We start from the raw sequence: 57,671 nt of genomic DNA on the forward strand, positions 1-57,671 counted from the left end.
AGCCGGATGGGAGATTTTTGATATGATTATTCACTAAACAAATTTAGAATGAACAAATTTTTTATTATGCGAACGTCCCTCTTATGGATCGCGGTAATGACAGCATCCTGCCTCTGGGTCAGTGGATGCACCCAAGAAGAAAAGTATCCATTTCTTCCGGAAAAAGATAACGATTCCGACATTGTAATACCTATTAACATCAGTATGGCTGAAAATGGTGAGTACAATGCTTACTCTCCGGACAATACTATGTCCCCCCGTCATAATGCTCCTCTGATTGCCGAATGGGCAGGAGTAAAAACTCTAAGCCATACCCGTACAAAAGAATCTTCGGAATATAGTGGTCCCAGAATCGCATCCATGGAACTGACGGAAGATACCCTTTCCACCCTAACTACCCGTGCAAACACTCTATCTACAGGTATTTACTTTCGTCTGATCGTTTTCCGAAAATCAGGAAGCAACTACGTATTCCAATCAGCCGCAGACTATACCTCAAATGGTACTTCCTCGCCTGTACTGAAACAGGGGAAACTACTCACACGGTCAGGAACGATACGGGTAATCGGCTACTCCTTCAATACAACTGCGGCATTGGGAAGTATCCCTGCATCATATACCTATAATAGCACCAAGATAGACATTTCAAACATGAATAATGACTTTATGACTTATGATTCAGGAGACATAGCCAATGTGAATAGTCTTGATTATAATCTTCCGGTAACATTCAAACAGAAACTATGCAAACTTACAATAAGCATTAGTGTAACAGGCTTCACAAGTAATACCATTAGCGGGTGTACAGGAGTATACGTAAAGCAGGGAGGTAATTCAACCTCGTGGGTGATTGGAAGTTCGGCAGTGGCTGCTAATACCAACAACACAGCTTCATTTAATCCAAACACCAACCTGACTACCACTATACGCATGGTTCCCTTCGCAAGTGCCCGGACAATAACAGTACACTTCGACAAGCTGACAGTAGGAAATATAATTACTAATAATGCGGATAATATAGACATTACTTCAACTCAAAGCGTACAATTGAAAGAGGGTATGAGCTATACAATGAAAATCCAGTTTAAGAGAAGCCCCGGAATAAATGTTCCGGCAGGTAGCATCAATCTGAGCAATCCGAAAAAAGCATGTACCAATGATGATAAGCAAAAGTTATCAAAATTGGTATTTGCTGACGGAAATTTAAAAAGTACCGGTGCAAGCAACAATTATGTGTGGGCAACCAACAAAGAATTTGGCTACTATTATCAATGGAAAAAAGACTATAATGGAAACAACATCGATCCTTGTGCCAGACTAAATCCCACAACTTATGGTAGTGGTTGGCGGCTACCTACACGCAATGAATTAGAAAGATTGGGAAGATGCAATAATGTGAAAAAAGTCTCTAATGGAGTGAATGGTGTGTGGTTCCTAAATGCCACAACCGGTATTTTTTTACCGTTAGGTGGCTGGCGTAATAATAATCCGGGAACAACGGCAGAAGAGTGGCCTGGAACGTATGGTCAATATTTTACGGATGAATCAATTAATACTAATGATTGTTATAGATTGGATATATCTCCCGGTGAAGGTAAAACCGATGTCAATAGCACACCAAAGAAAATGGCATACCAAACTCGTTGTGTCAAAGGACCTAAACTATAATATTTCCCCTTAAATAAAAGAAGAGTAAAAAAACAAAGACAGAAACAGTGCTGATAACCTACTGCCTGTTTTTTTCGGAGATATTCCGTAAATTACAAAATACGAGGCAACTAATTCATTTCGAATCAGTTGCCTTATTTATATTTTAATCATTTCTCCAAAAAATTCCGAACGCCTCAATCGAAGGAAAAGTCTAAAACAAATCCCCTACTATTAAATAGTCAGCACAATTCGTCAGGAATCTATTATGAACCAACTTTGCAAGCATTGCCATACCCTGGATACACCAAGTATTTCGATATTAGCAACCCTACATACTCTGATAGTAACCGTCCAAAAAGCAAGTATAAAACTCAAACAAAAGAAAAGTTCACTTCTCTAATAATAAATATCCTATGTTATAAGAATCATGTTTCAAAGGACGTACGTCTGATGCAACAAAGATAAGACGCTTTTTTCATCTGTGCAAATCTTTTTGCATTGCTTTAATTATCAGAAGTTTATCTACTCCCCTTGCATCCAGTGCGGAGGGTAAAAATAGTGTTTCAAAAAACGTACGTTTTTTGAAACACCATTTTGTATTCAAGGCCGTTATATCTGATTGTAATACACAAACTTACGCATAATAAAAGTGGTATCAAACAGCCTTTCCGGACTTATACGAGGATGTATAGGTCCGCAATGCATCTTTGATACGATTATTCACTTTAATATCTTAGTATATGAATAGAACTTTTATTATGCGAGAGTGTCTCGGTAAAGCCTTATGGCTGTGTTTTTGCCTTTCGATAACAGGATGTGCGGAAGATGACAGAATGACTCCCCTGTCTGCTGACAGCGGGGATACTGCCGACGAGTTAATCCCCATCCAGATCAGTCTGACGGGTGACAACAACTATCATTCTTCTTCTTTTAATGACGCTTCGACCCGTAGCCACTCTCCCCTGATCGCCGAATGGGTGGGGGTAAAAGCTTTCTCACCTACACGCACGGGAGAGCAACCGGACTATGAAGGTCCCCGGATAGCCTCGATGGAACTGACGGAAGATACCCTACCCTGTGCAAATACCCGTGCAACAGTGCCTGCGGGAGTCTATTTCCGGCTGATTGTTTTCCGGAAGTCCGGAAATGACTATGTCTTCCAGTCGGCGGCCGATTACACCTCCAATGGTACGGGCATTCCTGCACTCAAACAGGGGAAATTGCTGACACGCTCGGGAACGATACGTGTGGTGGGCTACTCCTTTAATACCACTACAGCTGCCGACTTGGGAGCTATGCCCGCATCATATACCTACAACAGTAGCACAGTGTCTATCCCTGACATGAGCAAGGACTTCATGACCTTCGATTCCGGAGATATAACGAGTGTAAACAGCCTCAGCCACAATCTTCTTCCGGTGAGCTTCAGCCAGAAGCTGTGTAAACTGACGATTACCATCAGTCCTACCGGATTTCCAAGCAATACGATCAGCAATTGCACGGGTGTATACGTAAAGCAAGGTGGAAACTCCACATCGTGGAAGATCGGTCCTTCGAGCAATGTGGTAGCTGCCAACACGAATAATACGGCGGCATTCAGTCCGAACACGACCCTGAGTACAACCATACGCATGGTTCCATTTGCAGGGGCCAGAACGATTACAGTGCATTTCAATACGCTGACAATAAGCGGACGGACCGTGCCCAACAATACGGAAATCACCTCCACCGGGAGCGTGCAACTGAAAGAGGGAAAAAGTTATACGATGAAAATACAGTTTAAGAAAGCCATTGGAATTAATGTACCCTCCGGAAGTATCAATTTAACTACAAATGGTTGTTCTGCAACTGATAAAACAAATTTAGCCAAGCTGACCTGGGCAGATGGGAATCTGAAAAGCACCGGATCTGCTAATTATGTGTGGGGAACTTATTCAGAATATGGATATTATTACACGTGGTATAGTACATATACGGGAAATACATCAACCAACAATACTGATCCTTGCACAAAACTTAAAAGTGATTACGGAACGGGATGGCGTACTCCAAATAGTAATGAACTAACCATGCTTTCTCGTTGTACTAATAAAACGATAACCAATAAAGGCATGTGGTTTATGAATAACACAATAGGGCTTTTTCTACCTGCTACCGGCTTTCGTAACCATACTCAAGGAAGCTATACTTCGGCAGATATTGATGTTGGTAACGCTGGGCGTTATTGGAGTTCTAATGCCAGTGGCAGTTTTGCGTATGTCTTAGAATTTTCCAGTAACTATGCGAGTGTACCCAGCAACAATAACCGTAAAGCCAACGGTCTCACTGTTCGTTGCGTGAAAAACAAATAATAATATTCACTTTTAAAAAAGATAAATCATGAAAACCGAACTCAAAGGCTGGCTTGCGGACAATACCGTAACCACCGACAACAAAGAAGACAAAATCCTGGTATTGGAGAGCGCCGGAAACCTGACGCTATCCGATGTACTGGATGAAATGAAGAAAGAGGATACCGGCTTACGGGCAGAGACTTTAAAGCATGCCGTCGATCTTTTTCAGCGCACAGTATCGGAATTGGTACTGAACGGATACTCTGTCAATACGGGGCTTTTTCGTGCCGTACCACAGTTTCGCGGTGTGATAGACGGTGGAGTATGGAATCCCGAGAAAAATTCTATCTATGTTTCCTTCAATCAGGATAAAGATTTACGTGAAGCTATCGCACGGACCGGCGTGAAAATTCTGGGAGCCAAAGGTGAGTCAACCTACTTCATCGGTGGTGAAGACGCTGCCACCCGTGCCACGGACGGTAGTGCAACTGCCGGACGTAACTATCGCCTACAGGGCAAGAACATCAAAGTAGCAGGTACAGATCCTGCTGTAGGTATCGTCTTAATTGATGAAAAAGGCACAGAAACAAAGCTACCGATGGATATGATAGCAGTAAACAATCCTTCGGAAGTACTGGTACTCCTACCGCCAGACCTGACAGACGGAATATACGAACTGCGACTGACCACGCAATATACAAGTGGCAACCGGCAACTGAAGACCCCACATGTCATCAGCCAAACCATCGTAATAGGCAATGCAACCGAGGGCGACGGAGATATTGTGGACGACCCGACAGCATAAATCATACCGCATCGCTTCCCTTATGCAGGGCTGCATTGATATCTTGTGCAGTTCTGCACAAGGTGCCGGTGCACCCCTGCACAATGCGGCAATGCAACCAAGCTCTAAAATTACTGATAAACCTGTACCGGAAGTTCTCCCCTTAAAGCACCCAAAGCATTCAATGCCAAAGCCTCCATCTCATCTTCTCCCGGATACACGAAGACGGGAGCAAGGAAAGAGATACGTTCCCTTAAACGGGAAATTACGTAATCAGAATAGGCAATGCCTCCGGTCAGCAGGATGGCATCTACCTTTCCACATAAAACAGTAGAGGCAGCACCGATACTTTTGGCCACATTGTAGATCATGGCATCGAGCACCAACCGGGCATGATCATCACCTGCCTCAATGGACTGAATAACGGCAGGAATATCAGTGGTTCCCAAATGGGCGGTAAGCCCGGCACGGCCCGAAATTCGTTTCTTCAATTCATCTTTGGTGAATTTCCCGCTGAAACAGAGGTCTATCAGTTGTCCGGCGGGAAGAGTTCCGGCTCTTTCGGGTGAGAAAGGACCTTCTCCATCCAGTGCATTATTGGCATCGACTGCACGCCCATGACGATGGACCGCAACGGAAATGCCTCCTCCCAAATGGCAGACAATCAAATCAAGATCTTCATAACGAGTGCCATGTTCGACAGCATAACGACGGGCAATAGCTTTCTGATTCAGTGCATGCCAGATAGTGATACGCGGCATCAAGGGCGAACCGGTAATGCGGGCAACCTCTTCCAGTTCGTCCACCACACCCGGATCTGCAATAAACGCCCGGCACCCGGGTAAAGCTGCGGCCAATTCATCGGCTATCAAACCGCCCAGATTGCAGGCATGCGTACGCATGGCATGGAGGGTATCCCGCTTCATGGCTTCGTTAACCTCATAAACTCCACCGGGAATAGGCTTCACCAGACCTCCGCGTCCAATGACAGCATCGAAATGGAAAGGAATATCATTTGCCTCCAACTCCCGGAGGACAAGTGATTTACGAAACTCAAACTGGTCGATCACCTGGGGGAAGGCAGACAACTCTTCTACTGTATGGCGGATGTTGCGTACCAACAAAGGAACTTCGTCTTCATAAACGGCAATCTTTGTTGAAGTGGAACCGGGATTGATAACAAGGACCCTTTCACCCCGTCCATTCCTCGCAGAAGGGGAAGTGGGGATTGCATTCAGTTTATCCATATTCTTAGTTTAATTATGATCATCATTCGGAACATCTTCCTCCCTCTGCCGACCGGGTAGAAGCCGTCAGGCATGCCATCGCAATGCTATAATACTTGGAAAGTCCGGAATCACTACGTGACGGTAACACCACCGGACAAATGGGGCCTTGCAGCAATCCTGCCATATCGGCCTTGGCAAATAATGAAACAGATTTATAAAAAGCATTGGCCGACTCAATATTAGGGAATATCAATACATCTGCCTGCCCGTTGATGGGCGATACAATTCCTTTAATATCCCCGCTGGCCTGCTCGCAGGAAGTACGGACATCCAACGGACCATCAATAATAACATTGCCAAACTCTCCGGCTTCGGCCAACTCCACGATATTAACATAATCGAGCGAATGGGGGAACTTGGCACTTACCTTCTCCGTACAATGAATCAAAGAGATGCGCGGCTGTTCTATCCCAAACCTCCGGCAGGTACAGATGGCGTACCAAACCATTTCAATACGTTGTTGTAAAGTGGGCCGGGGAATAACAGCCGCATCCGAAAAGAACAGTAATTTATCATACGTCGGAATCTGCATTACAGCCAAGTGAGTCAGGATCTTTCCTTTGGGTAGTAGCCCTTTCTCCTTGTCAAGAATAGCATGAAGCAGGTTGTCAGTATTAATAATCCCTTTCATCAAAATGTCGGCCCCCCCTTCCCGGACAATGCGGACCGCTTCACGCGCTGCCTCATCGGGATCTTCGATATGGATGGTCTTCACATAATCCGGATACTTTTGCAAGGTAGGATACTTTTGAAGGATGGCTGAGTCACCAATCATCAGAAATTCTGCAATACCCTCGTCAAGTGCACGGACAATGGCATATTCTGTATTCGGATCATTGGCACAGACAACGGCAATCCGTTTCCGTCGGTTTAAGGTTTTTAGGTGTTCTGTCAGTTGGTCGAAGTTTCTAATAGGTTCCATAACGTTAGATTTTTAGCAAATATCAGAAAAAGGATTGAGAAGTACATCATGGTATATTGAAAAAATGGGTAAACCGGATAACATTTTGATATTATACAACGCTTTCATTTCTACGGATGCAGGTAATTTCGTTTTTTAATGTAAATTTGTATCCTGTTAAACACCTATAATCAAACAGAACCATGAAAACAAAAACTTTTCTCGCTCTTTTCTGCCTGCTGTGCATCAGTTCAGGCTTTTCATCGTGCCAACGTCATTCATCCGACCAGTGGACATTGGTCTGGGAAGATAATTTCGACCAGAAAACAGGCTTTGACCCACAGGTATGGAGCAAAATACCACGTGGCAAATCGGACTGGAATAACTATATGACAGACTTCGACTCCTGTTTCGATATGCGTGACGGCAATATGGTGCTGCGGGGTATCATCAATTACAGCCAGCCCAATGACACAGCACCCTATCTGACCGGAGGGATTTATACCAAAGGGAAAAAGGCATTCAGCAACGGGCGTCTGGAGATACGTGCCAAGCTGAACGGTGCACGCGGCGAATGGCCGGCTATCTGGATGCTTCCGGTAGATGCTCCCTGGCCGATGGGTGGAGAAATCGATATTATGGAACGTCTGAATCACGACACAATCGCTTACCAGACTATACATACCAACTATACATACAATCTGGGTATTAAAGACAATCCGTTGTCACACTCCGTAGGTACGATCAATCCCGATGACTACAATGTATATTCGGTAGAAATGTATCCGGACAGCATTGCATTCTATGTCAATGATACGCATACTTTCACCTATCCCCGCATCGAAACAGACAAAGAAGGGCAATTTCCCTTCGATCAGCCTTTCTATCTGCTGATCGACATGCAACTGGGTGGCTCGTGGGTAGGAGCTGTAGACCCGAAAGAGCTTCCAGTAGAAATGCATGTAGACTGGGTAAAATTCTACCAGAAGAAATAAACTAAAACAAATTCACTGAATGAAGATACAATTCCCTCCATTCCTGTACGAGGGCGATAAAGTTGCCATCGTATCGCCTTCGGGCAAGATAGACAATATGTTTCTGAGAGGTGCCAAGGCGCAACTGGCGTCTTGGGGACTGGTCCCTGAAATGGGAAAACACGTCCGTAGCTCCTGGGGATGTTATGCCGGCACCATCCGGCAGCGCGCTTCGGACTTTCAGACAGCAATGGACGACAAAGAAATTAAGGCGATTTTATGTAGCCGTGGCGGCTATGGAGCGGTTCATCTTATTGAACGGCTCGACTTCACCCGTTTCCGCGAACACCCAAAGTGGATGATCGGATTCAGTGATATCACAGCGCTCCATAATCTGTTTCAGTATAACGGATTTGCTTCGTTACATGCTCCTATGGCACGCCATCTCGCAGTAGAAGCGGCCGACGATCCGTGTTCACTGTACCTGAGGGATATACTTTTCGGTAAACTGCCTGCATATAAATGTAAGCGTCACAAGTTGAACCGACTCGGCACAGCCAAGGGTATTCTGCGTGGTGGCAATATGGCAGTATTCCACGGCCTTCGGGGAACTCCGTACGACATACCTCCCGAAGGGACAATCCTGTTTATCGAGGACGTGGGCGAACGTCCTTATGCCATCGAGCGCATGATGTATAACCTGAAATTAGGGGGCGTACTTGAGAAGTTGTCAGGCCTCATCATCGGACAGTTTACCGAATACGAAGAAGATCGTGCCATAAAGAAAGACCTTTATGGTGCACTCTTCGATCTGGTAGAAGAGTATAATTATCCGATCTGCTTTGATTTCCCCGTAGGGCATGTAACGGAAAATCTGCCACTGATCAATGGGGCGGAAGTAGAACTTATATCCGGAAAGAAAGGAGTAGAATTGTTAATAAACCCTCCTATCTGACCTACCCTACTGCGAAAATGACTAATTTTGAGGCCTTAACCCCAAAAGCATAATTATGAAAAGAAATTCTATGCTATTACTGACAGCTTTTATTTTGTTATCCGCCTTTTCTTGCGGAACGAACAACAACAAAACCAATTCAGTTCAGGAGCCTGAAAAGAATATAACCGTGAAAGCACCACAATTCGATGCAGACAGCGCCTATAAATACATACAGGCACAAGTGGACTTCGGCCCTCGCAACCCGAACAGTAAAGGACATGCAGCATGTGGAGAATATCTGGCTGCTAAACTGGCAGAACATGGGGCCAAAGTGACTAACCAGAATGTGGAACTGCCCGCCTATGACGGCACGCTGCTGAAAGCACGCAATATCATCGGTTCATTCAAACCCGAAAGCAAAAAACGCATTGCCCTTTTTGCACACTGGGATACACGTCCGTGGGCAGACAATGATCCCAACGAGAAGAATCACCACACACCGATATTAGGTGCCAACGACGGGGCGAGCGGTGTGGGCGTATTGCTTGAAATAGCCCGACTGATCAATCAGCAGCAACCGGAACTGGGAATCGATATTATCTTTTTGGACGCAGAAGATTATGGCGCTCCCCAATTCTATAAAGGAGAACATTTAGAGGAGCAATGGTGTCTCGGTGCACAATACTGGGCACGCAATCCGCATGTGGAAGGCTATAATGCCCGTTTCGGTATCTTGCTCGATATGGTAGGCGGCAAAGATGCCACTTTCTTCAAAGAGGTGTATTCGGAGAAGTTTGCCCGTGGAGTCAACAAAAAGGTATGGAAGAAGGCTAACGACGCCGGTTACGGACGTTACTTTATTAACGAAACAGGTGGCCAGATCACTGACGACCATCTGTTTATCAATCGGCTGGCCGGTATCCCGACTATCGACATCATTCCGAACGACGAAAATTGTGAACTGTCCAGCTTCGGACCGACTTGGCATACCGTAAACGACAACATGGATGTTATCGACAAATCGACACTCAAAGCCGTGGGACAGACCGTACTGGAAGTTATCTATAACGAGAAATAATTATTCAATATGACAATCAACGAATTACAAGACGAAGTCATTGCCGAGTTCAGTGACTTTGACGACTGGATGGACCGCTACCAGTTGCTTATCGATTTAGGAAACGAACAGGAACCGCTTGACGAGAAATATAAAACGGAACAGAATTTGATTGAAGGTTGCCAGAGCCGTGTGTGGCTTCAGGCAGACGAGGTAGGTGGAAAGGTGATCTTCAAAGCAGAAAGTGATGCACTGATCGTAAAAGGTATTATCGCCCTGCTGATAAAAGTTGTTTCGGGACATACGCCGGACGAGATTCTGAATTCGGAACTTTACTTCATCGACCGCATCGGGCTGAAAGATCATTTATCGCCCACCCGCAGCAACGGTCTGCTATCCATGGTAAAACAAATGCGAATGTACGCATTGGCATTCAAAGCCAAAGGGACAAAAGGTTAATCTCCTCATTCTATATCGCCACAGTGGACACACAGAAGGTCCGCTGTGGCAAATCAAGGATCTTTTTCATCCACTTGATATTCCAGAATATCCCCCGGTTGGCAATCGAGTACTTTGCAGATTGCCTCAAGGGTAGAAAAACGAATCGCTTTGGCCTTTCCCGTTTTCAGGATAGAAAGGTTGGCAGGTGTAATGTCTATCTTCTCCGCCAACTCCCCCAAAGATATCTTTCTTCGGGCCATCATAATGTCAAGGTTTACTATTATAGCCATAATTCCATTAATTTTTCAGTGTCCGGATTCAGATGGTAAGGTCTTGCTCCTCTTTCATCTTTAACCCGATGGCGAATACTTCGCCTACAATCAGCGAAACCAGTCCTAAAATGACCAGCATCACAGAGTCAATACTTGTCTCCATAGAGTAGCCGGATAATGAAAAGACTGAGGACAGTTCATAATCATTCATCAAAGCCGGCACCGCTTCACTAATAAAACTCAGCAACAGGGTGACTCCCAACCAACGTAACCTACGAACATTCTTCCAATTAAAAATATCCGATTTATTGATAGAAACAATCAACTGCACAAACAGCACCGTAGATGCTATTACGGCCAAAATGGCAAGAAGCCCGGAGAGCACTTGCGCAACCATCAGCCAGGTGCTCCTATCCACTTTTACATTCGTGATCAACTGTGTGTAAGCAACAGGCACATAAGATTGGGTCCGTTCATTGTAAACAGAATCTTTAAACGACGAAAAATCTTCGGGCATCAACGTAGCAATGCGAAGGTTAATAGCCTGTTCCACACTTTCATTGCCGGAATGGCTTATCTTCATGCCCTCGGAAAAGCCATGACCGAAATCACGCCCCATGTTGAATACCGAATAACAGAATACCAGAAATACCAGTAAACATAGTATGTTCAATCTTCTTTTCATATTATGACTTGTTTTTCAATCTTCATAGTTTAGTTTCACTCACTCTTTCTCCACACTCCCGGAATCGTAACCTGCTTTATCCGTAGGAAGCAGCCAACGAACAGCATAGCGGCCACAGCTATCAGTATGTAATAAGATGTAGTATCGGTCACATCGCTAATTGTATCCGCATCGGGATAGGTCAGGCTCAATATCACAGAAAGGCTGTTATTCACAATGTGTATCAGGATACAGGGGATCAGGCTCCGCGTCCGGTAATAAACCCACGCCAACAGAAGGCCTCCGAAGAAGGCGGCAACTACCTGAGCCGGATTCAAATGGAATATTCCGAAAAGAAGTGCGGAAAGAAAAATCGCTTTCCGGGGAGAATATCGTTCAAGCAACGCCTTAGTGACACCACCACGGAACAAAAGTTCCTCAAGAACCGGTCCCAACAACGTGATGGCCACAATTCCCAACCAACCGGACTGTAAAGCATTAAACTGTTGTTCCAGAACATCAGGCACCCAAGATAAAACAGCAGTTAACAAGTCCATCAGAACAGTCATCGACAAGCCTATCAGAAAAGTGACCGTAAGAAACGGTAACGAAACGAATGACCAGCTCATTTTATCCTTAGGTATGTACCGGGCTTTCCATAAATAAAAAAACATCACTGCCATGGAAAGTAACATCGAAGGAGCCAGTGTCAACTCCGAAATCCGGGTGGCATCCATATTCCCACCATTCATACGGGCAACAACAGTAAAAGGAATACCTATCAGCCCACCACAGACAAGCTGGATCCCCAAATAAATAAGAATTAATTTGATCGCTGTTTTCATTCGGTTCTCTGTTTTAAATATGTACAAAGATAACGGTTTTAATTGACTACCGTTTCAGTAGCAGGGTGATTTGTACCATGTCCGTGCAAAACAGAGCTACACACAAACAAAGCTAACATAGAGATGGATACTACCAACATCGTAATGCTCATCAATGACTTTCCCATAAGATTGACTTTGGAGATTCGTTATGTTATTCAATAATAATTTATCGTTTTTCGATATGCAAAGATTGATATTAATTTCCACTTAAACAAGAAATCCGACAATTATTTATCGATAAACAATAAATATAGCATGTTTTTCGATATTAAGAAGGGCGCATATAGCCGGCTCAAAGGCAAACAGGAAATACAAAATGTCAATTGACATTTTATTTATTCCCCAAAAGAGCTTCTACATCGGCCGCATCCCGATGAAGTTGAGCTATCAGCCCGTCAATCCCATCGAACTTCAGTTCCGGACGGAGATACTTCACAAAAGAAATACGGATAAACTTATCGTAAATATTTGAATGGAAATGAAGGATGTTCACCTCTATCGAACGCTCGGGACCATTTCCTATCGTGGGGCGGGTACCGATATTCAACATACCGTTATAGGTACGCCCATCGAATGTGACATGAACCGCATAAACACCATCGGCAGGAATCAACTTATCAGGATCGTCCACACTGAGGTTGGCTGTAGGAAATCCGATCTTACGTCCCACTTGATAGCCACTCACCACCGTACCATCCAGAAAATAGTCGTAACCCAGACAACGGGACGCCATATCGACTTCACCCTGATGCAGCATCTTGCGAATGACGGAAGAGCTTACATGAAGATCATCACACACACAGGCACGGGCGCGGATTACCTCTATGCCCATCTCGGAACCATAACGGCAATAGTCTTCGAAACCTTCACTACGGTTGTGCCCAAAGCGATGGTCATAGCCGATGACGAGTGTCTGCACCCGATAACGGTCTCTTAAAAGATCAGACATAAACTCGCGGGCAGTCAGGCGCGATACTTCCTGCGTAAAGTCAAGCATGAAACAATAGTCCACCCCTGTTTCCTCGAGCAGTGTCCGCTTTTCTTCCGGAGTAGTCAGCAGTTCCGGACGATAATCCGCTTTCATCACCTTACGGGGATGAACAGGGAAGGTAATTAATGCAGAGCGCAATCCACGAGCGGCAGCCAGCTCTCTGACTTGCTTGATCAGGAAACGATGCCCTGTATGCACTCCGTCGAAAAAGCCGATGGTAGCTACACAAGGTTCGGGTGTAAATGCCGGTATATTATGGATTATCTGCATGCTATGTCTTCTAAATTATTTATCTCCGGCAAAAAGTGGCCTCCAGTCTTCACCGGATTTTACCGTATAAGTAGAGATGCCCAATGCCTGGGCTCCCTGGCAGTTGGCCTCGGAGTCATCGATGAAAAAAGTTTCGTGCGGATCAAGGTTTGCGTCTTCAAGTACCCCCCGGAAAATCTCTTCGGCAGGCTTCACCATTTTCATTTCATACGAAAGGTACATCTTCTCAAAATAGTCTTCCACACGGAAGCCCCGATACGGAAATGCGTGCTCGCATGCCCACTTCCAATGTATCTCGTTGGTATTGCTCAGCAGATAGACCACATATTTTTCGCGGAGCTTCAGCAACATGTCGAGTTTAAAGCGAGGGATATCTACCAGAAAACTATTCCAGGCAGCATCGATTTGCTCGTCAGTCACTTTTTTTGTGAGCAGTCCACGGATATTCTCACGAAATTCAGCCGACGAGATCAATCCTTTTTCATGCTGCATAAAGATCCCTTGCTGAGAATACATACCTAACAATTCGTCTACTTTCTCTAATCCCAACTTCCGGAAGTTCTCCACACAACGCTGACGGTCGAGATTGATCAATACACCACCAAAATCAAAAATAAGGTTTTTAATTCCTTTTCTTTTCATCTCTATATTGTTTTAAGGTCTCACCCCATCCCCTCTTCCTTTGAGAAAGGATGGGGTGAGACCCCTCTTATTTCATTTCTGAGTTAAACGTTTGACAAATCGGATCAGTTCACCAATCCATAAGACGAGAGAGGAAGAACCGATGATGATAAGCCATGTTTGCCAGTCAAGCGGCTCTGTACGGAATACAGCCCCACCGAACTGTACAATGAGGAACTGTCCGCCCAGAATAGCCAGTACTATCAGCTCCATACCGTATGATTTCGCAAGACCTTTGAATGCTGAGTCGGTAGTGCCAAACACACGGGCGTTGAACAGGTTCCAGAACTGGAGCATCACAAAGAAGGTGAAGAAAACGGTCAACCGCTGTACCGTCATTCCTCCATCGGCATTTGTGAAGTAATATATCATTGCCATCAGCACCACCAGAAAGACTGTACCGACACCGAATATATTTTGCCGCATCGCTTTGCTGATAATAAAATCAGTACTACGGCGTGGTTTATCATTCATAACGCTTTCGCTTGGCGGAATAGAGGCCAGAGCTAATGCGGCAAACGTATCCATGATGAGGTTTACCCATAACATTTGAGTAACAGTCAGTGGCAACTCCGTTCCTACAATAGAACCGAGCAATACGATGAGAAGTGCCACAAAGTTAATGGTCAACTGGAATACAATGAAACGCTGGATGTTCTTGTACAGCGAACGCCCCCACATCACGGCGGTTCCGATACTGTTGAAAGAATCATCGAGTAAGGTGATATCACTGGCCTCTTTGGCTACGGAAGTTCCGGTACCCATTGAAAGTCCCACCTGTGCATGATTAAGTGCCGGGGCATCATTGGTTCCGTCACCGGTCACAGCTACTACGGCTCCTTTCTGCTGGAGCAACTGCACCAGGCGCTGCTTGTCGGTAGGACGGGCGCGGGACATGATTTTCAGATCCATCACTCTATTCAGGGCTTCTTCATCGCTCAGTTCGGCGAAAGCAACTCCCGTTATGCGGTTACGCTCCGTATCTTCCGGTTTCCACAATCCGATCTGGCGTGCAATCTCAGTTGCTGTGCCCGGAGTATCTCCGGTAACAATCTTAATACCGATACCTGCCGACTGGCACTTAGCCACCGCTGCGGGTACATCGGGACGTATAGGATCGGAAATAGCAACCACACCAAGGAAGTTCAAGTTGTTTTCCGACACAAGGGCCACACAATCGTCCGGTTCGTTGTCCTCTACTATCCGGAATGCAAAACCAAGTGTACGCATAGCCATATTCTGATAACTCAGCAACTGCGCTTCGACAGTGGAACGGTATTCCACACTATCCACACGACGACCGTCAAGAATCACCTCTTTGCATTTGCCAAGCACAATCTCAGGCGCACCTTTTATATATAGCACTTTCTTGCCTATCAGCGGAGACTTCACCAAAGTAGCCATAAACTTACGCTCGGTAGAGAACGTCAATTGGTCGAGTACCTGCGCCCTTTCTCTGAGTTCAAGATAGTTACGGTTCTGACCGTTCAGCCACAGCAACAAAGCAACCTCAGTGGGATTGCCCACCCCTTTTGGCTTTTCTCCCTCTCCCGTCTCTTCAAGAAAAGCAGTCGAGTTAGCACTGATTCCCTCTGCTATCAATTTGCTGATATCGTCATCTGCCAACTTCCCGCCATCCTTCAAACCATAGAAGTTAGGCTCGTGCACCTGCATCAGGTTCTGCGTCAACGTACCGGTCTTATCTGTACAAATCACGGTAATGGCTCCCATCGTTTCGCAAGCGTGCATCTTACGAACCAGGTTATTGGTAGCAAGCATACGGCGCATATTCAGGGCCAGACTGAGCGTTACGCTCATAGGTAACCCTTCGGGGACGGCGACCACAATCAAGGTGACCGCCATCATGAAGTATTTCAGGGTACGCTCCAACACCGGCAACCAGTCATGCCAGCCATTCAGAGCTCCAAAATCAAAATAGAGTACTACATCTTTTATAAAGAAAATAAGGAAAGCAAGCCCCGCTACGGTAAAACCGATTTTACCTATCAGGTTAGCCAGCTTAGTCAACTGGATATTAAGGGGCGTAGGTTCCGTACTCTGCTCCGTACTCTGACGTGCCACTTTCCCAATCTCCGTGGCATCTCCCACACGAAGTACTTTCATCGATCCGTGACCGTCGACCACAGTCGTGCCACGCATCACCAGATTGGAGGCATACGTAGCTTCTTCATCAAAATCCGCCTCTACCGTTGTTTTATTAATTACCGGCTCTCCGGTCAGGTTCGATTCATTCACCTGTAAGGAGATGGCTTCTATCAGTTCTCCATCGGCAGGGATCTCCTCACCGGTTTCCAGTACCACAATATCACCGACTACCACATCCTTACGGGGAATCTCCTGAATACGCCCATTACGAATCACCTTTACCAAAGTCTCTTCATTGACGGCGTTCAGCAAATCAAACTTCTTGTTCGCATCATATTCAAAATAGAAGCCAATACCGGTTGCCAGCAGGATAGCAGCTATGATACCGACGGTTTCAGCATATTCATTCTCAATAATCGAGATGATAAGGGAGAACACAGCCGCAACGAGTAATACCCGTACAACAGGATCTTCAAATTTTTCCAGATAGAGTTTGAGGAGAGAAGGACGCTTGGGTGGCGTCAGCAGGTTAACACCATGTTTCTCCCGGCTTTGGAGGACTTCTTGATCAGTAAGGCCCAAATGAAAATAATCGTCGTTCTTTGCAGTCATGCAGATACATACATTAAATTAGAGGTTGCAAAAATACAACATAAATCCGGTATAGAATGTTTCTTAAATCTTTTTTAAGGATTCCAGTTTTCCCAACAAGATTCTCGATGAAATAGGCTTCGTCAGGAAATCGGTAAAGCCACTTTGCATAATCTTTTGGCGGTCTTCTTCGTAAGCAAAGGCTGTGAGAGCAATGATAGGCACAGTAGCCGACATTTGCCGGATAGCCCCCGTAGCTTCATAACCGTTCACCTCGGGCATACGAATATCCATCAGGATGATGTCGGGCTGGTTTTTCAGGAAAAGGGAAATGGCTTCTTCACCGTTATGTGCCCAATAGAGTTCGTAACGGGAAGCAAGGATAGCTTCACAAAGGCGATAATTATCTTCCATATCTTCTGCCACCAATACTGTCAGTTTCTTATCACCGTTTACCCCCGCAGCAGGAACCGACACAACAGAAGACGCCTCTTCTTGCTCTTTTTCGATAATCACTTTAGGTTTAATATCCGAATATTCGGGCAAGGTAAACCAGAAAGTGCTCCCCTGACCTTCCACCGATTCTACTCCGATTTCCCCACCCAGTTTATTCACAATCGTCTTACAGATGGAAAGTCCCAGCCCGGTGCCGTTTTTATCACTCTGCAGACGTACGAAACGGTCGAATACACCTCCCAGCTTATCTGCCGAAATACCCGAACCTGTGTCGGTGACATAAAACCGAAGTCCATTCTCGCAAGGCTTATATCCGATACGGATGCTGCCTTCTGTGGTAAACTTGATCGCATTAGACACAAAATTGGATACAACCTGGGCGATACGGTTCCGGTCGGAATGAACCGTGCATGAGGGTAATCCGGGCTCGGTAATTATCTGTACAGGTGAATCACAGCCGATCTTCATTTGGAACAATTGTTCCAGATCGGCCAGTAACAGATTGATATCAACATCAGAATAAACAAACTCTAATGTACCGGCTTCAATCTTCGATAAATCGAGAATGTCATTCACCAATTGCAATAGGAGTTCACTGTTTGTATGGAGGATTTCCAGATATTTCTGCTTTTCCTTTTCCTCGGTGGCAGCAGCCAGCAGTTCGGAGAAACCGATGATGGCATTCAATGGAGTACGGATCTCATGGCTCATGTTGGCAAGGAAGGCCGATTTAGAACGATCGGCGTTTTCGGCTTTCTCTTTAGCCTCGGCCAGCGCCTCTTCCGTATGTTTGATGGAAGTGATGTCATGCACCGTCAATACCATACGATCTTCACCATCCAGAGTCATAAAAACTCCCGAGATCATTACGTTGCATTTTATAAATTCATCTTCGCCTATGGCAATATTCAGTGAAGACTGCAGATCGGTAAACTCATTCTTCTGACGAAAAGCAGCCCCGATAGCCCCTCTTACAGGACATTCCTGACAAAAAGCATGGGTTCCGCATCCTCCCTTGGCAGACAATGCATTTTGACATTGCAATAAATCACCGACGCGCTTCTCTTTACCATCAGGATTAAGCTGAGTCAAATCATAATAATTTGTTTTCAGGACTTTAAAATCAGAATCGATAACAAGGACATAAGCATGAATATGTGTTAGGATAGCATCAAACAAGCGATTTACATTCTCCAGTTTTCGGTCCGATGCAGATTGCATAAACTTACGTTTTCTTCTTTCCCACAGAAATGCTCCCAGAAAAGAGACACATACCCCTATTAATACAATCTGCCACACCATAATTTATAACTGCTTGATTAATGCTTTGTTGTTATGGCAAAGGTAGTGCTTTATTAACTAAAAAGAAAAATAAGTGAACAATATATTCAACCCTTTTGTTATATTTGCATAAACTTTAAAAAAAAGAGACGACATGAAGTACATTTGCACTGTTTGTGATTACATTTACGATCCGGAAATAGGTGATCCGGAAAGCGGAGTCGAACCAGGAACACAGTTTGAAGATATCCCTGATGATTGGGTATGCCCACTTTGTGGAGTTGGGAAAGAAGATTTCGAACCGTATAATGAATAACTTATAAACAACGGACGTTTTTGAACGATGAACAATAAACGATGAACCGTAAGTGTACCAATCACACTTTATTCATCATTTATCGTTCATCGTTCACGATTCATCGGCCAGTTAAGATGCTTTCTTTTCCTTTACGTCACTGCTTGCTTCCACTACATTTACCACATAGTCACCAAGCTTCTCGCATTCGGCAATAATATCCATATAATAAACACCCATCTGATAATCATATTCTTTATTGTTCACATCCAGAATGTTCTGATTCTTCAGTTGGTTACGATAGTTATTTATTTCATTTTCAATATTGAACGACTTATTGACATCGATACTCTGATGCTCGGGTTTCTCAACCACGACAATCATTTGTGACAGGGCATCGTTCGTCAGCTTCATCATGAAGTGAATGTGTTCATACTGTTTCTCTGTAAAATCCTGATTGGTCTGACGCTTTCGGCTGATGGTACGTGCCAGGTTATAACAACTGTCGCCAATGCTTTCAATCTCAGTCACCTCACGAAGCATGGCACGTATCTGAAGCTTACTTTCCGAACTTAATCGTCCCTCAGACACTTGATTCAAGTAATTGGCTATCTCCAACTCCATGTTATCACTGATATTCTCATACTTTTCAATCCGGCTGAATAATTTATTGAAGTCGTCATCTTTCTCCGTATGCAGCAGATCCTGCACCATGCCAAACATACGGTGAATACGTTCGGAGAACAAATGGATTTCCTTGCGGGCCTGAAGTATTGAAAGTTCGGCCGTGGAAAGCATGCCACCGGTAATGAAACGCAAACGTGGCTCTTCGTCTTCTTCTTTCGGACGAATAATGGCACACACGGTACGTTCAATCAGTTTCACTCCCCAAATCAGCAGGCAGACGTTACATATATTAAAGATAGAGTGGAAAGCAGACAACTTATAAGAAATGGCTACTTCGGCACTTCCCGGATGGAAGAAACTATCCACCACCCAATTGACAAATACCATAAAGGGATGAAAAATAATCAATACCCAGATCACACCGAAAACGTTGAAAACGAAATGGGCCAAAGCAGCTCGTTTCGCTTGCGAATTGGCTGTCAGGGCAGCCAGGTTTGCTGTAATCGTGGTTCCGATATTCTCGCCCAGCACCAATGCAGCACCAAGCTCCAGGCTAATCCATCCGTTGGCGCACATAATTAAAGTAATAGCCATCGTTGCGGCAGACGCCTGAACGATCATTGTGAGAATAGTACCGATAAATAGAAAGAGCAGAACGGAGAAGAATCCCATATCGGTATAGTTCTGCACGAAAGCAAGCATTTCCGGATTGGCATTCAGGTCGGGCGCGTTTGCTTTAAGATACGAAAGCCCCATAAAGAGGAAAGAAAAACCAAAAATGAATTCACCGACAGACTTACGGTTACTTTTACCGGAAAAGATAAGAGGAAGGGCAATGGCTAAAAGAGGGAGGGCAAAAGCAGCCATATCAACTTTAAACCCAAAAATGGAAATGATCCAGGCCGTAACTGTCGTACCGATATTGGCACCCATTATCACACTAATGGACTCGGCCAAAGTCAGCAAACCGGCATTTACAAAACTGACCACCATCACCGTCGTTGCCGAAGAAGACTGGATAAGGGCGGTGATCAACACTCCTGTTAAAACTCCCGTTACCCGGTTCGTGGTCATTGCTGTCAGGATTCCTCGCAATCTGTCACCTGCGACTTTCTGTAAGCCCTCGCTCATGATTTTCATTCCATAAAGAAAAAGTCCTAATGAGCCAATGAGCTTTAAAAAATCATAAAAAGAATATTCCATCTATAATTATTTTAGTGGTTGTTTGTCTTCTTAGCAATTATGTGATATATTTATCCGTACTATTCACCCCTAAACGACGTGAAATGAAACAGATGTTACAAATATATTGCAAAAATAATAATATTTCTAAAGAATTCCCTATTGGAAGCTCACTTTTGGATATTTATTACGGTTTCAATCTTAATTTTCCTTATCAGGTAGTCAGTGCCAAAGTAAATAATCGTTCTGAAGGACTCAACTTCCGTGTATATAACAATAAGGATGTAGAGTTTCTGGATGTAAGAGATTCTTCGGGAATGCGTACATATGTACGTTCTCTTTGTTTTGTACTCTACAAGGCAGTCAGCGAACTCTTTCCGAATGGCAAACTTTTTGTAGAGCACCCCGTATCCAAGGGATACTTCTGCAATTTGCGCATCGGCCGGGCCATCACTCTGGAGGATGTGTCGCAAATAAAGAAACGCATGCAGGAAATCATTACGGAGAATATCACTTACCACCGTATCGAATGCCACACCACTGAAGCCGTACGTGTATTCAGCGAGCGGGGCATGAATGACAAAGTGAAACTGCTTGAGTCTTCCGGCTCCATCTATACCTATTATTATACTTTGGGTGGCACTGCGGACTATTATTATGGTAATTTACTCCCAAGTACGGGATTTATTCATCTGTTCGACCTCGTTAAGTACTACGACGGGCTGTTACTGCGTATTCCCAACAAAGAAAACCCGACCGTACTGGAAGAGGTAGTGAAACAAGAGAAGATGCTCGATGTCTTCAAAGAGCATTTGCGCTGGAACTACATTATGGGGCTGAACAATGTGGGAGATTTCAACATAGCCTGTGAAGAAGGACATGCCACCGACCTGATAAATGTGGCAGAAGCACTGCAGGAAAAGAAAATAGCACAAATAGCCGACAGCATCTTCCACCGGGGAGAAAACGGGAACCGTGTAAAACTGGTATTGATCTCCGGACCGTCATCATCCGGCAAAACCACCTTCAGCAAGCGGCTCTCCATCCAGCTGATGACAAACGGGTTAAAGCCTTATCCCATCTCACTGGACAACTACTTTGTAGACCGGGAAGAAACTCCATTGGATGAAAACGGCAATTATGATTATGAATCGCTCTATGCCCTCGACCTGGAATTATTCAATGCGCAACTGCAAGCTCTGCTGCGTGGTGAGGAAGTAGAACTGCCCCGCTACAACTTCATGCTGGGAAAGAAAGAATATAAAGGCGACAAACTGCGGATTGACGAACATACGGTATTGATTCTTGAAGGGATTCATGCCCTGAACCCGGAACTCACTCCGCAAATCCCGGCAGAGAATAAATATAAAATCTATGTATCTGCTCTGACAACCATCTCCCTGGACGACCATAACTGGATTCCGACCACGGACAACCGGCTTTTGCGCCGCATTATCCGTGACTTCAACTATCGTGGCTATTCTGCGCAGGAAACCATTTCGCGCTGGCCCAGCGTGCGTGCCGGAGAAGACAAGTGGATTTTCCCTTATCAGGAGAATGCCGACGTGATGTTCAACTCCGCCCTGTTATTTGAATTTGCCGTGCTCCGCTGCCATGCCGAACCCATCTTGACCAGCGTGCCACGTAACTGCCCGGAATATGCCGAAGCATACCGGCTACTGAAGTTTATCAAATATTTCACTCCGGTACAGGATAAGGAGATTCCTCCGACCTCACTTCTTAGAGAGTTCCTGGGAGGAAGCAGCTTCAAATATTAAAAAGACACATCCTTATGTTTTTCAGACATAGACTTTACAAATAAAACTCCGAAAGAGAGCATTATTTGTAAAATCTATGCTTGAATTATCAAATACTATCCACTACCCCATCAGCCGGCAATGCCTGTCATAACTCTCAAAGGAAGAATTGAGGAAGAAATGAAAAATAAAAGGGGTAAATGAGAGGTTCTTACAAAGATTTTTTAACTTTGTCACTGTTTAAAACCATATCGTATGAAAATATCGACTTTAATCCTGACCATCCTCGTTTGTTTTAGCACAATCGTCGATGCACAAGGCACACAAAACAGAGCAAATGAACTGATGAAACAAGCGCAAAGCAGTCTGGAACAAAAAGAATATACCAAAGCGCGTTATCTTTTCATCCAAGCCTATGGCGCCTTCGCGGCACAAGAAAACTATCCGAAAGCCGTGGAATGTGGAATTCAGGGAGCTGCTCTTTACCATCGTGAGAATTATTATAAAGAAGCATTCGACCTCTGCAGGGGAATGGAACAGTTAGTCTGGGCGGGCGAACAAAAGGAACAGAAGCAATTCTATCCGTTGCGCTTTCAAATCACCAAAGAGAGATTACAAATGTATATCGGGCTGAAGAATGCCGCACAAGCCAAAGCACAGTTGGACAAACTGGCGGAAACCGCCGGCCAGGCAAAGAACGATTCGCTAAGTGAGAACCTCCTGTACACGCAGGCAAACTATTACTACACTTTCGGCCAAAACGCACAAGGGGACGCCTGCTTCCGGAAATTGATTAATCAATACAAAGCCCAGAAGAACTACGAAAAGGTAAACGAATGCTATAAGAACCTGATTGCCATCGGCCGTAAGTCAAACAATGCCTCCTTGGTGGCCCGCACGTACGAGAACTTCATTGTCTGGACCGATTCGGTAAAGGCACTAACAGCACAAGATGAACTGAACGTATTGAAACGCAAATATGACGAAAGCCAGCAGATCATTCAGGAAAAAGACGATACGCTGTCCGGAAAACAGTATATGATTGTTGGATTATGTACGCTTGTCGTCATCCTGATAGCCGGTCTGATCTTCATCGCCATCGTACTGCTCCGCTTCATTGCCGGGAACCGCAAACTAAAGAAAAGCGTACAGATAGCCAATGAACACAACGAATTGAAGACACAGTTCATCCAGAATATATCAGCACAGATGGAACCTACGTTGGATACACTGGCCTCTTCAGCCGCCGAACTGTCCAACAAAGCTCCTCAGCAGGCACAACAGATGCAGGGACAGGTAGCAGCTCTGAAGAAGTTCAGTAACGACATACAGGAACTTTCCACACTGGAAAATTCTCTGACCGAGCCTTATGAGATGAAAGAGATCAACGTAAATACTTTCTGTGAAGCTACCATGGATAAGGTAAAAGAGTTTGTACAACCGGAAGTGTCGACCGTGGTAAACGCCGCCAAACTCCAGATCAAGACCAATCCGGAACAACTGGAACGGATACTGATTCACTTGTTGAAGAACGCTGCGGAATATACCGAAAGCGGAAAGATCTTCCTCGACTTCAAGAAGAGAGGCGCACATACGCATCAGTTTATCATCTCGGATACCGGTACGGGCATTCCCGCCGAAAAGCAAGAAAACCTGTTCAAACCTTTCACTGAGATTAAAGATCTGACGGAAGGAGACGGATTGGGACTACCTATCTGTGCCCTGATAGCTACCAAGATGAACGGTAGCCTGACACTGGACACCAGCTATACCAAAGGAAGCAGATTTGTACTTGAATTACATGCATAATTAACTTAAGTTTCGGAAGTAGATTTATGCCGTCTGAACCGGCATATTTATACCTTTCTTCAATTAACATTGTTAACGCCTTTTTCAGACGTTTGATTCTTGTGCGCAAACAACAAGCCTTTTGCATTTAAAACACTTGTTATTTGCATCTAAAAAATAAGCTTTAACACTGTGTTAAAACACAGCTTTTGAGAAGAGGAGTCTTATGCTTTGAAAATATTGTTTTTCAGGTGATTGATTTCAGTGTTCGCTTCTCCGCCTCACGAATGGAATTTCCAGTCAAAAGTCGGGATACTTGCTTTTTTGTCAACTATAAACGAGAACTTGCACTTCCGAAACTTGAATAATTAAATAAAAGAGGTGAATGTGTCGCAACTAAAGCGAGCACTCTAAAAAGTTACAAACTGTAATCCATAAATATAAAAGAGCCATATCATTACTCAAAATAGAGTTTGATATGGCTCTTTTCATTGTTGATAAGAGTGCACAAGTCTCAAATGAAAAGTTCTCCTTTTCTAAATCTGAGTTTGGATACCCTCCTGTCCGTTTATCGGGGTGTCCGTTGTCAGACCGTAAGTTCCAGCAGCACTTCTCCTTGGGTGTTGAGTACTTTCACTCTGAGTATATCCTTCTTCTTCTCAATCACCATTACCGTTGCACTTTTCATGCTATAACCGCCACCGATAATCACCGGGAAGTTATTGCCAAGGCTGCCTTTGGGATGATAGGCATATTCATGTGTGTGCGCGTTAAGGCTGATATTGAAAGGTGCTTTCTCCAGAAGTTTACCCCAAAGCCCGGAACACAGATTCTCGTAGTCGTTTCCGTAAAGCGGAATGTGATGAATCAGAATCCGCTTAGCGGCTTTCTTAAATTCTTTGGAAGCGAGCTCACGCTTCAAAAATCCTACCTGGTCATTACGCAGCTTCGTAAAATCGTTGAGTCCGTAGTATACCCAATGATCATCCGGCTTATCTTCACCGCAATCGAGCATTACGATACGGGTATCTCCCCAGTTGAAGGAGCCGTAAGTCTTATCGCCTACATAATCGAACAGGCTGTGCAGGCCTACCGAATAGGCATTCCGGATCTCGTGATTGCCGCGCATAAAGAAGACAGGTACGCGGTCACCCTCCACGCCTTCGGTCAGTTCGCTGATAAAGGCTGTTGCCTGATCGTGATTGGCGGGGTCGTCCACACAATCGCCGTTGAACACTACAAAATCATAGTCAATCCCCTTTATCTGTTCGCACAATGCCTGAAACGTCTTCGATTGTTTATGCAGGTCGTTGAACACCACGGCCGTAAAACTGTCATCACCGGCTGCGGGCAACGTGAACTCCCTGAGTTCTGTACGGGCTGTATTGCCAAACACCTTTTTGTAGGCCTGGTAAAGCAGGATCTCCTGCGAACAGGTACGATAATAATATTTCTGTCCGGGCTGCAAACTATCGAGGCGAATCTTGTGAAGAGTATTGCCACAAACAACTTGACCATCCAGAAGGGTACGTGCGCGTTTCAGGTTGGAAGGATCCGTGCCGTACTCCACCCAGCAATAGGCCGGCACGTTGGTCTGCCACATCACCGTGATTCCACCTCCCACGGGATTCTGAAGATAGGGTTTGGTACGGCAAATCCGATTCTCGGGTACCGCCATCCGTACTTCTACCAACAAAGGACGATGATCGGATGCCAAAGGCTCATCGATCACCCGGGCCAAGTTGACAACAAAAGTAGGCGTTTCCTGTTTCAGAGCAATCAGGTAGTCGAGCGTCTCCTTCGGTTCGGAAGCCGGATAAGTGGGCTGCTTCGGGTTGGAAAGTATCTGGAATGTACTCTTCAAATCTTTGATAAAGCCGGAGTCGGCATCCGAGTTGAAGTCACCGGCAAGGAAGAAAGGTTTCCGGGTATCGGCTGCAACGGACTTCAGGATTTCGAGAGACTTCATCCGATCCTCTTCGGTCAGAGAGAGGTGCGTACACGCAAAGACATACTCCGGGAACTCGGCGACAAGCATCGTGCGTGCCTCTTCACGTCCCGGCAGGGCGAAGGTCTGCACACGGAGCGGAGTCTCCTTCGAAAGCAGGCCGATGCCGTACTTTCCTCCGTCATAATCGATGGCAGGCGCAAAGCAGGGATGCAATTGAGTGCGTTCCGCCAGTTCCTTGAGAACATCGGTCCGGTTGCTCCGGGCAGTCATGCTGTCCAGTTCCTGGATGGCAACGATGTCCGGACGGGCGTTGTTGATCACATTGGCTACACGCTGATAATTGCATATACCGTCCATACCATTGGCGTTGCGGACGTTATAGGTCATCAGGCGCAGCACATCTTCAGCCTGGGCTGACAGCACAAAAAGTGCGGAGAATAAGAGCAATATAAGTTTTTTCATGGATCTGTTTGTTTATCAGGTTTTATTTGCTTCTGTACACTAATGTCAACCCGTCTACTGCCCCGTACTCTGTCATCAGTTGACGGAAAGCGGCATAATCCGCCGGGCGAATCATCTGTTTCTTCAACTTCAGGCTCCGGGTCACTCGCGTTTTCGCTCCTTCGGGACGGATGGAAATGGTTAATGTACCTACGGCATTGTCCATCTTCTTCTCCATCGGCTGAGTGACAGGCTCCATACCTGCAGGAGTATCTACGGTATAGGTGAAAGATTCATCCGCCAGTCCGGGCAACAAAAGGTTCGAAGTGCGCTGGCTATTGAACCGGACGTACTGGGAACCGGCCAGGCTGCCACGCTCTACGGGGAGGGTGAGGACCAGATAGCCATCTTTGGCATTTGCCGCGTCGGGCTGCAATGCATAGTCTTTTCTCAGGGTAACCGGTGGAAGATTCAGTTCAAACGGCTGCGTCAATGAAGCTACATAGGCATAATCTTTCTGCCAGGAAACGGCTGAGGGAGTTTTGCCTTTCAGTGACAGAGCCTGTTGGCTGCCTCCGGCGTCGGTCCACACAAACAGTTCGCGGATGCTGCCTACTCCCAGTGATGCCGTATTCTCGGACGGAGCGCAGACCGCCCCTATCCCGGCTTTCAGTCCGGCCGCTTTCAGCAATGCGGCCATCAGATTCGCCTTCTCGGCCTCCGTGCCGTATGCCGAACGGATCACCTCTGCGGCGGGACGGATGCGATAACCGCTTTCCGCCAACGGGAGGAACGAATAGTAAAGATTATCAATCACATAGTCACGTATCGCGGTTACTTTTTCTTTATCATCCTTCGCTCCGGCAGTCAGTTTTCCGGCCAGCGCACGAATCCCTGCATCTCCTTCCGGTTGCCATTGTGACGTCAGAAACGACAGGGGTTTCTCCTCAGTCGTGGCAGTCAGCAGAGGCAAATCACCGCCGATCACCGACACCTGCGGCTCACGGCTGAGGGCGGGCAGATTCTTCAGGGTCCAGCTGACTTGCTTCATCCCTTCGGATTCGGTTACGGAAGCTTTCGCCTTGTGGTTGTTAAGGGCATATTCCAAATGTTGCCCCCGGGGAACGGTGATGCTGATCTCGTACTCCTTCACCGGCGAAGAGTGCTCCAGCAACCGGCAGATCTGAATCCCCGGCAAATATCCCGGTTTGGTTGTAATGGAATAGTCCAGATAGATGGTAGCTCCGAGTTCCAGCCCGGTGTGTACGACTACCATCTCGCGCAAAGCATTGAATGCCGGCGCATTGGCTGCTGCCGAGGGAAGCACTTCGACCAGAGCATTGGCGGGGGTCTTGACGATATTTCCGTCTTTCTGGCGGGTATACGACTCGTGAATCTGCAAAGTCTGATAACGGGGATCGTACGTAATGAACGACTCCCCATACGTGCGGTTCATGGCCGTGTGAGTGTACAGCGTCAGGACTTTCGACTGACGATAAACCTGCGTACCATCAGCCTGCAGGGTCCAGCTTTCTTTGATTTTCTTAAATTCCGCTTCCCGGGCGGTGACCGGAAGAGTCAGCGCAAACAGGCAGAGGAGCAGAAGGGTATATATTTTAGTCATGTGTGACGATCATCTTTTTAGAGTTTAACAATCAAATAATCCGCAAAGCTTTTGTAGGCATTCACCGCAGCACGGAATCCTTCCCAGTCGGCTGCCCGATAGATGCGCTTCTTCAAGGCGAGTTTCTGTTTCAGCACCAGTTTGTTGCCAACCTGCTGCAACGAGCCTTCGAAGTCGGCTGCCGGAGCGGCCTTTTGTTCGCTGCGCGGCTCTCCCACTAAGCGGTATCCCCGAGGCAGGGCAATCGTTTCGTCCAATTCGACCAGACGAGAGCAAGCATCACGGAAGCCGTATTGGCGGGTTTCCAAGCCGGTATCGATGCGCAGGAACGAGAGAACGCTCGTATAGAGGTTGTTCATCACCATCGGTTTCAACAATAATTCCCGGTCACCGACCAGCGCATAGTCCGGTATCTCGTAACGGAACGTGATGCGAATGGGGCCTGCCTGATAATCCTTCGGCGCCTTTCCGTAGTCCACTCCGAGCATACGGGCTTTGGGAGACACGTTGAGCAACTGGCTTTCCATCGTGCTTTGCCATTCGGTCTGCCAGCCCTGCGTAAAGATGCGGCGGATGCTGCTGTCCGACTGACCTTCGGCGGTGATGGTAAACGAACCTTTCAGCGTGCCCTTTGCATCGATTTTGTTATCGGCAGTGATGCGGACATAATGATTCTCGGGAGCCGAAACCGGAGTCAGGCACAAGTCGGAACCTCCCGGAATGCCGGGCAGATAGTTCTGCTGCTGCTCGGCACTGCTCCACAACTCGCGGCAGAAAGGAACCCAGGTAGGATCGAGGGGCATATACGTCCCATTCGCCAGCTTCACCACTGCCACACAGTGGTTAAAGTGATCGGCAGGGATGCTTTCGATGCGGCTTCCCGCCATCGTCATGGCCGGATAGGCCTCAAATCCCGCCATACGCAGGAAAGAGATCAACGTGCCGGCAATGTCCTTGCATACTCCGCAGCGGTCGGTGTAGTTCATCTTCGTATTATGGAGCGTAAAGCCCTCGCCTTCGCCCATGGTGATGCCTGCATAACGGATATTATCGGCTACCCAATGGGTCAATACGGCGATTTTCTCCATTTCGGTCTTTTTTCCCTTTATCAGTTCGTCCACTTTCTTCTGAGCCTCGGGCAGTGCGGCAAAACTGCCGTATGCCTCGTTCAAGTCGTGAAACCAGAGCGACTTATCCTCCCATTTCGGGGTAGACGACATCATCAGCTTCGGGGCTTCGTCAAAAAGATCCACCATATTGGGCTCTTTCCGGAAAGGAAGCACTTCGTCCACGGCAAACGTATATACCTTTCGCCCGTCCTCATAACGCATTGACGAGGTACAGGCACCGTTATAGAACTGGAACTGAAGCTCTTTTTCCATCGGCATACTGACAACGTATACCTTGCGGCGGGTGGGTTCATTCACCCAAAAAGGAACAATGTCGTAGAACTGCCCGCGCATGGGCGGAATGAAACGTGCGTCATCATCTTCAGCTCCTGCCAGCAGAGCATAAGTAAAGCCTTTCTTACTGATTTCGTAGGAAACGACATCTCCCGGCTCCAGGCGTCCGAGTTCGAGCATGATCTGACGGGCTCCCCAATAAATAGCCCTTGCCGGAGCGGCATAATCGCAGGTCTTGGTCACGTCCACCTGTATGGTTTCGCCGTTGGCACGCTGCACGGTGACTTGCTTGAAACGGGCAAAGGCCGTCAGCGGATCATAATCATACTTGATCACATGGTTATTCACTGCCCCTTTGGGAGTCTGTACTTTAAACGATTTGTACACGGCAAAACTTCCGGAGCCGTTTGGCTGCACGGTTACCGAGGTACTGTCCAGCAGGGTCACGCAGTCAGCTTCGCTCCATGCATTCTGCCCGGCGGCCGGGAGACACATTAAGATTGAAAAAGCACAGCATGAAGATGCCCGGAGGACATTTTTTAATTTACGCATAGTTTATGAATTGAATATTTGTGAATGGTTTTATCGTTTTTCTGTCTGTAACGGACAAAAGTAGTGTATCGATGCATAAAAAACAAGAATTATCAGAAGAAGTAGAGAGAGAAAGAAAGAGAAAATATCCGGCAAAAAAACGAAGCTCATATATTGTATAAATATAGCACCAAGACAGCCAAACAGAAAGAATAAAGATATATTACCAATCCGCCAAAGCAAGCGTTTAGCCCCTTTTAAATCATCGCTTAAGCGATGATTTTTCAAGATTTAAATCTTCCCCCGCCAAGACTTAAGTCTCGAGATGGAGGCCTTTTTGAGAGATTTTTCAGAGAAAGCCTATTTGTAATAAAAAAAGCCGCTGTTCCCAGCGGCTTATCTAAAGTTATAAATAAATATTTTATACTGACTATGCAGTAGGATCATCCACGATTTCACCGCTTGGATCCTTCTCTTTAATCACATCATTTGTATTTGTTAATGAGACGCTTCGGGTTAACGCACAACGACTCAGCACTAAGTCAGTCTCTTCCTTAGCAGAAAAGCGTAGATTGATAGCCTTTATTTGTGACGCTTTCGCCTCATCAAGCGTTTTCACGCCGGTGCTGCTCGCAGTCAGATTAAAAGTACCCAAATGCGGAATATCAACACTTTGCCCGTCTTTCAGATAATTGATGACAGCCGCTCCCAATTTCGAGAGTACTCCCAGGCATATAGCCTCTTTTATTCCGGTGATCTGGCTCAGATAATTGACAAACGTATCCTGATCCACCATTCCTCTGTTTTTTAAAACACAATAATACAGCTTTTCAGAATCTTTATCTCTCAGATCACTGTTTCGCAACGCCAAGTTATAATACAATCCACTCATGTTTTTATAGGATTAGTAAAGGTTAGTATTAGAAAATTATTTAATTCTCCCAAAGGTATGCCCTTAAAATTTAAAAAACAACTCTTTCTTCTCTTTTTTTTCAAAAAACAACAAAAAAAAGATTGCCCGGATTCACATCCAAACAATCTTTGTCAATTAGAAAAATTCATTAATATTATCTTATTATAAAAGAGATCTGCCACCCCGATTCACATCTAAGTGACATCATAATGCTATGAAAAAAAAAAAGTTAAGTTATCTCCGTATAATGTCTTATCAGAATCAGTAACATTCTTATTTCGTAAACGGCAAATATCCGTTTCAATGACTAAATTCCGCCTAAGACAGTAAACGATTCAGATTTTCAACAAAAGTATCTTATTAAAATCAGAAAAACAATCCTTTCCCGATTTTATTTAAAAAAATCGATAAAAAAAAAGATTGCCCGGATTCACATCCGGACAATCCCAACATTAACACAAATTAAAATCACAATCGGATTTTCATCCGAGTAAATAAAATAAAACGTGCATCACCTGGATTCGCATCTTAGCAATGCTACAATGAAAAAAAAATTATCTTAGCGCTTCCACCTCGTCCGGTGTCAGCGGAATCTTCTTTCCTAAACGGCGGGCCCCCGTTTCCGTAATCAGATAATCCTCTTCGTTACGAATGCCCCCGAAGTCCTTGTACGTCTCCACTTTATCGTAATTGATAAAGTCGGTAAACTTCTTCTGTCCCTTCCACAGGTCTATCAGCTCGGGGATGAAATAAATGCCCGGCTCAACGGTATGTACAAAGCCCGGTTCCAACGGTATGGCGAGACGCTGCGACTTACGGCCGAACTGCGTGCTCTTGGGCTGTCCGTTGTAGCCCACCCAGAGTTCGCCCAGGTTCTCCATATCGTGCACGTCGAGCCCCATCATGTGCCCTAATCCGTGAGGATAGAACAGGGCATGCGCACCTTCACGTACGGCGTCTTCGGCATTTCCCTTCATCAGCCCGAGTCCTTTCAGGCCTTCGACCATCACGCGTGCCGACAAATCGTACACGTCCATATAAGGAATGCCCGGACGGAGTGCTTTCACCGACTCCAGATGCATGGCATTCTGTATCTCGTAAACCTCGCGCTGCCGCTGCGTGAACTTCTTATCGGCAGGGATGGTGGACGACATGTCGCCGGCATATCCCATCTCCGTCTCGGCACCGGCATCGATCAGAAACAGATCGCCCGGCTTCACCGTGTTGCCGTGATAGTGGTTGTGAAGTGTCTGTCCGTTCACCGTAGCGATGGTGGCGAACGAAAGTTCGGCTTCATTGGCCTGCGCCACGGCTTGCATGGCAGCTGCTATTTCACACTCCACCATCCCGGGGCGCAGCATCTGCATGGCAATAAGGTGCATATCTGCCGTGATGTCACAAGCCTTCTCGATTTCGACAACCTCCTCGGCCGACTTGTAACTCCGCTGCGCGATCACCGCACGGATAAAGGGCACTGACCCTTCCTGGCGTGCGGGAGGCACTCCCAGCCAGTCCATCAGTTTCAGCTTATGCTCGGCACGGTAAGGAGGCAGGTAATGGATGGCCTGGCCCTTTTGCACCGCCTTGTGCAGATAGCCGATGATGTCCGCCGAAGGCATGGTGATGCTGACTCCCACCCGCTGGCTCTTCTCCTTCAGCGTCGGCTGTGTACCCATCCACACGATGTGATCGATGGTAAGCTCGTCGCCAAATATAATTTCCTTATCTTCATCAATGTCGATTATAGCAGAAAGTCCGGCAAACGAAAGGCCGAAGTAATAAAGAAAGGTGGAATCCTGACGATAGCGGAACGTATTGTCCTCGTAGTTCAACCCGCACTCGTCGTTACCCAAAAACAACAATACTCCGGAGCCTAATGTTTTTTTCAGCAGGGCTCTGCGCTGCATATATGTCTCTTTGCTGAACATAATGGTATGTATTTAAGTTATGAAGGCAAAGATATAAACAAAGGATGAATTGGCAAAGAAGATGGAAAGCTTTAATTCCGCCGCCTTCTCCGCCCGTTTCCTCCTTTAACTCCTTTTATCGGATAAATCATTTCGCTATATCGAACAATTCATTACTTTTGTAGCGAGAAACAAAAAAAACGTAAAGCATTCAACGTATGGCACAAGGTTCCCGTCAGATACAATCGCAGGCGCAGCAGCAGATACAAACGCTCTCACCGCAGCAAATTCTGGTAGTGAAGCTACTGGAGCTACCGGCTGTGGAACTGGAAGACCGTGTACATGCCGAACTGCTGGAGAATCCCGCCCTTGAAGAAGGCAAAGAAGAAAACGCCTCCGACGAAACCACCCCTGCCGAAACCGCCGAAGGGGAAGCAGAAGGCGATACGGACTACGATTCTCTGAGCGACTATCTGACCGAAGATGACATCCCCGACTATAAACTCCAGGAAAACAACCGCTCCAAAGGCGAGCAGGCGGAAGAGATCCCATTCTCGGACGCCACGTCATTCTACGAAATCCTGAGAGAGCAACTGGGCGAACGCGACCTGACCGAACATCAGCGCGAACTGGCAGAATACCTGATCGGTTCGCTGGACGATGACGGCCTGCTCCGCAAGTCGCTCGAAAGCATCGGCGATGAACTGGCCATCTATGCCGGCATCAACGCGACGGAAGAAGAACTGGAACAAGCCCTGAAAATCGTACAGGACTTCGACCCTCCCGGCCTCGGCGCGCGCAGCCTGCAAGAATGCCTGCTGATCCAGATCCGCCGGAAAAAACAACCGCATACCGCGGACCCCCTGTTAGCAACCGAAGAAGAGATCATCAGCGAGTGCTACGAAGAATTCACCCGGAAGCATTGGGAGAAGATCATCAGGAAGCTCGGACTGGACGAAGAGTACTTCTACAAGGCACTCGAAGAGATCACCAAGCTCAACCCGCGCCCGGGTGCGTCATTGGGTGAAGCCATCGGACGGAACCTGCAACAGATCGTCCCCGACTTCATCGTCGATACCTACGACGACGGAACCATCAACATCAGCCTCAACAACCGGAACCTGCCGGAACTGCGCATGAGCCGCGACTTCACCGAGATGGTGGAGGAACATACGAAGAACAAGGCCAACCAGTCCAAAGAATCGAAAGAGGCCATGATGTTCCTCAAACAGAAGATGGATGCTGCGCAAGGCTTCATCGACGCGGTGAAGCAACGCCAGAATACGCTGATGACCACCATGCAGGCCATCATCGACCTGCAACGCCCCTTCTTCCTCGAAGGCGACGAGTCGCTGCTCCGCCCGATGATCCTCAAAGACGTGGCCGAACGTACGGGACTCGACATATCGACCATCTCGCGCGTGAGCAACAGCAAATATGTACAGACCAACTACGGCATCTATCCCCTGAAGTTCTTCTTCAGCGACGGATATACCACCGGAGACGGCGAAGAGATGTCGGTACGTGAAATACGGAAAATCCTCAAAGAATGCATCGACGGCGAGGACAAAAAGAAACCGCTGACCGACGATGAACTGGCCGAAATACTGAAAGAAAAAGGATACCCCATCGCACGCCGGACGGTGGCCAAGTACCGCCAGCAACTCAACATCCCGGTGGCGAGACTGAGAAAATAAAAAAGCATAATCAAAAAGAACAAAACCCAATGGCTGAAGAAGAGAAGATAGAGCAACATATCATAGCTGACAGGACACTGATCCGTACGGCCAGAATCATTTCGGGAATACTGACTCCATTCTCTATCCCCTTTCTGGCCTTCCTCGTATTGTTCCTGTTCTCTTACCTGCGCATCATGCCGTTGCAGTACAAGCTCATCGTATTGGGCATTGTCTACTGCTTCACCATCCTGATGCCCACCATGACCATCTTCCTGTTCCGCAAAGTGAACGGCTTTGCCCGCCAGGACCTGAGCGACCGCAAGAAACGCTATGTGCCGATCCTGCTCACCATCATCTCCTACGTCTTCTGCCTGATGATGATGCACAAACTGAACATCCCCTGGTATATGACAGGTATCATACTGGCCTCGCTGGTCGTGCTGGTCATCTGCATCTTTGTCAACCTGAAGTGGAAGCTGAGCGAACACATGGCAGGCATGGGCGGTATCGTAGGCGGACTGGTCTCGTTCAGTGCGCTCTTCAGCTACAACCCGGTGTGGTGGCTCTGCCTCTTCATCCTCATAGCAGGGATATTAGGCTCGGCACGCATCATCCTGCAACATCACACGCTGGGCGAAGTCCTTGCCGGCTTTACCGTCGGTTTCGTCTGCTCGCTGCTGGTGCTCCACCCGCTCAGCAACGTATTGTTCCGTATATTTTTATTTTAAACATAGTATCAATCCTAAAAACTAATCATTATGAACTTCCCACAGAATGTAAAGTACACCAACGAACATGAATGGATCCGCCTTGAGGGCGACATAGCTTATGTAGGTATCACCGACTATGCACAGGAACAACTGGGCGACATCGTATTTGTCGACATTCCTACCGAAGGCGAAACCCTGGAAGCCAACGAAGTGTTCGGTACCATCGAAGTAGTAAAGACCATCTCCGACCTCTTCCTGCCCGTTGCAGGCGAAGTACTGGAACAAAACCCCGCACTGGAAGAAAACCCCGAGCTGGTGAATAAAGACCCATACGGCGAAGGCTGGCTCATCAAAATGAAACCTGCCAATGCTGCCGACCTTGACAACCTGCTGAATGCAGAAAGTTACAAGGCATTGGTGAACGAATAAAGAGACCTCACCACAGAGGACATAGAGAACACAGAGTTTTAATCTCTTCCTTCATAAGATATTAAAGAGAAAAATATTCTCTGTGCCCTCTGTGTCCTCTGTGGTGAATCCGAAGCCATGCAAGTCTAAAGAAAGAAAACATTTAGCGTATAATTAAAACAATATGACCCCAATTGTAAGCATCATCATGGGTAGCACTTCCGACCTTCCAGTTATGGAGAAGGCCGCTCAGTTGCTCAATGACCTTCACGTGCCGTTCGAAATGAACGCGCTTTCGGCTCACCGCACTCCCGAAGCTGTGGAAGAGTTTGCCAAGAATGCCCGCTCACGCGGCATTAAAGTAATAATCGCCGCTGCCGGCATGGCCGCCCACCTGCCGGGCGTGATTGCCGCCTCCACCTCGCTGCCGGTAATCGGTGTACCTATCAAGTCGTCTCTCGACGGAATGGATGCGCTTCTGGCCATCGTACAGATGCCTCCGGGAATCCCTGTGGCAACCGTAGGCATCAACGGAGCATTGAACGCTGCCATCCTTGCCGTACAAATGCTTTCATTGGAAAACAAAGAACTCGAAACGAAATTCATTGCCTATAAGGAGGGGCTGAAAAAGAAGATCGTAAAAGCTAATGAAGAGCTGAAAGAGATCAAATACGAGTTTAAAACAAACTGAGAAGATTTATGACGGACGATTTACCAGTTACGGGAGGAGGCGGAACTCTTTTCACCACAGATTACACAGATTTTCACAAATTATCAATATGGATAATCAATGGTTTAAATTCACTCAGTGTTACTCTGTGTCCTCTGTGGTGAGTTTCGGCACTCCTCTTGTAAGCAGTAAATCGTCCCGTCGTAAAGCGACTCCAATTACATACAACAAAATGGATTTATTCAACTACTCCCGGTGGGAAACTTCGGAAGTGAACATCGGGGCTGCTCCGTTGGGAGGCTCCAACCCTATCCGAATCCAGTCGATGACCAATACCGCCACGCAGGACACCGAAGCTTGTGTGGCTCAGGCAAAGCGCATCGTAGATGCCGGCGGAGAGTACGTCCGCCTCACCACACAAGGGGTGAAAGAAGCCGAAAACCTGATGAACATCAACATCGGACTGCGCAGTGACGGATACATGGTTCCGCTTGTGGCCGATGTACACTTCAGCCCGAAGGTAGCCGACGTGGCAGCCCGATATGCGGAGAAAGTACGCATCAATCCGGGCAACTACGTAGACCCGGGACGCACGTTCAAGCAACTGGAATACACTGACGAGGAGTATGCCGCCGAACTGCAGAAGATACGCGACCGCTTCGTTCCTTTCCTCAATATCTGCAAAGAAAATCATACGGCCATACGCATCGGCGTGAACCACGGTTCACTGTCCGACCGCATCATGTCCCGCTATGGCGACACGCCCGAAGGTATGGTAGAGTCGTGCATGGAATTCCTGCGCATCTGCGTGGACGAGAAGTTCACGGATGTCGTAATCTCGATCAAGGCCTCCAACACAGTGGTAATGGTGAAAACCGTACGCCTGCTGGTGGCCGTGATGGAACAGGAAGGCATGGCATTCCCGCTTCACCTGGGTGTGACGGAAGCTGGCGACGGAGAAGACGGACGCATCAAATCGGCCTTGGGCATCGGTGCTTTATTGTCCGACGGAATGGGCGACACCATCCGCGTCTCACTGAGTGAGGAGCCGGAAGCCGAAATTCCCGTGGCACGCAAACTGGTCGACTACATCGTTGGGAGACAGGATCACCCATACATCCCCGGCATGGAGGCACCGGACTTCGACTACCTCTCTCCGACGAGGCGCAAAACGCAACCGGTGCGGAACATTGGCGGCGACCATCTGCCGGTAGTGCTTGCCGACCGCATGGACGGACGGACGGAGACCAACCCGCAATTCACGCCGGATTATATCTACGCCGGACGTGAACTGCCCGAACAGCCGGAAAAAGGTATGCAATACATCCTCGACGCCGACGTGTGGAAAGGAGAACCGGACACGTGGCCCGCTTTCAATTATGCCCAACTGGAGCTGATGGAAACGTGCGCCGCCGGACTGAAGTTCTTCTTTATTCCTTATATGGCACTTACGGACGAGGTAGTGGCCTGCCTGAAACGACATCCCGAAGTAGTGGTGATCTCGCAAAGCAACCACCCGAACCGCGTAGGCGAACATCGTGCGCTGGCCCATCAACTGACGGTGGAAGGGTTGCAGAACCCGGTCATCTTCTTCCAGCACTACTCCGAAAATGCAGCCGAAGATCTGCAAATCAAGGCCGGTGCGGACATGGGAGCACTGATATTCGACGGTCTGTGTGACGGCATTTATCTCTTTAACCAAGGGGAACTGAGCCATGCGGTGATCGACGCTACCGCCTTCGGCATCCTGCAAGCGGGACGCATCCGCACCAGCAAGACGGAGTATATCTCTTGTCCGGGATGCGGACGGACACTGTTCAACCTGCAAAGTACGATTGCCCGCGTCAAAGCAGCCACTTCACACCTGAAGGGACTGAAAATAGGCATCATGGGATGTATCGTCAACGGACCCGGCGAGATGGCGGATGCCGACTATGGCTACGTGGGTGCCGGCCGTGGCAAGGTAAGCCTTTACAAACGGAAGGAGTGCATCGAGAAGAATATTCCCGAAGAAGAAGCCGTGGAAAAACTGATCGAACTGATTAAGGCAAACGGTGACTACGAAGAGAAGGCTTAATCCTGATCGTCTCCCAAAGAAGACAGTTAGTCCCGCCGACGAATAAGTAATCAACAGAAAGAAAGCACCACGGATTAAGAAAGGGTGAGCTCCTGGCACCTTACTTCTTTCGGCTGACAAAGAGCCACTCCATGAATCCGGGATAGTTGAAAGCCGGATTCCAGCTGCCGTGATTGCAACCGGGAAACTCGACGTATTCCACCTCTGCTCCAAGTTTCTTCAACGCTTTATAAGCCTCGCGAGAGCCTTCTACCGGCACTACGTTATCGGCATCCCCATGGAAAATGCGGAAACGGACACTCACGGCATCGGCCAGGCGTCCGGGATTCACCGTGCCGCAAATGGGGACGGCGGCGGCGAATGTATCCGGAAAGCGGATGGCAAGGTCGTACGTCGCCATGCCTCCCATAGAAAGACCCACTACGTAAACGCGGTCACGATCCACCGAAGGCAAATCGAGGTAAGTGTCCAGCAATTCCTTTACCGCACGCAAGACGGGAGTGATCTCCTGTCCCACCGGCATCTCCGAAGGAACGAACGAAGAAGGGCGGGAGGCGTATGCCCAGTAATCCTTCTCCGGACATTGAGGCACGAGGACAAATGCCGGATACTTCTCACGGTTCACGGGGTTGAGAAACATCTGTCCACCGTGTGTCAATTGTTTCTCGTTGTCGCTCCCCCGCTCGCCGGCACCGTGCAGAAAGAGCACCAAAGGATATTGCTGCCCCGGCTTTTCCGACTCCGGACGAAGCAAACGGTAGTTCAGCGAATCTCCCCGGGAGGAGATGAATACTTTTTTCTGATACGCCTCTTGCGAACGGGCACCCACGGTCAGCAGGAAGAGACTGAGGAAGAAAAGAACAAACTGTTTCATGGCTATTCGGGATTATTCTACATATTGGGGTTCGGAGGGTAAAGATACACCATTTTCATTAAAGGCCTCCACGGCGAAATAATAATCCTGGTCGGTGGTCAGAGATTTCATGAGCAACTCGGTGCCGTCGTATACCATCCACGAACTGTACAACTTATCGGGAGCGATGCCCCAGAGCACATTGTACCCCTGCGCACCTTTCACTGGTTCCCAACGGATGGTGATGTCCCGCCGGTCGGCATGCCGGTCAAGGGTCAGTTTGCCGGGACGGCGGGGAGCTTTGCCGGAGCCGAGGCCGAATACGCGCAACTCGGAGATAGCCAGATTCGGAGTGGGTACGTCGATGTTCCTATACCGGACGTAACGCACCGTGGCCGGAGTCTCAAGCTCCACATAGTCATTCGGTGTGTCCTTATAACTGCTTTTGCGGTCGACCAGCGTATTCCAGGTCTCTCCGTCGGTAGAACCCTCGATAACGTAGCGATGGCGCAAGCCGGGAATCCGGCCGTACATATCGCTCTGATAGTCGTGATAGTTCACCTGCACGGCACAAACGCGGGCAGGGTTCTCCAGATCGATCATCACCCACTGACGTTCATCGTTCGCCTCAGCAAGCCAGAAGGTCTTGGTCAGCTCGTCCGTCAGCGCAGCAGGTCCGAATCCGCCTTTCACGGCAGACGCTGTCACCGGTTTGCGGTAAGACAGGAGCATCCATCCCCGGAACCGTCCCCTCTTGCCGGGCACAGCGGGGGCATAACGTGGATAATCTCCGAAACGGGTATCTACGTACATGATGCCGTCTTTATCGAATCCGGCAGGAAACATGCAGAGGCGGCGTTCCCAGTTGACATTGATGGAAAGGGCCATCGAAGCAAAATGCCAGTACGCTCCGCCGGGGCCCTGGACCGTGCTTCCGTGTCCGGCACCGTTCATGTATCCGCCCGGTTTATACGACACGGGGTTGTGTTTCTGATAGGTGTAAGGCCCCATCGGATGATCGGCTACATAAACGCCGTCGGCATAGACATTGAACTCAGTGCCGGGAGCACCATACTGCATATAATATCTCCCGTTGTGCTTGGTCAGCCACGGGCCTTCGATATAACCTCCCAGAACCGTGTCGCTGTGGTTCTCGCCGAAACGTTCCCAACCGTGGCGGAGCATGTCGAGGCTGAAAAGCTCTTTCACCTCTCCTTTGGGAAGAAAGCGGTGATTCTTGTCCAACTCCACTCCCCGGATGGGATAGATATTGGACGATCCCCAGAACATATAGGCCTGACCGTCATCGTCGATAAACAGGTCCGGGTCCTGCAGGTTATGCAAGATGGCGGGGGTGGCTTTCCATTCTCCCCGCTTCGGGTCGTCGGAGTAAAGGATACTCATCGAACCGGACGGATCGCCGGTGACGTAGAGCACAGAGTCTTTGTAGTTATGGGCGGCGGGGGCGTTGCTTCCCTGCGGATACCAGTTTTTGGGAGTGATAAAGTCCCAGTTCAGCAGATCCTTAGAATGCCAGTAGCCATTGGAGCGGGTGACGAACATATAGTATTCGCCACGGAACCTGACCACCGCCGGATCGGCACCGGAACGGTAAGAGATGTCCTTGTCGGAGTTATAGATCATATATGTATAATCTATGTTCAGCGGATTGCAGTAGGTATCCTGCCGCATATCCTGTGCGGGAGCAAGAGCCGGGGACAGGAAGAAGAGTAAAAGGAGAAATAGCTGTTTCATGGTTGTAACGGTATGTTTTCACCACAGAGTAACACAGAGTCTCACAGAGAAGTTTTTTCTTTTTAGAAATCCCATTAATAAAAAATCAAAACTCTGTGAGACTCTGTGTTACTCTGTGGTGAACCTTTATCTTATTTATTTTGATTCTGAACTGAACCCCAGTCTCTTCAGCCCTCTCTGCACATCGGGATGGCTCATGAACAGTTTCCAGATCAGCCCCGTGCGGTAATTCTCAATCATTACCACAATAGGGCCCTGGTCGATGGCCAGATAAGAAGGTGCAAACCAGTTCTCGGTCAGGTTGAAGGCATCCTTGAAGCCGTATTCTCCCCAAAGGCGGTCGCCCAACTCTTCGTAAAAGTAACGCATAGCTTCCAGAGAATGTTCTGGAGTATAAGGAATAGAAGAGATGGCCGCGGTCGGAGTGATCACTCCCAGATCGTTCTGCGGGCAATGCGCCGAGTAGCCCAGATGGTTGTCACTTGCCGTCAGTCCCCAGCATTTGCGGCTGTATCCTTTGTACTTCTTCGGGTTGTCAATGCAATAGGCACGGTTGATCAGGGTATGCGCCTTCATCTGCTCACCGTAGTCGGCATAGCGGTCTTTAAGCCCGCGCGGGTCGAGTCCGAGGTAAGAGTAATGGGTGAAGAAGAGCGGTCCGCCAAAGTCGGTGCCCAGCGGCAGACGGATGCCGTAGAACTCCTTCCCGTTCTTAAAGGTGATCGAGTTGGCCCATCCTTTATGATAGACCGATTCGCAGATGGGATAAGTAGGTGAAGAGGCAGCCAGCACATAGGCTATGTGGCACTCGTTCTGCCCTTTCAGCTGATGATTCATTGCCCAGCCGTTATTGGGTGACCAGTGCCAATAGAGAACATCTTCACCTCCACGGGTGAACCAGTCCCACTCGGCCTGATGCCAGAGGGAGTTGATGAGTCCCCGCACCCGGTTTTCAGTGGGAGTATCCCGGTCGAAGTACTGATGGGCTGCCAGCAGTCCTTCGAACATGAAGGCGGATTCTACCAGGTCGGCACCATCATCCTTACGGCTGAAGGGGATTGTCTTTCCGGTTGCACCGTCCATCCAATGTGCCCAGATGCCGTGATAGCTGTCGGCTTTGTTGAGGAACTCTACTATCTTGAGCAGACGTTCTGCTCCTTGCTCACGGGTGATGAAGCCGCGCTCCACTCCGACTATAATTGCCATCACGCCAAAGCCGGAACCGCCGATCGTCGCAACTTCCAGACGGTCGTTGCTGCGCTCACGCGCCAGGCCGGATTCGGGATGGGCAAAATCCCAGAAATAACGGAAGGTTTGTTTCTGGACAAGGGTCATCAACTCGTCGTCGGTCAGTTTCGGACGATTGCCTGCAACGGTGATCTGCAACGAGGAGGCACAGATCAGAAGAAGAAATAATAGGGTATGTTTCATAATGTTTCAAAATCTTATCCCCCGGCCCCTTCTCTTAACCTTTAAGAGAAGGGGAGGTGGCTGCGCGGTGGAGATACGGCGTTCCGCCGTCGAAAGGGAACTGTGTCCCCCTTGCCCTTGTGGGGATTCCGCAGTGCAGAGGGGATGGCGGCCTCCGCCGCCCCGAAGGACGGTGGGGAGGATGCCGGGTGTAATCATGGAATTGATAGTATTGGAATGATTCTATTTAAATGAACTGGTTATATATATACTTTTTAATTGAATGTGAACATAAAGTCGGGGTGAACGCAAACCCAAGAGTGGACACAAAGCTAAACACAAGCACAAACTTAGAAGTAAGTACAAGGCCGAAAGAAAAGAAAACCTACCTTTCCTCTCTCACCCAGCTCTGCCTGCTCCCCACTGCCCTTCGGGGCGGCGGAGACCGCCATCTCTACCGCACTTCGGAATCCCCACAGGGGCAAGGGGGACGCAGTCCCCTTTCGACGGCGGAACGCCGTATTTCCATCGCGCAGCCTCCTCCCCTTCTCTTAAAGGTTAAGAGAAGGGGCCGGGGGATGAGATTTTGAGAACCCCTTGCGAAATATCCACCTGTTTCTGCGGAATGAAGAACGTAGCATGCTTTGCTATCGAGAAGTTTGTCTTCCCGTGTGCCTTCATCATCTTCTCCGCATAGCCCGGCACCACCTTGTCCGCACGGATCAGGTCGAAGAAACGGTGTCCCTCCAAAGCCAGCTCGATGCGGCGCTCGTTCCAGATGATCTCGCGGAGCTTCTCTTTACCGGTTTCCGTAATCTCGGGCAGTCCCACTGTCATATCCGCCGGATGTACTGTTCTGCGAGCACGTGCGCGCACCATCTCCAGTTTGTCGAGGGCTTCCCGGGTTTCACCCAACTCGTTGCAGGCTTCGGCATACATCAGCAGCACATCGGCATAACGCAGAAAGATCAGGTGGCAATTCTGTTTGGCAAACGAATTCTCGTTCCAGTAACCGGTAGGCCAGATGGTCTTTTTGTTGGCACGGGGCGGCACTTCTTTCTTGAAATGGATCTCGCCCTTTCCCTCCAGTGTCTCTCCATCGTAGAAGATGGTTGCCGTACGTCGCGGATCTCCCATTTCATAGGCTTGGTCGAGGGCTTCGGAAGGAGAGAACATCCCCCAGCCCATCACGCCGCGAATGCCCTGCCACTTCACATACTCCGATTCGAGATTGCGTTCGGTCGATTCGCCCCAGAGGTACTGGTCGGCGAGCATCACTTCGTCCGAATAGTAAGAGTTAGGATTGAACAGGTCGCGATAATCCGGGTGCAGGCTGTACTCGCCGCGAGCAATCACCTGACCGGTGTATTTCTTCACGTTGGCATAGTCCCCGCGGAAGAGATATACTTTGGCCAGCAGTCCTTCGGCCGTTCCCTTGGTGGCACGTCCCGACTCTTTCGCACCCCACTCCTGACGGGTAGGCAGATGCTCGGCGGCATAGGTAAGGTCTTCGATGATCTGTTGATAAATGGCATCTTCGGTTGCCCGGGGCTGGTTGTATTCGCCGGGCTGCAACACCTTCGTCACCAAAGGCACCCCGCCGAAAGCACGTACGAGATTGAAGTAGAAGAATCCCCGGAAAAAACGGGCCTGAGCAACGCACTTCACCCGGAGTTCTTCGTTCTTCACCGTGCCCAGATTATCCAGAGCCACATTGCACGAAGCGATAGCTTTATAATTGCCTTCCCACCAGCCGTTGATCTCGGCGGTAGAGGCATCGTAAGTAAAATCGTTGAACAGGTTCAGCCGTGCCACACTGCCGTCGGCCAGCTCACTGCCCGTATCGGAGTTGTCGCCGGGCAGCTCGGTGATGGCAAACCATGAGAACCCGATGATGTCCCACGCCCGGAGTTGGGTATAGATGGCGTTAATACTCATCAACGCGCCTTCTTCTTCGCCGAAGAAGACGTCCTCGGTCAGTTTCCCCTGCGAATCCACATCGAGGAAATCGGCACAGGAAGAAAAGGTCAGTGCCGAAGCCAGTAATATTGAATATATCTTTTTCATTGTAATGGTTTTGGGTTCACCACAGATTACACAGATTTTCACCGATTAATAATTATTTCATTGGTAATAAGATTAAAGTATCCGTGTTAATCGGTGTAATCTGTGGTGAATCGTATTCATGTCTATATCATTTAATATTAGAAAGTAACGTTCAGCCCGAAGCGGCAGGTAGCTGTCACGGGATAGATCTGGCGGTCGATTCCGCCCAGTACTTCGGGTGTGAAGCCGTTATAGCCGGTAAAGTAGGCCAGGTTGTTGCCGGAGAAGTATACTCTCAGGTTCTGCACGGATACCTTCTGCATCCATGACTTCGGGAAGGTATATCCCAACTCGACTGTTTGCAGCTTCACGTACGAACCGCTCTCTACGTAGCGGCTCGACACCTGATAGTTGTTGCCTTCCAAGGTCATTCGCGGTGTCATGGTATTCGGGTTTTTGGGTGTCCAGCGGTCGAGGAAGGAGCGGTCCCAGTTGTCCGAACCGGAGAAGCGTTCTACCTGCTTGGCATTGAATATCTTGTTTCCGAAGTTGCCTTGGAAGTCGATAGAGAGGTCGAATCCTTTCCAGGAAGCACTGATGCCCAGACCGCTGATGAACTTGGGAGTGGGGCTGCCCAGATCCTTACGGTCGTTGGCGGTGATATATCCGTCACCGTCCACGTCTTCGTATATCAGGTCGCCGGGACCTACGTTGTTCTGATACTGTTGTCCGGAATTTCCGGTGGCAGCGGCGGCACGCTCGTTGTACTCCTTGATCTGTGCTTCGTTCTGGAAGATGCCGATCACGTTGTAACCATAGAAATATTTAATCGGCTTTCCTTCTTCGGTCATCTGTACGGATTTTCCGGCACCAATGTCACCACTGGCAATGCGTTTACCTCCCAGGCTGATGACTTCGTTTTTGATCGTCGTTCCGGTCAGGCGTATGCCGTACTGGAAGTCCTTCAGCGAATCTTCCCATTTCACGGTAAAGTCCACACCGCTGTTGCGCACCGCCCCTACGTTTGTTTCTACCGGGGTGAGGCCTACGGAAGCCGGTACGTCTACCGTCACCAGCATGTCTTTCGTATCGCGGCGATAGTAGTCCAGTTCCAGTGAAAAGCGGTTGTTCAGCAGTCCGAGGTCGAAACCGAGGTCCATCTGCTCCGAACGTTCCCAATGGATGCTCCGGTTGGAGAGCGACGTGATGGTTCCGCCGGGATAGAACACGCCGCCAAACACGGCATCGTAAGACGGAGAGATATTGGCAAGCGCACGGTATTTGTCGTTACCTATTTTATCATTACCGATCTGTCCCCAACTTCCTCTGAGCTTCAGGTTGCTCAGCCATTGCACGCGGTCTTTCAGGAATGCTTCTTCCGAGATCCTCCATCCGGCAGCCACTGAGGGGAAGTAGCCCCAACGGTTGTTGGGACCGAACTTAGACGAACCATCGGCACGGACCGAAGCCGTCAGCAGATAGCGGTCCATCAGCGCATAGTTGGCCCGGAAGAGGTAAGACATCATTGTTTCGTGGTATCCGTTGTTGGCTACCGACTTGGAGCTGGCCGAAGCCTGGTCGAGATACCAGTAGTTTTCGTTATCGGAGAAGAAGTCGCGTCCGGTGCCTTCCAGCAATTCATAAACACGCTTCTGCGCCGTGATACCTCCCAAGAGGTTGAGCCGGTTCTTGTCATTGATCTTCCAATCATAAGTCAACAGGTTCTCCCACAGCCAGGTGAAGTCGCGGTCCCAGGTTTTGGAGAGGCTGTTGGTTTCGTTCTTCTGTGTTTCCGAAACATAGTATTTCGGCACGAAATTGCGGCGGCGTCCGTTGATGTAGTCGATGCCGAGGCTGGTTTTAAAGTCAAGCCCGTTCAGGATATTCCAGTTCAGGAAGGCGCTGCCCACGATGCGTTCTTTCCAGTCGTCATTGTTCGTATAATGGAGTGTAGCGACGGGATTGGCGGAAGAAGCGCTTTCGGAATCCATGAAACTTCCGTCCTCATTGTAGGGACGCTTCACGGGACTGATGGTGTAGGCGGCTTTCACCACCGCGCTGTTTTCGTTTTTCTTATGACTGAAAGAGGCCGACAGGTTGTGCCCGATGGTCAGTCGTTTGCTGATCTTGTAGCTATTGTTGGCACGCAGGGTGAAGCGGTTGTAAGTGTTTCCGGTGATGATGCCGTCCTGCTGGTAATATCCCGCGCTGAGGTTGTAGCGCACCTTTTCCGACCCGCCGCTGACGCTGAGCTGATAGTCGCGTACGGAAGCCACACGGAAGATTTCGTCGAACCAGTTGGTTCCTTTGCCCAGTGAAGCAGGGTCGTCAAACTTGGGTTTTCCGCCCGTGTTGACCAGTGCTTCGTTCAGCAGCGTGGCATATTCGGTGGCATTGGCCATCTCGAAGCTGCTGTTGTTGAACTGGAATCCTTCGCTGGCCGTAAAGTTCACCACCGCTTTTCCTTCCGTCCCCTGCTTGGTGGTAACGATGATTACACCGTTGGCACCGCGCGAACCGTACATGGCGGTTGCCGAAGCGTCTTTCAGCACCTCCATCGACTCGATGTCGTGTGTGCTCAGGAAAGAGATGTCGTCCATAAACATTCCGTCTACCACATAAAGGGGGTTGCTGTTATTCGTTGTACCGATACCGCGGATACGCACTTCGGGCGAGCTTCCGGGAGCACCGTTGGCTGAGATATAGACACCGGAGACACGTCCCTGAAGGGCATTCGCCACATTGGGAGTGGCTACTTTCGTAAGGTCTTTGCTCTTCACCGTGCCTACCGAACCGGTCAGATCGGATTTGCGTTGCACGCCGTAACCGACTACAACTACTTCGTCCAACAGCTGATTGTCCTCTTCAAGAGAGATATTCAGCTTTGAAGAGGCGGTTACCTTGACCTCCTGTGCTTTCATGCCGATGTAACTGAAAACAAGAGTGGCGCCCGACGGGACACCTGAAATAGAATAGTTGCCGTCAAAGTCCGTGATAGTTCCGGACGATTGCCCTTTCAGTAGGATACTGGCGCCAATGATAGGCTCTCCTGTTTTCTTCTCGGTGACAACACCCGAGATGGTCAGGCTGCCTTGCGCAAAAGAAAGCGTAGAAAGCAGCAACATCATACATAGGGTAAACAGATTTTTTTTCATCGTTTTGGTACTGATTTAAAATTCTGCTGCAAACTTAGAAGGTAAATTGATGTAAGTCAAAAAAAGGGGTACTACAAGAGTACCATGAAGAAAAAAACGGGATTTCCGGAGTACTGCATCCCTACTACAAAGTGATATAATTAATTAATATTCAATAAAATAAAAAGAGGTTTTAGGAAAGGAAATGAAACGGTTAGGAGGGGTCGAGGCTATTCAGTTTAGAATTCACCACAGAGTACACAGAGGACGCAGAGTTTTAATTTAGACAGAAGAACCAGAGGGCATATTATTCTGATCTGTTCTTTATCTGTTCTTATATCTGAAAACAGATAGAACGCAGCTGATTAATCTCTGTGTCCTCTGTGTCCTCTGTGGTGAATCATATTTATTTCTATATCCGCTATGAAGTATTTACGCTATAGACTTTAATAGAAGAGAGAATCTTTCCGCTTACTATATTCTAAGATAAAAATAATAGACTTGTCTGGTTTAGGAATGGATTCTTTCCGGATGAAAGAGACGGGTAGTGAAAGAGAGGAAAGCAGCTCTTCATTTTGTATCAATTTAAGAGCAAATTTTCTCCTTATAGAATGTTACAACTAATTACCAATAGTCATTTGGAGTCGTTTTATCCCTTAAAAATTGAGATCACGATCTCAATTTTTCGTCGTCGAGACGATGTCTTCGTGAGATCACGACGACGATATATAGGCATCTAAATGACATTTTTGCAATTTTCCTGTTTTGTACAAAAAAGAAACCGCTACAAGTAGCGGTTTCCTAAATAATAATGTAAATATGAATGAATTGATTTTAAGTCTTTTTCAAGTCTGGATTTTATTGTGACGGAGATTAAAGTTAGGTTTATCTTATAATTCTACAAAGATAAAACAATAAATTGAAAATGCAATCTTATTTTCTATATTATTCATGCGAATCAGTAATTGATAGCCAATTAACGTACTGGGAATATCTATAGAAGGAAAGAGTTGAATAGTCGCTTGATTCACCACAGAGTTGCACAGAGCCTCACCGAATTTTGATCTTTGGTTTATAGGATATTTGAAAGAAAAAGCTTTTCTATGAGACTCCGTGCCCTCTGCGGTAAACTCTTATTCACAGTTTCATTTCCTCAGCAAGAATCTTGCCTTTTTCACATCCCGGCTGTTTCCGCCGATCATTACATCGAAGTCGCCCGGTTCGCAAACAAATTGCAAATCATAATTATAGAACTTCAACAATTCCGGTGTGATGCTGAAACTGACTTTGCGGGACTCTCCGGCTTTAAGGAAAATCTTCTCGAAACCTTTCAGCTCCTTCACCGGACGGGTGACACTGCCCACCAGGTCACGGATGTAGAGCTGAACCACCTCTGCACCGTCGCGACTGCCGGTATTGGTGACGGTAACGGTTGCCGTCAGTTCTCCGTCGGCACTCATCTCTGTGCTGCTCAGGTGGATATCGCTGTAAGCAAACGTTGTGTAGGACAATCCGTAACCGAACGGATAGAGCGGCTCGTTGCTCACATCGAGGTAATTGCTGCGGAACTTCTCGAACCAACGTCCTTCCTGCAACGGCCGACCGGTATTCTTATGATTGTAGAACAATGGGATTTGCCCCACATTTTGCGGGAAAGTAGCGGTCAGCTTTCCACTGGGATTGACATCACCGAAAAGGACATCGCCAATGGCATAAGCGGCTTCACTCCCTCCGAACCACACGTTCAGGATGGCAGGCACGTGTTCCTCCTCCCAAGTAAGCACCAGCGGGCGGCCGGTGAAGAGTACGAGCACAACGGGTTTTCCTGTTTTGAGCAATTCCTGCAACAGCGCTCTCTGCACGTCCGGCATTTCCAGATTGGTGCGGGAGCTGCTCTCTCCACTCATCTCGGATGATTCGCCCAGCGCGGCGACAATGACATCGGCTTTGGCAGCCACTTTCAGTGCCTCGTCCAGGAGCTCGCGATCCGTACGGTTATCTCTGTGCAGTTCGCGTCCGAACATCGTGGCGCGCTTTTCATATTCGGCATCGCCTATCAGATTACTTCCTTTGGCGGTTACCACCTCCGCACGGTTACCGACTACTTCTTTGAGCCCTTCGACCAGCGAAGGAGCATTATCCAGTACGGCAGCCACGCTCCAGGTGCCCGGCATGTTGGAACGGGTATCGGCAAGCGGACCGACTACGGCAATGGTACCCTTCTTGCTGAGTGGCAACACACCTTCGTTTTTCAGCAGTACAAAGCTCTCCGAAGCCGTCTTACGGGCAACGGCACGATGTTCCTTGGTGAAAATCTGTTTCTTGGGACGGCTTACGTCACAATACTTATAAGGATCGTCAAACAGTCCCAACTTATACTTTGCTTCCAGAATGCGGCGGCAGGCGGCGTCGATGGCAGCTGCCGATACTTTGCCTTCTTCCACCGATTTCTTCAGTGTACCGCTGAAGGCGTCGCTCACCATATCCATATCGACCCCGGCATTCAGAGCAAGGGCGGCAACTGTCTGCTGGTCACCCATACCGTGATCGATCATCTCGTTGATACCGGTATAGTCCGTCACCACGAATCCGCCGAAACCCCACTGCTTGCGCAGCACATCGGTCATCAGCCATTTGCTGCCGGTGGCGGGCACACCGTCCACTTCGTTGAACGAGGCCATCACGCTTCCGACACCTGCCTCGACCGCGGCTTGGTAGGGCAGCATGTATTCATTAAACATACGCTGGCGGCTCATGTCTACCGTATTATAATCACGTCCCGCCTCAGATGCGCCATAAAGGGCAAAGTGCTTCACACAAGCCATTATCTCGTCATTACGGCTCATGTCCTTTCCCTGATACCCGCGTATCATGGCACGGGCGATGGCAGCACCGAGGAACGGGTCTTCGCCGTTCCCCTCGGACACACGTCCCCAGCGCGGGTCACGGCTGACGTCCACCATCGGACTGAATGTCCACGAGATACCGTCGGCACTGGCCTCGATGGCGGCTATACGGGCGGACTCCTCGATGGCTTTCATATCCCAGGTGCACGACAAGCCGAGAGGAATAGGGAAAATGGTTTCGTATCCGTGTATCACGTCCATACCGAACAACAGGGGAATACCGAGACGGCTCTCCTCCACCGCCTGCCGCTGGACCTCACGGATGCGTTCTACCCCTTTCAGGTTGAACAGTCCCCCTACTTCTCCGTTACGGATGCGTTTGGCCACATCACTGCTTTTTGCCTGTCCGGTAGTGATCTCTCCGGTCACGGGCAGGTTGAGCTGGCCGATCTTCTCCTCCAGCGTCATCTTTTTCATTAACTGGTCGATAAAGCGGTCCATATCCCGGGGGGCCTTTTGCGCCTGTACCCCGGCGGCCACTATGACCAAAGAAGCGGCGAACGCCTGCATTCTTCGTACAAAATGTTTCATGGTCTTTACAGTTTTAGTATCTATTTACGAATATTCCGACTTTGCAGGTACAAATAAAGCGAATCTCCGGCAAATGCCTTCCATTTATCCATACGGCAAGAATACTACAAACCCGAAAAAACAAAAAAAGAAGTACTGCATTAGTACTTCTTTTCATATCAATCATTTAATTTCCAACTACTTGAAGGAGATCATAAAATCCGTCAGGCTGCTCTCCGGAGGAAGTCCCAACTTCTTGCGCAGACGATAGCGGGCAGCGTCGACACCCCTTACGGAAATGTTCATCAGCTTCGCAATCTCCTTCGTCGGCAGGTTGAGCCGGAGCAGCGCGCACAGGCGCAAATCGCCGGAAGTCAGGTCAGGGAACTTTTCTTTCAGGTTCCGGAAGAAATTCTCGTGTATCCGGTCGAAGTTGGACTGGAACATATTCCAGCTCTCTTCGTCGGAGACAATATTCTGATTGATCATCGAAAGCAGCTTATCCAGGTTCTTGCGGGTATATTGCCCGGAGAGTTTCTGCTGCTGCAATTCCTCTTTCAGCGAGCTCAGGAACTCCTGATGCGCGATGTTGGTCATCACCACGCCCGAAAGCTCTTTGCTCTTAAAGCGGAGGTCGGCCTCGAGTTGCTCCTTCTCCAGTGCCATGATCTTCTTTTCCTGCTGCTCTATCTCTGCTTTATGGTGCGCGCGCTGACGGTCGATGACGGCATCTTTCTTCTTCTTGGTATAGACGTAGACCCCGTAAAGGAGCCCCAACAGAAATGCCAGCCCGGAGAGAGCGTAAACGGCAATGGCTACGTACGAAAGATACCAGGGACGCAGGATACGGAAAGGCAGTTCGACAGCAGCAACCACCCCGCCGTCATCGTACACCTCGGCACGGAAGCGATAAGAACCGAATGGCAGCCGGGTAAAGTCTTTCTGCAAATCGGGAAGTCCCTCGATCCACTTGCCGGACAACCCCTCGAGGCGGTAACGCACATGAAACGCAAAATCATTGTAAACGGGATAGGCAAGAGAGATGCCTACATTGTTGAAAGCGGGGGCTATCTCATCATCTCCCGAAACCGGAAGTTGCAGCCGCTCGCCCGTCTGCTCGTTGAATGCCGAAAAGCCGGAGATCCATAAAGACGGTTGCTCACGGGACTTGTACAGCCCGGTGCTGTCGGCAGCAATACGGGCAAAGGAGTTATTGAGGCAGAGGTAAGAGCAATCATTCCGCTTGTCGTATACCATCCGGGCCAGCCCCTCGATGGGAAGGTTGCCAAACATGGAGAAGGGTATTCTCCGCTCCACCTTAAAGTCGTTCACGGTACATCTCACCAGACAGGCCTCGCGGTCGCTGAGAAACCAGTACAGATCGCCTTTCATGGCGGTGACGGTGTGGATATCCCGGAGTGCGGCCAACTGTTCGTTCATCGCTTTGTAGGGAATAATGGAATCCGCCATGTCGTCATAAGTGTAGAAGTTCCGCCCGTCCGAGAAGGCGACACGTCCGTTTACCTTGAAAAGGTAACAATGCCCGCCCGGATTCCCCGACAGAGAGTCGTACTGCTTCAGGTCCGTCACCTGCTTCAACGCTTCATCGAGACGCACTCGGTAAAGCCCCTTGCGCATGTGCTGCACCCAGATGTTGCCGTGAGGATCCACTTCGATGTTCTTTGCCATGTGGCTGAAGTTGCGCACCGAATTGGAGAAGTACCACTCACCGGCAGCATTCTTCTTATAAATATTCAGATAAGTGTAGGTACCTTGTATCAGGAGCTCTTCCCCACCGATCTGCGCCTGCCGCATACACATAGCTCCCCGTACGTCGGAAAGAAGCCGGGCCTGCATGCCTTTAATCTGGAAAGTACCTTTATTGTGTCCGCAAAGCACCTGGTCGCCCCATTCGCCGATGGTCCATGCCTGCTCTTCGAGTCCCGGAACCAGTTCCAGGAGGTTATCTTCAAGCCGGTACAACCCTTGGTTGGAAGCGATATAGGCATCCTTTTCACGTACCAGCACGTCATACACCATTCCGACCTTGCGACGCACCGGCTCGAAATGATAAATCAGCGAATTGTTGCGCACGTAGGCAATGCCGTTGTCGAGGGCTGTCCAGATATTATTGTCTATATCGCAATACAGCCCCAGGACGGTGTTATTCTCCAACTGGTTGTCAGCGTTCTCTTTCCAGAGCAGGCGTCCTTCTTTACTGAAGGCATACAGCCCGTTGGAGATGGTTCCTATCACGTAGCAAGAGTCTTTCGTCATCACTGCCCGATTGACGGTATGACGTTTCAACTCCTCATCACAATCTGTATGCCAGGGACGAATGCCGGAGGAGGTATAAAGATACCCACCGCTGTTACGGGTCAGCAACAACATTCCACCGGGATAGGGCAAACCTGCCAGTACGTCGCTGTTGCCCAACTCCTGTCGGGAGATCAACGGAGTAAACCTATCACCCGTAAAGGCACAAACACCTGCATTGATCAGTTGGGAATAAACCGTATCCCCTACCCGGAACAGATTCAGGGGCAGTTCATGGCAGCGGACTCCTTTCGTCGTCGTGCCATCGTATATGAAGTATGAACCGAATGACTGGAAGACGATGTTCCCTTCCTGCTCCACGATAGTCCATATCTCGTCATTGTGAAAATTGAACCCTTTCACCTGATCTTTCAGGGAATGATATTCCAGCAAGTTCAGGTCGTTCTCTTCAAAATAACCGAACTCCTCGAACGATCCGACGTAGATACGCCCGTCGGAAGCCACGTAAACGGCACGCACAATGCCCGACGCCGGCAAAGGAAACAGCTTCCACCGGCTTCCGTCATACCGGAGCAGTCCGCTGTTGTTGCCAAAGTACATGACGCCCCGCCCGTCCTGCGCAACGGCCCAGTTTTCGTTACCGGCATTATAGTCGAGAACAGAATAATTGCGGACAATAGGTGAAAAAGGGACAGGGTTGCCCCGACAAGGAAGAGAAAGAGTACAAACAAAAACAAGGAACAATAACAGATTCTTCATCAGTCAGTCGTCTTTAGAAAAATTCTTTGTGCGGAAAAAGCAGAGCTATCTTATCGGACGTTGATAGTTTGTTTTCACCACAGAGGACACAAAGTAACACAAAGTGAGTTTTAAGTCATTGATTATCGATGTTGATAATCCGTGAAAGTCAGTGTAATCTGTGGTGAAAAGACTTTTGACACAGCCCCATTTATTATTTCTTTACCGGAGCACTCAAAGTTTCTTTGTATTTGACCGGATCGGCCAATATCTTGAGAGCGGCTTGCAGCCCATCGTCATCCTTCAATTGCTGGATGATCCCTCCACGTGTATAGTAGTAACGCTTGATGATCTCATCGGCAATCATCGACTTGATATCTTTTGAGAAGTAATCGAGATCGCGGTCCAGATTATGAGTCAGTTTCTTCTCCAGTGCCTTGATCTCCTCCGATGCTTCATCCAGATACCCTTCGAACTTGGCAGCTTCTTTCAGCGTCTTCATGATCTTCTCACTCTGCTGGTCATACTTGAAGTCGGCTTTCTTCACCATTGCCTTGAAGTCGTTATAGTCGGCATCGGTCACCTTGAACTCCTGCGGAGAAGGGATGGACGGATGCTTCAGGCAGTACTGCGTTGCATAATCGAAAATCAGGTTATCACGCACCAGATAGAAGAGGATATTAGGCAACTTTTCCTGTTTCACTTCGATATCCGGCATCACACCTCCACCGTCGCGAACTTCACGTCCGGCTGCCGTATGGAATACGGTAGTCAGGCTGTCGGGGATGATACCTACACTGCCGTCCTCATTGCGGTGTTTATAGTCGATGGCCTGTACGCAACGTCCGCTGGGGATATAATACTTAGAAGTCGTGAGTTTCATCACACCTCCGTAAGGCAACGGACGGGTGGTCTGCACCAATCCCTTTCCAAACGTACGGCTTCCCACAATCACGGCACGGTCGAAATCTTGGAAAGCTCCCGAAAGGATTTCGGACGCGGAAGCAGTGCCTCCGTTTACCAATACGGTAATAGGAATATCGAGATCCAGCGGTTCACGCAATGTCTTATACGTATTGCTGGCCTGTTTGGTCTTTCCCTTGGTAGTCACGATCACTTTGCCGCGGGGCAAAAAGAAATTGGCAATCTCTACTGCTTCTTCCAGACGTCCGCCACCGTTTCCGCGCAGGTCAATCACCAATGAGGTGATGCCCTCTTTCTTTAGTCTCAGGAATGTCTTCTTAAAATCTTTGGAAGGAGTACCAGAGAAGGTGCTCAGATTGATATAACCTACATTCTTATTAAAGATGGTATCGTAAGGAATCATCGGAGTCTGGATGGTTTGACGTACAATATTAAACTCCAACGGCCGGGTGCCACCCTTTTCGTCCGGACGCTCTACCTTCAGCTTAAAGCTCGTACCTACTGCCCCCCGAAGCATCTGGCTCACCTCTTGGTTGTTTTTTCCCGCCAGATCTTTTCCGTCTATCTCCATCAGGATATCGCCTGCCTTCAGTCCGATTTTAGCAGCAGGGGTTCCTTCAAAAGGCTCGGCTATCATCGAACGTTTCAGTTTCTGGTTGTACGTGATTAAAGATCCGATACCTCCGAACGAAGCGTTCAACATCTGTTGCAGTTCAGCCTGGTCGTCCTCCGGATAATATTCCGTATACGGATCGAGTGACGAGAGCATATAGTCGATCCCCTCACGAACCGTCTTATTCGGATCGAGCGTATCTACGTAAAACATATCGAGTTCTTTGACGATAGAATTAAAGGTATCCAGATTCTTAGCAATCTGGAAATTGCGGTCGTCACCGCTCTTGAAACTAAAGAATGCTACGACAACCAATGCGGCTGCCAACAGGACACCATTTCGTCTATTCAGAAACTTTTTCATACACTTTTCGTTAAAATGAGACGTAAAAGTAACTCATTGCCTGCTTACTCTGACAGAACTTCGTTAATATTTAACTTTATTTCATCCCAACGCTCGCAAGGAATCGTGGTTCCAACTATCTGTATAACATTTCCGGAGAGAATTGAACCAATCTTTGCACATTTCTCTAAAGAATAGCCGCAAGTCAGCCCGTACAGAAATCCAGCAGCGAAATAATCACCTGCTCCCGTCGTATCGATCACTCTCTCTACAGGAATGGCCTCTACTTTGATCTCCTCCGTACCCTTACGGATGTAAGAACCATTTCCACCTACCTTTACAATGGCGATACTGCATTTCTTGCTGATCAGTTCAAGGGCTTCCTTCGGGTCTTCTTTACCCGTAAACGCCTTTGCCTCTTCTTCATTGGCGAAAACAATATCTACATACTTATTTATTAATAAAGAGAAGAACTCAAGATCGCCTGCCACGATATTATAACTTGCCATATCGAGGCAAACCTGCAAACCGGCTTCCTTTGCCAACTCAATGGCATGAAGAATCATATCGTGATCCTGCACCAGATATCCCTCTATAAGCAGATAAGCATAACCTTTGAACATATCCAGTGTCAGATCTTCGGCTCTCAGCGTAGAAGCAGCACCGAGATAAGTACCAAAAGTACGTTCTCCGTCCGGAGAAATAAAAGTAGAAGCGACTCCCGACGGCAGATCAGACGTTAATAATTTATCTTCGATGCCATTTTTCTGCAGATTCTCCCGAAAAAAGTTTCCGTAAGCGTCATTTCCGACTTTTCCGATGAAACCGGTTCCGGCACCCAGACAGGCGAGTCCAAGTATGGAATTTGCCGCTGCTCCACCGGTCGCCAAGTGGGTTTTCATCTGACTGAATTGTTCGTTAATCTGCTGTAACTTAGCATCATCAATAAGTTGCATGCTTCCCTTGGGTAATCCCATTTCATCAAGGAGTGTATCATCTTTCAGGGTTGCAAGTACGTCTACCAGGGCGTTGCCCAATCCAATTATTTTATCCATTTCACTATTTTTTTTTGCAAAGATATTGCATATTTCAAAATATCCTATTACTTTTGCATCGCAATTGAGAAAAACAAATCATTCTTCCTTAGCTCAGTCGGTTAGAGCATCTGACTGTTAATCAGAGGGTCCTTGGTTCAAGTCCAAGAGGAAGAGCTAAGTTCAAATTCTCAGTTGCTAAATTCTTCCTTAGCTCAGTCGGTTAGAGCATCTGACTGTTAATCAGAGGGTCCTTGGTTCAAGTCCAAGAGGAAGAGCAAACAAAGGTTCGTCATTACGGCGGACCTTTTTTGTTTTTACATTGTGAGTAAGAGACAAGTGATTCCTACAAATTTATTCAAAATGAAAAGGAGAGTATCACCATTTATACGTAAATTTGCGGAACGAGAATCATCTTAATTATAGATTATCATTATGGAGAAGAAAACAATCGTAGCACGTGTGGAAGTGCTACCCGGCAAAGAACAAGCATTTCTACAGGCGGCTGATGCTTTAATCAAAGGTACAAGGGCAGAAGAGGGTAATATTAGTTATAACTTATATCAAAACCCGTCACAACCCGTAGCTTTCATTTTCTACG

Annotated in this window: 41 protein-coding genes and 2 tRNA genes (1 of these 43 running past the window's edge); 18 read left to right on the forward strand and 25 right to left on the reverse strand. The window is 48.0% G+C overall.

Translation table 11 applies throughout. The features are described 5' to 3' along the window. Positions 1 to 48 precede the first annotated feature (48 nt). The 3 genes from KO473_RS19185 to KO473_RS19195 all read left to right on the forward strand — a co-directional run bounded on the left by KO473_RS19185 (position 49) and on the right by KO473_RS19195 (position 4,788). Positions 49 to 1,668, forward strand: a complete 1,620-nt coding sequence (locus tag KO473_RS19185) for a hypothetical protein (protein WP_005822265.1) — start codon at positions 49 to 51, stop codon at positions 1,666 to 1,668. Between the two features lie 722 nt (positions 1,669 to 2,390). Next, the gene (locus KO473_RS19190; protein ID WP_005822267.1) at positions 2,391 to 4,001 is read left to right on the forward strand and encodes an FISUMP domain-containing protein; all 1,611 of its coding nucleotides are present in this window, start codon (positions 2,391 to 2,393) and stop codon (positions 3,999 to 4,001) included. 28 nt (positions 4,002 to 4,029) lie between these two features. Beyond that, positions 4,030 to 4,788 carry a DNA-binding domain-containing protein gene (locus KO473_RS19195; RefSeq protein ID WP_005822269.1) on the forward strand — a complete coding sequence of 253 codons (759 nt, stop codon included), beginning with the start codon at positions 4,030 to 4,032 and terminating at the stop codon, positions 4,786 to 4,788. 110 nt (positions 4,789 to 4,898) lie between these two features. On the opposite strand, the gene buk is transcribed toward KO473_RS19195, so the two are convergent. Both buk and KO473_RS19205 read right to left on the reverse strand, forming a co-directional pair. After that, positions 4,899 to 6,014: a butyrate kinase gene (buk, locus tag KO473_RS19200; protein ID WP_005822271.1), complete on the reverse strand. Its 1,116-nt coding sequence runs from the start codon at positions 6,012 to 6,014 to the stop codon at positions 4,899 to 4,901. A gap of 22 nt (positions 6,015 to 6,036) precedes the next feature. Next, on the reverse strand, positions 6,037 to 6,978 hold the full coding sequence (locus KO473_RS19205) for a phosphate acyltransferase (protein ID WP_005782011.1): 942 nt from the start codon (positions 6,976 to 6,978) through the stop codon (positions 6,037 to 6,039). A 182-nt stretch (positions 6,979 to 7,160) separates the two neighbouring features. On the opposite strand from KO473_RS19205, the gene KO473_RS19210 reads away from it, so the two are divergent. Genes KO473_RS19210 through KO473_RS19225 form a run of 4 tightly spaced genes read left to right on the forward strand, consistent with a single transcriptional unit; the run spans position 7,161 to position 10,384 of the window. Further along, positions 7,161 to 7,952, forward strand: a complete 792-nt coding sequence (locus tag KO473_RS19210; RefSeq protein WP_005822273.1) for a glycoside hydrolase family 16 protein — start codon at positions 7,161 to 7,163, stop codon at positions 7,950 to 7,952. 19 nt (positions 7,953 to 7,971) lie between these two features. Further along, entirely contained in the window at positions 7,972 to 8,886 is a 915-nt protein-coding gene (locus KO473_RS19215) for an LD-carboxypeptidase (RefSeq protein WP_005782007.1), read from the forward strand. Between the two features lie 55 nt (positions 8,887 to 8,941). Further along, positions 8,942 to 9,946, forward strand: coding sequence for a M28 family peptidase (locus tag KO473_RS19220; protein ID WP_032537607.1), 1,005 nt, complete (start codon positions 8,942 to 8,944; stop codon positions 9,944 to 9,946). A gap of 9 nt (positions 9,947 to 9,955) precedes the next feature. Continuing rightward, positions 9,956 to 10,384 carry a SufE family protein gene (locus tag KO473_RS19225; protein WP_005782003.1) on the forward strand — a complete coding sequence of 143 codons (429 nt, stop codon included), beginning with the start codon at positions 9,956 to 9,958 and terminating at the stop codon, positions 10,382 to 10,384. A 53-nt stretch (positions 10,385 to 10,437) separates the two neighbouring features. Here the strand turns inward: KO473_RS19225 and KO473_RS19230 are convergent, their stop codons facing one another. From KO473_RS19230 to KO473_RS19260, 8 genes are all read right to left on the reverse strand, one after another. After that, on the reverse strand, positions 10,438 to 10,656 hold the full coding sequence (locus KO473_RS19230; RefSeq protein ID WP_005782001.1) for a helix-turn-helix transcriptional regulator: 219 nt from the start codon (positions 10,654 to 10,656) through the stop codon (positions 10,438 to 10,440). A 28-nt stretch (positions 10,657 to 10,684) separates the two neighbouring features. Beyond that, entirely contained in the window at positions 10,685 to 11,323 is a 639-nt protein-coding gene (locus KO473_RS19235; RefSeq protein WP_005781999.1) for a DUF2975 domain-containing protein, read from the reverse strand. Between the two features lie 35 nt (positions 11,324 to 11,358). Then, positions 11,359 to 12,147, reverse strand: coding sequence for a CPBP family intramembrane glutamic endopeptidase (locus KO473_RS19240; RefSeq protein ID WP_005822277.1), 789 nt, complete (start codon positions 12,145 to 12,147; stop codon positions 11,359 to 11,361). A gap of 38 nt (positions 12,148 to 12,185) precedes the next feature. After that, positions 12,186 to 12,314 carry a hypothetical protein gene (locus KO473_RS23710; RefSeq protein WP_255469910.1) on the reverse strand — a complete coding sequence of 43 codons (129 nt, stop codon included), beginning with the start codon at positions 12,312 to 12,314 and terminating at the stop codon, positions 12,186 to 12,188. A 206-nt stretch (positions 12,315 to 12,520) separates the two neighbouring features. Beyond that, positions 12,521 to 13,450, reverse strand: a complete 930-nt coding sequence (locus tag KO473_RS19245; RefSeq protein ID WP_005822279.1) for a bifunctional riboflavin kinase/FAD synthetase — start codon at positions 13,448 to 13,450, stop codon at positions 12,521 to 12,523. A 15-nt stretch (positions 13,451 to 13,465) separates the two neighbouring features. Next, the gene (locus tag KO473_RS19250; RefSeq protein WP_005822281.1) at positions 13,466 to 14,092 is read right to left on the reverse strand and encodes an HAD family phosphatase; all 627 of its coding nucleotides are present in this window, start codon (positions 14,090 to 14,092) and stop codon (positions 13,466 to 13,468) included. Positions 14,093 to 14,164: 72 nt separating this feature from the next. Further along, entirely contained in the window at positions 14,165 to 16,849 is a 2,685-nt protein-coding gene (locus KO473_RS19255) for a calcium-translocating P-type ATPase, PMCA-type (protein ID WP_005822283.1), read from the reverse strand. 63 nt (positions 16,850 to 16,912) lie between these two features. Then, complete coding sequence (locus KO473_RS19260; protein WP_005822285.1) at positions 16,913 to 18,586, reverse strand: ATP-binding protein; 1,674 nt, start codon at positions 18,584 to 18,586, stop codon at positions 16,913 to 16,915. Positions 18,587 to 18,719: 133 nt separating this feature from the next. Between KO473_RS19260 and rd the strand changes: the two genes are divergently transcribed. Next, positions 18,720 to 18,881, forward strand: coding sequence for a rubredoxin (gene rd, locus KO473_RS19265; RefSeq protein WP_005822287.1), 162 nt, complete (start codon positions 18,720 to 18,722; stop codon positions 18,879 to 18,881). A 111-nt stretch (positions 18,882 to 18,992) separates the two neighbouring features. Here the strand turns inward: rd and KO473_RS19270 are convergent, their stop codons facing one another. Further along, positions 18,993 to 20,690 carry a Na/Pi cotransporter family protein gene (locus KO473_RS19270; protein ID WP_005822290.1) on the reverse strand — a complete coding sequence of 566 codons (1,698 nt, stop codon included), beginning with the start codon at positions 20,688 to 20,690 and terminating at the stop codon, positions 18,993 to 18,995. Between the two features lie 83 nt (positions 20,691 to 20,773). On the opposite strand from KO473_RS19270, the gene KO473_RS19275 reads away from it, so the two are divergent. Beyond that, a complete protein-coding gene (locus KO473_RS19275; protein WP_005822293.1) occupies positions 20,774 to 22,447 on the forward strand; it encodes a nucleoside kinase in 1,674 nt (557 codons plus the stop codon). Between the two features lie 234 nt (positions 22,448 to 22,681). Then, a complete protein-coding gene (locus tag KO473_RS19280; RefSeq protein ID WP_122130706.1) occupies positions 22,682 to 24,235 on the forward strand; it encodes a HAMP domain-containing sensor histidine kinase in 1,554 nt (517 codons plus the stop codon). A gap of 565 nt (positions 24,236 to 24,800) precedes the next feature. Here the strand turns inward: KO473_RS19280 and KO473_RS19285 are convergent. The 5 genes from KO473_RS19285 to KO473_RS19305 form a co-directional block, all read right to left on the reverse strand. After that, the gene (locus KO473_RS19285; RefSeq protein WP_005822301.1) at positions 24,801 to 26,627 is read right to left on the reverse strand and encodes an endonuclease/exonuclease/phosphatase family protein; all 1,827 of its coding nucleotides are present in this window, start codon (positions 26,625 to 26,627) and stop codon (positions 24,801 to 24,803) included. A gap of 22 nt (positions 26,628 to 26,649) precedes the next feature. Then, positions 26,650 to 28,230 (reverse strand): DUF3857 domain-containing protein, encoded by a 1,581-nt coding sequence (locus KO473_RS19290; RefSeq protein ID WP_122130705.1) that lies wholly within the window; start codon positions 28,228 to 28,230, stop codon positions 26,650 to 26,652. A 17-nt stretch (positions 28,231 to 28,247) separates the two neighbouring features. Then, complete coding sequence (locus KO473_RS19295; RefSeq protein WP_122130704.1) at positions 28,248 to 30,185, reverse strand: DUF3857 domain-containing protein; 1,938 nt, start codon at positions 30,183 to 30,185, stop codon at positions 28,248 to 28,250. 409 nt (positions 30,186 to 30,594) lie between these two features. After that, the gene (locus KO473_RS19300) at positions 30,595 to 31,056 is read right to left on the reverse strand and encodes a DNA-binding protein (protein WP_005791311.1); all 462 of its coding nucleotides are present in this window, start codon (positions 31,054 to 31,056) and stop codon (positions 30,595 to 30,597) included. A gap of 575 nt (positions 31,057 to 31,631) precedes the next feature. Further along, entirely contained in the window at positions 31,632 to 33,005 is a 1,374-nt protein-coding gene (locus KO473_RS19305; protein ID WP_005811625.1) for an aminopeptidase P family protein, read from the reverse strand. Between the two features lie 197 nt (positions 33,006 to 33,202). On the opposite strand from KO473_RS19305, the gene rpoN reads away from it, so the two are divergent. The 5 genes from rpoN to KO473_RS19330 all read left to right on the forward strand — a co-directional run bounded on the left by rpoN (position 33,203) and on the right by KO473_RS19330 (position 38,528). After that, positions 33,203 to 34,681: an RNA polymerase factor sigma-54 gene (rpoN, locus tag KO473_RS19310; protein ID WP_005781969.1), complete on the forward strand. Its 1,479-nt coding sequence runs from the start codon at positions 33,203 to 33,205 to the stop codon at positions 34,679 to 34,681. 29 nt (positions 34,682 to 34,710) lie between these two features. After that, a complete protein-coding gene (locus KO473_RS19315) occupies positions 34,711 to 35,391 on the forward strand; it encodes a hypothetical protein (RefSeq protein ID WP_005781968.1) in 681 nt (226 codons plus the stop codon). A 30-nt stretch (positions 35,392 to 35,421) separates the two neighbouring features. Next, the gene (gene gcvH / locus KO473_RS19320; RefSeq protein ID WP_122130703.1) at positions 35,422 to 35,802 is read left to right on the forward strand and encodes a glycine cleavage system protein GcvH; all 381 of its coding nucleotides are present in this window, start codon (positions 35,422 to 35,424) and stop codon (positions 35,800 to 35,802) included. 163 nt (positions 35,803 to 35,965) lie between these two features. Next, complete coding sequence (purE, locus tag KO473_RS19325; RefSeq protein WP_005781966.1) at positions 35,966 to 36,472, forward strand: 5-(carboxyamino)imidazole ribonucleotide mutase; 507 nt, start codon at positions 35,966 to 35,968, stop codon at positions 36,470 to 36,472. A 211-nt stretch (positions 36,473 to 36,683) separates the two neighbouring features. Then, positions 36,684 to 38,528: a 4-hydroxy-3-methylbut-2-en-1-yl diphosphate synthase gene (locus KO473_RS19330; protein WP_216035139.1), complete on the forward strand. Its 1,845-nt coding sequence runs from the start codon at positions 36,684 to 36,686 to the stop codon at positions 38,526 to 38,528. Positions 38,529 to 38,628: 100 nt separating this feature from the next. Here the strand turns inward: KO473_RS19330 and KO473_RS19335 are convergent, their stop codons facing one another. The 9 genes from KO473_RS19335 to KO473_RS19375 all read right to left on the reverse strand — a co-directional run bounded on the left by KO473_RS19335 (position 38,629) and on the right by KO473_RS19375 (position 57,091). Then, the gene (locus KO473_RS19335) at positions 38,629 to 39,402 is read right to left on the reverse strand and encodes a prolyl oligopeptidase family serine peptidase (protein WP_122130702.1); all 774 of its coding nucleotides are present in this window, start codon (positions 39,400 to 39,402) and stop codon (positions 38,629 to 38,631) included. Positions 39,403 to 39,414: 12 nt separating this feature from the next. Next, the gene (locus KO473_RS19340; protein ID WP_122130701.1) at positions 39,415 to 41,136 is read right to left on the reverse strand and encodes a family 43 glycosylhydrolase; all 1,722 of its coding nucleotides are present in this window, start codon (positions 41,134 to 41,136) and stop codon (positions 39,415 to 39,417) included. A gap of 135 nt (positions 41,137 to 41,271) precedes the next feature. Next, complete coding sequence (locus KO473_RS19345) at positions 41,272 to 42,567, reverse strand: glucoamylase family protein (RefSeq protein ID WP_122130700.1); 1,296 nt, start codon at positions 42,565 to 42,567, stop codon at positions 41,272 to 41,274. Between the two features lie 537 nt (positions 42,568 to 43,104). Continuing rightward, positions 43,105 to 44,655 (reverse strand): RagB/SusD family nutrient uptake outer membrane protein, encoded by a 1,551-nt coding sequence (locus KO473_RS19350; RefSeq protein WP_272491579.1) that lies wholly within the window; start codon positions 44,653 to 44,655, stop codon positions 43,105 to 43,107. A 95-nt stretch (positions 44,656 to 44,750) separates the two neighbouring features. Next, positions 44,751 to 47,747 carry a TonB-dependent receptor gene (locus KO473_RS19355; protein ID WP_122130698.1) on the reverse strand — a complete coding sequence of 999 codons (2,997 nt, stop codon included), beginning with the start codon at positions 47,745 to 47,747 and terminating at the stop codon, positions 44,751 to 44,753. Between the two features lie 1,124 nt (positions 47,748 to 48,871). After that, positions 48,872 to 51,163: a beta-glucosidase BglX gene (gene bglX, locus KO473_RS19360; protein WP_101604009.1), complete on the reverse strand. Its 2,292-nt coding sequence runs from the start codon at positions 51,161 to 51,163 to the stop codon at positions 48,872 to 48,874. Positions 51,164 to 51,340: 177 nt separating this feature from the next. Continuing rightward, positions 51,341 to 54,178: a hypothetical protein gene (locus KO473_RS19365; protein ID WP_122130697.1), complete on the reverse strand. Its 2,838-nt coding sequence runs from the start codon at positions 54,176 to 54,178 to the stop codon at positions 51,341 to 51,343. 193 nt (positions 54,179 to 54,371) lie between these two features. Then, a complete protein-coding gene (locus KO473_RS19370; protein ID WP_005781951.1) occupies positions 54,372 to 56,057 on the reverse strand; it encodes a S41 family peptidase in 1,686 nt (561 codons plus the stop codon). Positions 56,058 to 56,101: 44 nt separating this feature from the next. Continuing rightward, complete coding sequence (locus KO473_RS19375) at positions 56,102 to 57,091, reverse strand: adenosine kinase (protein WP_005781950.1); 990 nt, start codon at positions 57,089 to 57,091, stop codon at positions 56,102 to 56,104. Positions 57,092 to 57,173: 82 nt separating this feature from the next. Between KO473_RS19375 and KO473_RS19380 the strand changes: the two genes are divergently transcribed. The 3 genes from KO473_RS19380 to KO473_RS19390 form a co-directional block, all read left to right on the forward strand. Then, positions 57,174 to 57,247, forward strand: a tRNA-Asn gene (locus KO473_RS19380). Between the two features lie 27 nt (positions 57,248 to 57,274). Further along, a tRNA-Asn gene (locus KO473_RS19385) sits at positions 57,275 to 57,348 on the forward strand. 157 nt (positions 57,349 to 57,505) lie between these two features. Next, positions 57,506 to 57,671 carry the 5' portion of a putative quinol monooxygenase gene (locus tag KO473_RS19390; protein WP_005822326.1) on the forward strand. The gene runs 116 nt beyond the window's last position, so only the first 166 of its 282 coding nucleotides appear in the window; its start codon is at positions 57,506 to 57,508; its stop codon lies off the right edge, out of view.

Source organism: Bacteroides sp. HF-4919 (assembly GCF_018860125.1).

Coding starts and splice junctions, on each gene's coding strand:
- purE (WP_005781966.1), top strand. CDS start 35,966: ATGACCCCAATTGTAAGCATCATCATGGGTAGCACTTCCGACCTTCCA.
- KO473_RS23710 (WP_255469910.1), bottom strand. CDS start 12,314: ATGGGAAAGTCATTGATGAGCATTACGATGTTGGTAGTATCCATCTCT.
- KO473_RS19315 (WP_005781968.1), top strand. CDS start 34,711: ATGGCTGAAGAAGAGAAGATAGAGCAACATATCATAGCTGACAGGACA.
- gcvH (WP_122130703.1), top strand. CDS start 35,422: ATGAACTTCCCACAGAATGTAAAGTACACCAACGAACATGAATGGATC.
- KO473_RS19255 (WP_005822283.1), bottom strand. CDS start 16,849: ATGACTGCAAAGAACGACGATTATTTTCATTTGGGCCTTACTGATCAA.
- KO473_RS19345 (WP_122130700.1), bottom strand. CDS start 42,567: ATGAAACATACCCTATTATTTCTTCTTCTGATCTGTGCCTCCTCGTTG.
- KO473_RS19250 (WP_005822281.1), bottom strand. CDS start 14,092: ATGAAAAGAAAAGGAATTAAAAACCTTATTTTTGATTTTGGTGGTGTA.
- KO473_RS19365 (WP_122130697.1), bottom strand. CDS start 54,178: ATGAAGAATCTGTTATTGTTCCTTGTTTTTGTTTGTACTCTTTCTCTT.
- KO473_RS19295 (WP_122130704.1), bottom strand. CDS start 30,185: ATGCGTAAATTAAAAAATGTCCTCCGGGCATCTTCATGCTGTGCTTTT.
- KO473_RS19190 (WP_005822267.1), top strand. CDS start 2,391: ATGAATAGAACTTTTATTATGCGAGAGTGTCTCGGTAAAGCCTTATGG.
- KO473_RS19335 (WP_122130702.1), bottom strand. CDS start 39,402: ATGAAACAGTTTGTTCTTTTCTTCCTCAGTCTCTTCCTGCTGACCGTG.
- buk (WP_005822271.1), bottom strand. CDS start 6,014: ATGGATAAACTGAATGCAATCCCCACTTCCCCTTCTGCGAGGAATGGA.
- KO473_RS19230 (WP_005782001.1), bottom strand. CDS start 10,656: ATGGCTATAATAGTAAACCTTGACATTATGATGGCCCGAAGAAAGATA.
- KO473_RS19260 (WP_005822285.1), bottom strand. CDS start 18,586: ATGGTGTGGCAGATTGTATTAATAGGGGTATGTGTCTCTTTTCTGGGA.
- KO473_RS19285 (WP_005822301.1), bottom strand. CDS start 26,627: ATGAAAAAACTTATATTGCTCTTATTCTCCGCACTTTTTGTGCTGTCA.
- KO473_RS19275 (WP_005822293.1), top strand. CDS start 20,774: ATGAAACAGATGTTACAAATATATTGCAAAAATAATAATATTTCTAAA.
- KO473_RS19195 (WP_005822269.1), top strand. CDS start 4,030: ATGAAAACCGAACTCAAAGGCTGGCTTGCGGACAATACCGTAACCACC.
- KO473_RS19300 (WP_005791311.1), bottom strand. CDS start 31,056: ATGAGTGGATTGTATTATAACTTGGCGTTGCGAAACAGTGATCTGAGA.
- KO473_RS19215 (WP_005782007.1), top strand. CDS start 7,972: ATGAAGATACAATTCCCTCCATTCCTGTACGAGGGCGATAAAGTTGCC.
- KO473_RS19205 (WP_005782011.1), bottom strand. CDS start 6,978: ATGGAACCTATTAGAAACTTCGACCAACTGACAGAACACCTAAAAACC.
- KO473_RS19290 (WP_122130705.1), bottom strand. CDS start 28,230: ATGACTAAAATATATACCCTTCTGCTCCTCTGCCTGTTTGCGCTGACT.
- rd (WP_005822287.1), top strand. CDS start 18,720: ATGAAGTACATTTGCACTGTTTGTGATTACATTTACGATCCGGAAATA.
- KO473_RS19305 (WP_005811625.1), bottom strand. CDS start 33,005: ATGTTCAGCAAAGAGACATATATGCAGCGCAGAGCCCTGCTGAAAAAA.
- KO473_RS19330 (WP_216035139.1), top strand. CDS start 36,684: ATGGATTTATTCAACTACTCCCGGTGGGAAACTTCGGAAGTGAACATC.
- KO473_RS19240 (WP_005822277.1), bottom strand. CDS start 12,147: ATGAAAACAGCGATCAAATTAATTCTTATTTATTTGGGGATCCAGCTT.
- KO473_RS19355 (WP_122130698.1), bottom strand. CDS start 47,747: ATGAAAAAAAATCTGTTTACCCTATGTATGATGTTGCTGCTTTCTACG.
- KO473_RS19245 (WP_005822279.1), bottom strand. CDS start 13,450: ATGCAGATAATCCATAATATACCGGCATTTACACCCGAACCTTGTGTA.
- KO473_RS19235 (WP_005781999.1), bottom strand. CDS start 11,323: ATGAAAAGAAGATTGAACATACTATGTTTACTGGTATTTCTGGTATTC.
- bglX (WP_101604009.1), bottom strand. CDS start 51,163: ATGAAACATTTTGTACGAAGAATGCAGGCGTTCGCCGCTTCTTTGGTC.
- KO473_RS19225 (WP_005782003.1), top strand. CDS start 9,956: ATGACAATCAACGAATTACAAGACGAAGTCATTGCCGAGTTCAGTGAC.
- KO473_RS19210 (WP_005822273.1), top strand. CDS start 7,161: ATGAAAACAAAAACTTTTCTCGCTCTTTTCTGCCTGCTGTGCATCAGT.
- rpoN (WP_005781969.1), top strand. CDS start 33,203: ATGGCACAAGGTTCCCGTCAGATACAATCGCAGGCGCAGCAGCAGATA.
- KO473_RS19270 (WP_005822290.1), bottom strand. CDS start 20,690: ATGGAATATTCTTTTTATGATTTTTTAAAGCTCATTGGCTCATTAGGA.
- KO473_RS19375 (WP_005781950.1), bottom strand. CDS start 57,091: ATGGATAAAATAATTGGATTGGGCAACGCCCTGGTAGACGTACTTGCA.
- KO473_RS19220 (WP_032537607.1), top strand. CDS start 8,942: ATGAAAAGAAATTCTATGCTATTACTGACAGCTTTTATTTTGTTATCC.
- KO473_RS19185 (WP_005822265.1), top strand. CDS start 49: ATGAACAAATTTTTTATTATGCGAACGTCCCTCTTATGGATCGCGGTA.
- KO473_RS19370 (WP_005781951.1), bottom strand. CDS start 56,057: ATGAAAAAGTTTCTGAATAGACGAAATGGTGTCCTGTTGGCAGCCGCA.
- KO473_RS19340 (WP_122130701.1), bottom strand. CDS start 41,136: ATGAAACAGCTATTTCTCCTTTTACTCTTCTTCCTGTCCCCGGCTCTT.
- KO473_RS19280 (WP_122130706.1), top strand. CDS start 22,682: ATGAAAATATCGACTTTAATCCTGACCATCCTCGTTTGTTTTAGCACA.